We start from the raw sequence: 57,671 nt of genomic DNA on the forward strand, positions 1-57,671 counted from the left end.
CAGCCTGGTACTGATGGACGAGATCGGCCGCGGCACCAGCACCTTCGACGGGCTTTCGCTGGCCTGGGCCAGCGCCGAGCACCTGACCCGTACGCGTGCCTTTACCCTGTTCGCCACCCACTACTTCGAGATGACCGCCCTGGCCGACCAGGCCGAAGGGGTGGCCAACGTGCATCTCACTGCCGCTGAGCATCGCGACGGCATCGTCTTCATGCACCGGGTGGAAGAGGGCCCCGCCAATCAGAGCTACGGCCTGCAGGTGGCGCAGTTGGCCGGTGTGCCCCAGTCCGTCATTGCCCGGGCACGCGACAAGCTGGCCCAGCTCGAACAGCAGGAAGTCGACCAGACCAGCCGCTTTGAGGAAGGCCGGCAGGCCGACGCAGTGAGGCCGATGCAAAGCGACCTTTTTGCCAGCGCACCCCACCCGCTGATCGATGCCCTGGCCGGCCTGGACCCGGATACCCTTACGCCACGCCAGGCACTCGAATTGATCTACGCCTGGCGAGAGGCACTCTAGGTGTCGTGTCGCTTGCTCAGGCCAGGAGGCATGACTAGAATGAAGCGTCCAATATTTACAGGCTTATAAAAAGCCATTTTTTTATAACTTCCGGCTTTAAGGCTGACACCGATTATCACCAACCGGGAGCCGCAGACCCGGCTTCGAGGAGGGAGACAGGCATGACCTTTGTCGTCACTGAAAACTGCATCAGGTGCAAGTACACCGACTGTGTCGAGGTCTGCCCGGTGGACTGTTTCTATGAGGGGCCCAACTTTCTGGTCATTCACCCTGACGAGTGTATCGACTGCGCCCTGTGCGAACCGGAGTGTCCCGCAGAGGCGATCTTCTCGGAAGACGAGCTACCCGAGGGGCAGGAGGAGTTCATCGCCCTCAATGCGGAGCTTTCCGAAGTGTGGCCCAACATCGCCGAAAAGAAGGATCCGCCGGCCGACGCCGAAGAGTGGGATGGCAAGCCCGGCAAGCTGCAGCAGCTCGAGCGCTGAGCACCGCCTACACTCCCTGCCGCCACGCCGGAAGCCATTCGTGCCTCCGGCGTTGTTGTAGTGGGGCTGCCCTGAGCCACCTGACTAGCGCATGACGGCCAGACAGAAGAAGCCTGTTCGCTGAAGAAAAAAAAGGCGGCCCAAAGGCCGCCCGGCTCCCAGCATTTTCCTTGGGCGGCTCCTTCCGCCCTATCTCCAGTGGCCTCTTCCCTGCCCGGAGGCGACTTCCTGTCGCACCGGGCGTGCCACGAATCAAGCATCCCGTTGCGTCCTGCTGGAGAGCCTCCCGCTCTGCCTTGTCCCACTCGCATTTTGGCATTTCCCCTCATGGACGCAAGCAGCCCCCAGGCAACCAACTGCCCTGGCCAAGGTTTACCAGCAAACACAAGATCCCAGCAAAAACAGTAAGATAAAAAAAGGCCGACACGGGTAGTGTCGACCTTCTCAGGCAAAATAAGCTTAGATCGTCGCTTCTTTGTAGTCGATTTCCTACAACTTTGTCAGAAATATCGTCGGCCGGAAGCGATGGGCCACATGCCTCACTGCCCCTTGATCGCGGAAAGCCCCGGGTAGCCGACACGCTCACCGAGCTGCGCTTCGATCACCAGCAGACGGTTGTACTTGGCGACCCGGTCGGAGCGGCACAGCGAGCCAGTCTTGATCTGACCGGCGGAGGTCCCCACGGCCAGGTCGGCGATGGTGGTATCCTCGGTTTCGCCACTGCGGTGGGAGATTACCGCAGTGAAGCCGGCGTCCTGAGCCATCTTGATCGCATCTAGCGTCTCGGAGAGCGAGCCGATCTGATTGAACTTGATCAGGATGGAGTTACCGATCTTCTCGTCGATCCCGCGCTTGAGGATACGGGTATTGGTGACGAAGAGGTCATCACCGACCAGCTGCACCTTGTCACCCAGCTTGTCGGTCAACGCCTTCCAGCCGTCCCAATCGGACTCATCCAGGCCGTCCTCGATGGAGACGATGGGATACTGATCGCACAGCTCGGCCAGGTAGTCGACGAAACCTTGGGCATCGAAGGCCTTGCCCTCACCCGACAGGCTGTACTGACCGTCCCGGTAGAACTCGGAGGCGGCGCAATCCAGGGCCAGAGTCACGTCCTTGCCCAGCTGATAGCCGGCATCTTCCACCGCCTGCTTGATCACCGCCAGCGCTTCGGCGTTGGAGGAAAGGTTGGGCGCGAAGCCGCCTTCGTCGCCCACCGCGGTGGAGAGGCCCTTGGCGGAGAGTACCTTTTTCAGCGCATGGAAGATCTCGGCCCCGACGCGCAGCGCCTCGGTGAAGTTGGGTGCGCCCACCGGCTGGACCATGAACTCCTGGATGTCGACGTTGTTGTCGGCATGCTCGCCACCGTTGAGAATGTTCATCATCGGCACCGGCATGCTGTACTGGCCCGGCTGGCCGTAGAGTTCGGCAATATGGGAATACAGCGGCATGCCCTTGGCATTCGCCGCGGCCTTGGCTGCCGCCAGCGACACGGCGAGAATGGCGTTGGCGCCAAGCTTGGCCTTGTTCTCGGTGCCGTCGAGCTCGAGCATGGCGTTGTCGAGGCCGCGCTGATCGCGGGCATCCATGCCGACGAGCCGCTCGCGGATAGCGCCATTGACGGCCTCCACCGCCTTGAGCACGCCCTTGCCCAGATAACGCGACTTGTCGCCGTCGCGCAGCTCAAGAGCCTCGCGCGAGCCGGTAGATGCACCGCTCGGGGCGCAGGCCACACCGACGGCACCGCTTTCCAGGCGCACTTCGGCCTGCACGGTCGGGTTGCCGCGGGAGTCGAGCACCTCGAGGGCGTGGATATCGACAATCTTGGTCATCTCTATCGTCCTTTCATTCAGTCAGCGTTGATTGAGTCGTGGGAACCGCTTTTTCTCTCTCGGCGTTATTCGATGTTCAGCGCCGGGAAGCCCTTGACCAGATCGTCGAGCGCTTTTGCCTGGGTCAGGAAGGGTTCGAGCTGATCCAGCGGCAGCGCGCAGGGGCCGTCGCACAGGGCATTGTCGGGGTCCGGATGCGCTTCGAGGAAAAGCCCGGCCAGCCCCACGGCAATGCCGGCGCGTGCCAGCTCGGCCACCTGCTGACGACGCCCGCCGGCGCTGTCGGCGCGCCCGCCGGGGCGCTGCAGCGAATGCGTGACATCGAAAAACACGGGGTATCCCGTCTGCTTCATATCACCGAAACCGAGCATGTCGACGATCAGGTTATTGTATCCGAAGCTCGAGCCACGCTCGCAAAGCAGCAGGCGGTCGTTCCCCGCCTCTTCGCACTTGCGAATGATGTGGCGCATCTCATGGGGCGCCAGGAACTGCGGTTTCTTGATGTTGATCACCGCCCCGGTCCTGGCCATGGCCACCACCAGGTCGGTCTGTCGCGCCAAAAAGGCCGGCAGTTGAATGATGTCGGCCACCTCGGCCACCGGCTCTGCCTGCCACGGCTCGTGCACGTCGGTGATGATCGGCACGCCGAAGCGCTGCTTGATCTCGGCGAGTATCTCCAGCCCCTTTTTCAGGCCGGGGCCGCGGAAGGAGTGGATGGAGCTGCGATTGGCCTTGTCGAAGCTGGCCTTGAACACGTACGGCATGCCTAGCCTGGTGGTCACGTCGACATAGGTCTCGGCCACTTCGTGTGCCAGCTCGCGGGACTCCAGCACGTTCATGCCGCCGAGCAGCATGAGCGGCAAAGAATTGCCGGCCTCTAGGCCGGCAATGGAGATGTGGCGTTCATGCTGCTGGGATGCGGACGGAGTCATGATAGACACGGGCCTCATTCCTGATGCGAGGAGAGCGCGCGGGTGCGCGCTGCCTTGTGCTCCAGCGCCGCGTTGACGAAGCCGGTGAACAGCGGGTGGCCGTCACGCGGCGTGGAGGTGAACTCGGGATGGAATTGGCAGGCCACGAACCAGGGATGGTCGGGCAGCTCGACCATCTCCACCAGCGAGTTGTCGACGCTCTTGCCGGAGACCACCAGGCCGGCCTGCTCCAACTGCTCGACGAACTGGTTGTTGACCTCGAAGCGATGGCGATGGCGCTCGACGATCTCGTCGCTGCCGTAGGCCTCACGGGCCTTGCTGCCCGGTGTGAGACGGCAAACCTGGCCACCCAGGCGCATGGTGCCGCCCAGGTCCGAGGCCGCGTCGCGCAGCTCGATCTTGCCCTCGGCGTTGATCCACTCGGTGATCAGGCCCACCACCGGATGCTGAGTATCGTGAGTGAACTCGGTGGAGTTGGCGTCTTCCCAGCCGGCTACATGCCGGGCGAACTCGATCACCGCCACCTGCATGCCAAGGCAGATACCGAGGTAGGGAATACCGTTCTCACGGGCGTAGCGGGCAGTCTCGATCTTGCCCTCCACCCCGCGCTCGCCAAAGCCGCCGGGCACCAGGATGGCATCCTTGCCGGCCAGGCGCTCGGTGCCCTGACGCTCGATGAGTTCGGAGTCGATGTAGTCGACGTTGACCTTGACCCGGGTCTGGATGCCCGCATGGATCAGCGCCTCGTTGAGCGACTTGTAGGCGTCGAGCAGCTCCATGTACTTGCCGACCATGGCAATGTTGATCGATTTCAGCGGATTGAGCTTGGCGTCGAGCACGTGGACCCACTCGGTGAGGTCAGCCTCGCTTGCCTCGAGGCGCAGCTTGTCGCAGACGATCTCGTCGAGGCCGTGCTCGTGCAGCATCAGCGGGATGCGGTAGATGGTATCGGCATCCTGCAGCGGGATGACCGCGCGCTCCTCGACGTTGGTGAACAGGGCGATCTTGCGCCGCTCGCTCTCCTCGAGCTCCACCTCGCTGCGGCAGATCAGAATGTCGGGCTGGATACCGATGGAGCGAAGCTCCTTGACGCTGTGCTGGGTCGGCTTGGTCTTGGTCTCGCCAGCGGTCTTGATGTAGGGCACCAGCGTCAGGTGCATGAAGATCGCCCGGCTGGCGCCCAGCTCGCTTCTGATCTGGCGAATCGACTCGAGGAACGGCAGCGACTCGATGTCGCCCACGGTGCCGCCGATCTCCACCAGCGCCACGTCGAAGCCCTCGCCGCCGGCATACACCCGCCGCTTGATCTCGTCGGTGATGTGCGGGATCACCTGCACGGTGCCGCCCAGGTAGTCGCCGCGCCGCTCGCGACGCAATACGTGCTCGTAGACGCGGCCGGTGGTGAAGTTGTTGCCCTGGGTCATCTTGGTGCGGATGAAGCGCTCGTAGTGGCCCAGGTCGAGGTCGGTCTCGGCGCCATCTTCGGTGACGAACACCTCGCCGTGCTGGAAGGGGCTCATGGTGCCCGGATCCACGTTGATGTAGGGATCGAGCTTGAGCATGGTGACCTTGAGGCCGCGCGCCTCGAGAATCGCCGCCAGCGAGGCCGACGCAATGCCCTTGCCGAGAGAGGACACAACGCCGCCGGTCACGAAGATATATCGTGTCATGGAGAACCTGTCGAAACGTGATCATGAGGCACGACAGAAAGCCGCGCCAGGATGGGACGACAGCGTAGCAGATTACGACCAATGGCTCAATTTCGAGCCGCCCAACGCCGATTCACAGCCACCAGCACGCCGCCTTTCCGCCCAGTGGGTCCCGGGCCGGGTGCGAGACCTTGGCGATGCGCGCCACGGCCGCATCGTGCTCGGCAGGGTCGGCGGTGAGCAGGTCGAGCCGCGGCTGGTCCTCGGGGTAGGCGGCCAGCAGCAGGAAGTCCCGGCTGGCCTCCAGATGGCAGTGGCCGGTGCCCGCCGGCAGCACCAGGGCGTCACCGGTTCTCAGCTCGAGGTCATCGCCCTGCTCGCCGCCCAGGCGCAGCCTGCCCCAGCCGGAGAGCACGCCGAACGCCTCGTGGGCGGTGGAGTGGTAGTGATGATAGTCGAACACGCCTCCGCGCCAGCTCGGCTGCCAGTCATTGGCACTGAACAGCCGCTCGAAGCGCTCGGCGATGGCCTCGCGGTCGAGCACCGGGTTCACGCCCCGTGAACGAAAGACCAGCGTCGCCAGCCTGCTGTTGGGGATGCGGCCATCATCGGCAAACACCCTCCGTTCGGGCGCCACCGGCTCGCCTGCGGCATCGGCCAGCCCCAGGTCCATGCGCGTGTCGTCAACGCTTGCCTCGTCCATGAAAGCTCCTCGCTCTCTTGTGCCTGCCCCGAGTCTAGGCAAGGAAGCCGCATGACGAAAATGCCCCGGCACCAGGGCCGGGGCAGACGCTTGTCGATGACGGGGTCTTAGACGCCAAGGTAGTCGAGAATGCCCTCGGCGGCCTCACGCCCCTCGTAAACGGCGGTGACCACCAGATCGGAGCCGCGCACCATGTCGCCGCCGGCAAAGATCTTCTCGTTGCTGGTCTGGAAGGCGTAGGCGCCCTTCTCGGGTGCCACCACACGGTCACGTTCATCGAGCTCGATGCCGAACTGCGCGAACCAGGGCGCCGGGCTCGGCTGGAAGCCGAAGGCGATGACCACGGCGTCGGCCGGCAGGATCTCCTCGGAGCCCGGCACCACCTCGGGACGCTGGCGACCGTTTTCGTCAGGCTCGCCCAGGCGGGTACGCACCACCTTGACGCCTTCGACCTTGCCTTCGCCGACGACGGCTACGGGCTGGCGGTTGAACAGGAACTCGACGCCCTCCTCCCGGGCATTGGCCACCTCGCGCTTGGAACCGGGCATGTTATCCTCGTCGCGGCGATAGGCGCAGGTCACCGTGGCCGCCCCCTGGCGGATCGCCGTGCGGTTGCAGTCCATGGCGGTGTCACCGCCGCCCAGCACCACCACCTGCTTGCCCTCCAGTGAGACAAAGTCCGCCGGATCCTTCTCGAAGCCCAGGCAGTGGTTGACGTTGGCGATGAGGTAGTCGAGCGCCTTGTGCACGCCGGGCAGGTCCTCGCCGGGGAAGCCGCCGGTCATGTACTTGTAGGTACCCATGCCGAGGAAGACCGCGTCGTATTTCTCGAGCAGCTTGTCGAAGGGAATGTCCTTGCCCACCTCGACGCCCAAACGAAACTCGATCCCCATCTCCTCGAACACCGCCCGGCGGCGCTCCATCACCGTCTTGTCGAGCTTGAACTCGGGTATACCGAAGGTCAGCAGCCCGCCGATTTCGGGGTACTTGTCGTAGACCACCGGCTTGACGCCGTTGCGCACCAGGATGTCGGCGCAGCCCAGCCCCGCCGGGCCGGCGCCGATGATGGCGACCTTCTTGTCGGTCCAGGTGACCTGGGACATGTCAGGCCGCCAGCCCATGGCGAAGGCGGTGTCGGTGATGTACTTCTCCACCGAACCAATGGTCACTGCCCCGAAGCCGTCGTTGAGGGTACAGGCGCCTTCGCACAGGCGGTCCTGCGGGCACACCCGTCCGCACACCTCGGGCAGCGAGTTGGTCTTGTGGGAGAGCTCGGCGGCCTCGAGGATGTTGCCCTCGGCCACCAGCTGCAGCCAGTTGGGGATGTAGTTGTGCACCGGGCACTTCCACTCGCAGTACGGATTGCCGCAGTGCAGGCAGCGATGCGACTGGCTCGCCGCCTCCTGGGGCTTGTACGGCTCATAGATCTCGCCAAACTCACGCGAGCGGGTGCGGGCATCCTTCTTCTGCGGATCCTGACGACCCACGTCGATGAATTGGAAGTCGTTTCTGGTCAATCGATTGGCCATGGTCGTATCTCCTGGAAATCCGGCTTACTCGGGACGTCTGCGCGATTCGTCGAGCAGGCTGCCCAGGCTCGCCGCCTTGGGCTTGACCAGCCAGAAATGCCGCACGAATTCGCTGAAGTCGTCGAGAATCTCGCGCCCGCGGGCGGACCCGGTCTCGGTGACGAACTCCTCGATGATCTCCCGCAGATGACGCCGGTAGGCCTCCATGGCCTCGGTATTGACGCGGTGGATCTCCACCAGCTCATGGTTGTAGCGATCGACGAAGGAACGATCCTCGTCGAGCACGTAGGCAAAGCCGCCGGTCATGCCGGCACCGAAGTTGACGCCGGTTTCGCCAAGCACGCAGACCAGGCCGCCGGTCATGTACTCACAGCAGTGGTCGCCGGCCCCCTCGATCACCGCGTGGGCGCCGGAGTTGCGCACGGCGAAGCGCTCGCCGGCGGTGCCTGCGGCAAACAGCTTGCCGCCGGTGGCGCCGTACAGGCAGGTGTTGCCGATGATCGCCGTCTTGTGGCTCTCGAAGCGGCTGCCCTTGGGCGGCACCAGCACCACCCTGCCGCCGTTCATGCCCTTGCCGACATAGTCGTTGGCGTCGCCCTCCAGGTAGAGGTTGAGACCGCGGGCATTCCATACGCCGAAGCTCTGCCCGGCCACGCCGGTGAAGCGCAGCGTGATCGGCGCGTCCTCGAGGCCGGCCTCGCCGTAGTGCTTGGCCACCGCACCGGAGGAGAGCGCCGGCACCGAACGGTCGCAGTTGGTGATGGCAAAGTCGAACTCGCCGCCGCTCTTGTCGGCGATGGCCTGCTCGATGGCGGCCAGCACCTCCTGGTTCTTGGCACCCGGGTCGTGGGGCACGTTGCGGCTGACCTGGCAGAACTGCGGCGCATCGGCGGGCACGAAGTCGTTGGCCAGCAGCGGCGTCAGGTCGAGCTTGCGCTGGGAGGCGGTGTTGCCCTCCAGCACCTCGAGCAGATCGGTGCGGCCGATCAGGTCGGTCAGCTTGCGCACGCCCATCATCGCCATCAGCTCACGCACTTCCTCGGCGATGAAGCGGAAGTAGTTCTTGACCATGTCCACGGTACCGCGGAAGTGCTCGTCGCGCAGGTACTGATGCTGGGTGGCCACGCCGGTGGCGCAGTTGTTGAGGTGACAGATACGCAGGTACTTGCAGCCCAGCGCCACCATCGGCGCGGTGCCGAAGCCGAAGCTCTCGGCGCCGAGAATCGCCGCCTTGACCACGTCGAGGCCGGTCTTCAGACCGCCATCGGTCTGCAGCCGGATCTTGTCGCGCAGGCCGTTGATGCGCAGCGCCTGGTGCACCTCGGGCAGCCCCAGCTCCCACGGCGAGCCGGCGTGCTTGATCGAGGTCAGCGGGCTGGCTGCGGTGCCGCCGTCGTAGCCGGATACCGTGATCAGGTCGGCGTAGGCCTTGGCCACGCCGGTGGCGATGGTGCCGATGCCGGGCTCGGAGACCAGCTTCACCGACACCTGGGCCTCGGGATTGACCTGCTTGAGGTCGAAGATCAGCTGCGCCAGATCCTCGATGGAGTAGATGTCATGGTGCGGCGGCGGCGAGATCAGCGTCACGCCCGGCACCGAGTAGCGCAGCCGCGCAATCAGCGCGTTGACCTTGCCACCGGGCAGCTGGCCGCCCTCGCCTGGCTTGGCGCCCTGGGCCACCTTGATCTGCAGCACTTCGGCGTTGACCAGGTAGGCCGGGGTGACGCCGAAGCGGCCGGATGCGATCTGCTTGATCTTGGAGCTGCGAATGGTGCCGTAGCGCGCCGGATCCTCGCCGCCCTCGCCGGAGTTGGAGCGACCGCCGGCCTCGTTCATGGCCTGGGCCAGCGCCTCGTGGGCTTCGGGCGAGAGCGCGCCCAGCGACATACCGGCGCTGTCGAAGCGCGGCAGCATCTCCTCGACCGACTCCACTTCCTCGAGCGGCAGCGCCGTGTCGGCCGCCTTGAGCCTCAGCAGGTCGCGTATGGTGGCGACCGGGCGCTCGTTGACCAGCCGGGCGAATTTCTTCCACTTGGCGTAGTCGCCCTCCTGCACGGCCTCCTGCAGCGACTTGATCACGTCAGGGTTGTAGGCATGATATTCGTGGTCGTGCACGTACTTGAGCAGGCCGCCCTGGGTGATGCCCTTGCGCGGAATCCAGGCGTCGCGGGCCAGCAGCTCCTGCTGCAGCTGAAGCTCACTGAAGCCGGTACCTTCGATGCGCGAGGCCATGCCGGTGAAGCACAGCTCAACCACCTCGGATGAAAGGCCCACCGCCTCGAACAGCTGCGAGCCGCGGTAGGAGGCCAGCGTCGAGATGCCCATCTTGGAGAGGATCTTGTACAGCCCCTTCTGCATGCCCTTGCGGTAGTTCTCGCGGGCATCGGCCGGGTTGCCGGTGAGCTCACCCGTACGGTGCATGTCGGCCATGACCTGATAGGCCAGCCAGGGGAATACCGCGGTGGCACCGACGCCGAACAGCACTGCCATCTGATGGGCGTCACGGGCGTAGCCGGTCTCGACCACCAGGTTGGCACGCGGGCGCAGCGCCAGCTTGCCCAGATGGTGATGCACGGCACCCACCGCGAGGGCGGCATGAATCGGCAGCTGCCCCTTCTCGAGGTTGGCGTCAGACAGCACCAGGATCACCTTGCCCTCGCGCACCGCAGCCTCGGCCTGGCGGCACAGCTCGACAATGGCCGCCTTGAGGCCCATCTGTTCCGGGTCGTAGCCCAGGCCCAGGCGATGATGGCTGAAGGCCGGGTCGTCCTGTTCGAGCAGCGCGGTGAACTTGCGCGGCGACAGCACCGGCGTGGTCAGGATGATACGGTGCGCGTGCTCGGGGGTGGCCTTGAACACGTTGAGCTCGGCGCCGATACAGGTCTCCAGCGACATCACGATCGCTTCGCGCAGCGGGTCGATGGGCGGATTGGTGACCTGGGCGAACTTCTGGCGGAAGTAATCCGTCAGCAATCGACTACGACCGGACAGCACCGCCATGGGGGTGTCGTCACCCATGGAACCCACCGCCTCCTGCCCGCTCTCGGCCAAGGGCCGCAGCACCTGATCGCGCTCCTCGAAGCTGACCTGGAACATCTTCTGCCAGGTCTTGACCGCGTCGGTATCCATGTTCTGGAAGCTGGCAAGCTCCGTCAGTGCCGACTCGAGATAATGGGCCTCTTCCTTCAGCCAGCGCTTGTAGGGATAGGCCGATTTCAAGCGCTCGTCGATGTCCTCGGTGTGCAGCACCTCGCCGGTCTGGGTGTCGACAGCCAGTATCTGCCCCGGGCCGACGCGCCCCTTGGCCACCACGTCGTCGGGCTTGTAGTCGTAGGTGCCGATCTCCGAGGCCAGGGTGATGTAACCGTTCTTGGTGATCACCCAGCGCGCCGGACGCAGGCCGTTGCGGTCGAGCATGCAGAGCGCCTGGCGGCCATCGGTCATTACCACCCCGGCAGGGCCATCCCACGGCTCCATGTGCATGGAGTTGAACTCGTAGAAAGCACGCAGCTCACCGCCCATGGTTTCTACGTTCTGCCACGCAGGCGGCACCATCATGCGCACGGCGCGGTGCAGCTCCATCCCCCCCATCAGCAGCACTTCGAGCATGTTGTCCATGCTCGAGGAGTCGGAGCCCACGGTGTTGACGATCTCGTCGAGCTCGGCGATGTCGGGAAGCCGCTCGTTGACGAAGTTGGCCTTGCGTGAATTGGCCCAGCCGCGGTTGGCCTCGATGGTATTGATCTCGCCGTTGTGCGCCAGCAGGCGGAACGGCTGCGCCAGCGGCCAGCGCGGTGCGGTATTGGTGGAGAAGCGCTGGTGGAACACGCAGATCGCCGTCTCCAGGCGCTCGTCGCCCAGGTCGTGATAGAAGGCCGGCAGGTCGACCGGCATCACCAGGCCCTTGTAGGAGAGCACCTGGGAGGACAGCGAGCAGACGTAGAAGTCTTCCTCCTCGCGCAGCATCTGCTCGGCACGGCGACGGGCCATGAACAGGTCGACGTCGAAGCGCTCGGGCTCGCTGAGCTTGCCCGGCTCGACGAAAAGGTGGCGGATGCGGGGCAGGCAGGCCTGGGCGATGGGCCCGCAATAGGAGGGGTCCACCGGCACGTCGCGCCAACCGCGGATCACCAGGCCACAGGCGCGCAGCTCACCCTCCAGGATGCCGCGAGCGCGAGCTTCCTGCGCATCGTCATCGGGCAGGAACACCGCGCCCACGGCGAATTGCTCACCCAGCTCGACGCCCAGCGACTCGTAGGCCACCTCACGCATGAAGGCCTCGGGCAGCTTGAGCAGCAGGCCGCAGCCGTCACCGGTCTTGCCGTCGGCAGCGATGCCCCCACGATGGGTCATGCAGGTGAGGGATTCGATGGCGGTGCGCAGCAGGTCGTGGCTGGCCTGCCCCTCCATGTGGGCGATCAGGCCGAATCCACAGTTGTCACGGAACTCGCCTGGATGGTGTAGGCCTTGGTTCATGGGCGTGCCTCAAAGAAAGTCTATTGACCAAACGGCGTCGCTGAATTATTTTAGTCGGTTTTATTTTAATTATACCCACTTGCAGCGGTCAGCCAGCGTCGCGAGAAAAGGACGCCCAGCATAGACACTTACCCCCCCGACGCGCAATCTCCCACCCTCCACCTCACCCCGAAAACTCTCGCCAAATCCGCAACTTGCTGTGAGAGGCGAAGCAAAAAAAACCACCAGTTCAACGACTTGCGCAGCACATAAACGGATTTCAAACGCTTCCAACAAGACATTCGACTTTAGTCTAGGATCGACCATTTTTGCCATGCCGATGCGGCATGAGGCATGCGGATTTGATGCCTGAGGTGCAACACGGGTCGTCCTGAAACGCTCGAAACAGCGCCTGAGGAACAGCGAAGAAGGCCGCACGAATCGCTTCGCGCGGCCTTGTTGCACCCAAGAGGGGAAAAGCGTCGGAACGTCAGCTGCGGGGGAACGTGGCCAGCAACTCCTCAAGCAGCTCGCGAGGGGTCTGGTCGTGGATTACTGCCCGACCCAGCGTTTCGAGCAGGATCAGGCGCAGGCGCTCGTCGACGTTCTTCTTGTCCAGGCGCATGCGCGAGAGGAAATCCTCCACGCCCATGTCCATCGGTGCCTCGAGCGGCAGGCCGGCCGAAGCGATGATGGCTGCACTGCGCTCGACATCGTATTGCTCGAGCCAGCCAAGTCGGCGCGAAAGCTCAGCCGCCATCTGCATGCCGGCCCCTACCGCTTCTCCGTGCAGCCAGCTGCCATAGCCCTGATGCGCTTCGATGGCGTGACCGAAGGTGTGGCCAAGATTGAGCAGCGCCCGCACCCCTTGCTCGGTTTCGTCCTCGGCCACGATCTCGGCCTTGAGGGCGCAGCTGCGCTCGATGGCCCAGGCCAGCGCCTCGGGCTGCAAGGTCCGCAGCGCGGGCATTTCGGCCTCCAGCCAGGCGAGGAACTCGGCGTCACGAATCAGGCCATACTTGATCACTTCGGCCAGGCCCGCTGAAAGCTCCCTGGACGGCAAAGTGCGCAGGGTATCGATATCGATCAGCACCGCCCGGGGCTGCCAGAAGGCACCGATCATGTTCTTGCCCAGGGGGTGGTTGACCCCGGTCTTGCCCCCCACCGACGAATCCACCTGGGAGAGCAGCGTGGTGGGCACCTGAATGAAGGACACGCCTCGCTGGTAGCAGGCAGCGGCGAAGCCGACCATGTCACCGATCACTCCCCCCCCCAAGGCAACCAGCGTGCAGCGCCGATTGAAGCCGGCCGCCAGCAGGGCATCCCAGATGCGGCTGACGCTCTCCAGCGTCTTGGCTGCCTCGCCGTCGGGGAGGATCAGCTCCTGCACCTCGATGTCAGCGGGCATGCCACGCCGCACGGCGTCCAGGTAGAGCGGCGCCACGGTCTCGTTGGTCACGATCATGACCTGGCGTCCGGCCAGGTAGGGAGCCAGCACGGCAGGATCGCCGAGCAGGCCGGTGCCGATGTGAATGGGGTAGCTGCGCTCATCCAACGCCACCTGGAGAGTGCGCTGGACGGCAGTGGTTTCGCTCAGGGTCATGGGTCAGGCCTTGGCTTGAAGGGGGTCGATGAGCCGCTGCACGCGCCGCACGATCTCGTTGACCACCGCTCGCAGGCTGCGCCGGTCGGTGCGGACCACGACATCGGCCGTGGCACGATAGAGCGGATCACGCAGCTCGAACATTTCACGCAGTACCTGCTCACGATCGGGTCGCTGCAGCAGCGGGCGATTGCGATCCTTGGCCACGCGCTTGAGCTGCTGCTCGACCGTGGTGAAGAGATAGATCACGGTGCCTCGTTCGCGCAGCCGGCGACGGTTTTCCTCGCTCAGCACGGCCCCGCCACCGGTGGCCAGAACGATGCCCTCCTGCTCGGTCAGCTCCTGAATCATCTGCGCTTCGCGCTGACGGAAACCCGCCTCGCCCTCGACATCGAAGATCCAGGGAATATCCGCACCGCAGCGGGCCTGGATTTCGTGGTCGGAGTCGAAAAACTCACGCGAAAGTTCGGCCGCCAGAAGGCGGCCGATGGTACTCTTGCCGGCCCCCATGGGGCCGACCAGTATCAGATTGGGCAAATCCTGCATCAGCGAATCGCCATGCCGTCCTCGAGTATTCGTGGAGTGATGAAGACCAGCAGCTCCACTTTCTGATTGCTGCTTTCATTGTAACGGAAAAGCCTGCCCAGCACAGGCAGGTCCCCGAAGAACGGCGTCTTGGCCAGGCGGCTGAGCTGCTCGGTGGTGAGGATGCCGCCCAGCACCACGGTCTCGCCGTTGTCGACCAGCACCTGGGTCTCGATACGGTTGGTGTCGATCGGCGGCGCCTGCCCGGGAAGAGCCTCACGGAAGCTGTCGTTGGTAATCACCAGATCCATGATGATGCGATTATCCGGAGTGATCTGCGGCGTGACCTCCAGCGACAGCAGCGCCTCCTTGAAGTCGGTTTCGGTACCCTGATCGCTGACGGTCTGGAAGGCCCGCTCCTCACCCTGCTGGATCAGTGCCGTGCGCTGGTTGGCGGTGATCACCCGCGGCTGGGAGATGGTCTGACTCTTGTTCTCGCTCTCCAGCGCACGCAGCTCCAGGTCGAGCAGGATGTCGCCGGAAAGGTAGCCGAAGCCGAAGCTGGTCATCGGGTTGGCGCTACCCAGGTCCACTGCCAGGCCACCACGCTCGAAGCGGCTGCCCGACGGATCGTCGAATCCACCGGTGAACTGGCCCCGCGGGTCGCGTTGGCCGGTGAAACCTTCACCGGTCACGACCGTAGAGCTGCCGCTGGACGCTCCCTCCAGATTGAGCCGGCTGCTGCCGCGCGACGATGCGCCCCAGTTGACGCCGAGCTCCTGGGTCACCCCATCGCGGGCAATGACGATGCGCGCCTCGATCTGTACCTGGCGTACTGCCACGTCGAGTCGGTCAAGCGTGCGCATGATCTCCTGAATCTGGTCGGCGGTGTCCTGGATCAGCAGCGTGTTGGTACGCTGATCCACCGCCACCCGGCCGCGCTCGGTCAGCAGGCCAAAGCCGTCGCCACCGCGCAGCAACTGGGCAAGGTCCTCGGCGCGGGCATAGCGCACCTGGATGTACTCCGAAACCAGCGGCGCCAGCGTCTCGACCTGGGCGCGCGCCTCGATCTCCTGGCGTTCGATGTTGGCCAGCTCGCTGGCCGGCGCCACCATGATCACGTTGCCTTCCTGGCGGCTGGCCAGGCCATGGCTCTTGAGCACCAGGTCGAGCGCCTGGTCCCAGGGCACATCCTGCAGGTTGAGCGTCACCTGGCCGGTCACGCTGTCGCTGGCGACCAGGTTGAGACCGGTGAAGTCGGCGATGATCGCAAGTACCGAACGTACCTCGATGTCCTGGAAGTTGAGCGTGATGCGCTCCCCCGTGTAGGGAAACTGCTCGCGCACGCGCTGCTCGCGTTCCCGCTGGGTGACCGGCTGAGCCTCGATGGTGAGCTGGCGCCCGCTCTGGGTCGAGAGCATGGCAAACTCGCCGCTGCCCTCGATCTCGAAGGTGACGCCGTCGCGGCTGACGCGAGGCGTGATGCGCTGCAGCGGCGTACCGAAATCGCTGACATCGAGGACCTGGTTATGGGACTCCGGCAGGTCGACGTCACTCAGTTCGGCCACGATGCGGTTACGGCCCGCTTCGCGCACACGAGCATCGACCCCGGCCCGGTCGAAGGTCACGATCAGCCGGCCGGCGCCGCCCTCGCCGCGACGGAAATCGATGTCGGCGATCGCCGGCAGACCGGATGGCGCGGGGGATGCATGCTCCGGGGCTGCCGCAGCCGGCTCGGCGCGTGTCGCCGCAGGGGCAGAGACGCCACCTCCTATCGCCAGCCGCAGGCGATCGCCCTCCTGGGTCGTCTCATAGGGCAGCGGACCGTCCATGTTGAAGACCAGGCGCGTGCGGGAGCCAGCCTCCAGCGCGGTGACCTGCTCCACGCCGCCAACCCCCAGGTCGAGGCGACGACGATCCAGCCCGTTGGTGGTATCCACCAGATCGATGGTCAAGCGCGGCGGCTCGTCGAGTCGATAGCCACGCACCTCGGGCACGCCACCTGAGAACTCGAGGTCGACCAGCAGCTCGCCGCGCTCGCCCTGGCGAAAGTTCAGGTCGGTCAACGTCGATGCCGCCAGGGCAGGCAACGCCACCATCGCCAGGCATACCGCCGCCAGCCTGCCAATCAAATGTTTCATCGTTCCCCTACCCCCTGCCTGTTTCCCCATTCCCCTGCGTCGGGCTAGTGCAATTCCTCAGCGACTGATCTACTCCAGCGCCATTCGTGTCGTTCGTTCCGTCCAGTTACCCCCACCGGTAGGCACCAGCTCGACCAGTTGTACCGTCGAATCGGTAACACTGACGATGCGACCGTGGTTCCTGCCCAGGTAGTTGCCGGCACGCAACTGGTGCACCTCGCCACCCGGGGCCCGCACCAGGGCATGGGTACGACTCCCCATGGTCAGGATACCCACCAGCCTCAGCGCCTCCAGGTCGTACTCCTCCAGCGGCTCCATGGTTCGACCGGGATCGGGAGCCAAGCCAGTGTCGCCTGCCGGGGCATCCTCCACCTCGGGCAACTGGGGCCTGAAGGGGCTGCGGCGATCGCTCTCCCGATAGGGAACCGGCTCGAAGCCCGGCACCTCTGGCATTTCCAACGCTGGCGGCGTGCCCGGGTCGTTGCGTATGTCGGTCAGCCGTCGCTCCAGCTCACCCAGCTGCGGGTCGGCACAGCCTGCCAGCAGCAGGCCGAGCGGAACCCAGAACCAGCGCCCCTTCATTGCCCCTCCTCCCCGCCCTGGGGACGATAGCTATAGGTGCGGGCCAGCATCGACAGCCGCAGGCGATCGCTGTCCTCCACGGGTGCCAGGACGAAGTCGTGCAGCGTAACGATGCGCGGCAGCGCCGCCACGCTGGCGAGGAAGCCGGCAATATGGTGGTATTCGCCCTCGACCTGCAGATCGAAGGGACGCTCGATATAGAAGTCGCTCTCTATGGCGCTGCGCAGGCGGATAAAGTCGATCGTGAGGTGATGATCGAGAGCGCTCTCGCTGATGCTGTCGATCAGTGAGGGGATCTCGGCACCGGAGGGCAGCATCGCCATGAGTTCGTCCATGCGTGACTCGAGCATGGCCATCTGCTCGAGCATGTCCGGCAGGCGTGCCGCCTGGGCCGCGCGATTGCGATAGTCGACCAACAGCCGGCTCTCCTCGGCCTCGGCGCGCTGCAGCTCATCGGCCCTGGGGCCTGCCAGGTACCAGTAGGTGCCGGCCAGGGTAAGGATCAGAACCAGCAGGCAGCATATCCACTGCAGCAGCAGCGGCCAGCTACCCGACTCCTTGAGCTCCAGCTCGCGCCAGTCAAGCTCCCGAAGGCGCCGAATCTCGGCCTGCATGTTCATGGCTCTCCCCCCGACTCGCCTTCCCGCCCCTCTTCGGCGGCCCCATCGATGAGCTGCGTCATTCCCAGGCTGAAGCGGCGTCGCAGGCCGCCATCCGACTCGACTTCCGACAGCACCGGCTCGGAGAAGGCAGGCGCCTGGGCAAGCGAGCGCATCTGCTCGGAAACCTGGCGGTTATTCTCGGCACGCCCCGCCAGACGCAGCTGGTCGCCCTGGCGGCTCAACTGGGTATAGTGCACGCCTTCCACCAGGCTGAGGGTCAGGTCGCGAAACACCCTGACGGTCTGGGAGCGCCCCTGCTGCAGATCATTGAAGACCTCGACCTGGCCGAGCATGCGCTCGCGTATCGCCTCATGCTCGCCGATCGAACGAATATCGCCTTCGAGCTGAGCCATGCGGTCACGAATATGCGCGTTGCGCTGCTGCTGCGACTCCATGGCCGTGTCGTAGTAGTGCATCATTCCCAGCCCACCCGACACGCCCAGCAGCACCATGACGACCAGCGCCAGATAGAAACGCCGGCTGCGCCGCCCACGCTGCCGCTCTCGCCACGGCAGGAGATTGATCTCGATACTCATGTCGGCGACCTCATGGCCAGGCCGCAGGCGGTCACCATGGCCGGCGCGTCGCTGGCCAGGGTCTGGACATCAATGCGGGAATTGATGCGCATGCGCAGGAAGGGGTTGGCGATGACTACCTGCATCGCGGTTTCCTGGGCCAGCCGTTCAGCCAGGCCCGGGATCACGCTCGAGCCGCCGGCAAGCACCATGCGCTTGACCTCATGCTTGCGCCCAGCGGTGTAGTAAAGCTGCAGCGAGCGCCCGATCTGCTGCACCAGGGTGTCGATGAACGGTGCCAGGACGCTGGTCTGGTAATCTTCGGGCAGGCCGCCGCGCTTCTTGGCCAGGCCGGCCTCCTCCAGGGTCAGCCCGTAGCGCACGCGAATCTCCTCGGTGAGCTGACGGCCGCCGAACACGGTGTCACGGCTGTAGACTATACGGCCGCCCCGCAGCACGTGGAAGGCGTTCATGGTGGCACCGACATCGACCAGCGCCACGCAGTCGTCGTCTCCTGCGGCGGGCGGCAGCTGCTGGCGCAGCTCGCCGAAGGCGCGCTCCATGGCGAAGGCCTCGACGTCAACCGCCGCCGGCGTGAGGCCCGCCTGGTTCAGCGCGTCGGTGAGCTGATTGACGTCCTGCTGGCGACAGGCCACGAGAAGCACATCCTGCTGGTCACCGTAGCGGGCATTGAGCCCCAGGCGCTGGAAGTCAAAGGCAACCTCGCTGAACGGAAACGGAATATGCTTGTCTGACTCGAGTTGAATGCGCGCTTCGATCTCGTCATCGTTGAGCGAAGCAGGGAGCGTCAGGGTCTTGGTGATGGCGGCGCTGGCCGGCACGGCCGGCACGGCAAGCCGCGAGGCGGGGCGGGCACTTTCCACGGCACGCCTCAGCACATCGGCGACTTCACGCATGTCGCGGATTCGCCGCTCCACCACGGCACCCTCGCGCAAGGGCCTGACGGCATAGCTTTCTATCTGGTAGTGGGATCCCACCCGCCTGAGTTCGATCAGCTTGACCGTGGCCGAGGTAATGTCGACGCCGATCAACCCTTTACCTGAGGCCCTGAATCGCATCAAGTATTGCCCTTGCGTATTCGCTGCGTTGAGTTCTTATTTACCACCTTCTTGCGCCCTAGGAATTTGCATCACCGAGGCTGACAAAGATCATACCTGCTCTCCACGACCGAGGTTACATGATATTTTGTCAGCCCACACAAAGTTGCACGGTTCGCCTTATCAACGCTGTTGGCGGGCCGCGTGGATTCCTTATAATGGGTAGGCCAGTGAAGGCTACCTTTCATCGCCACGTTCTTCACGCTCTCACCACGGACAACGCCTTTTCATGAAGTGGATCAAGACTCTGGTTTTCTCGGCCTTCTGGCTGTTGGTATCGCTGTTCACCGCTGCCCTGCTCAGCGTGGCCGGCGCGGCGCTCTACTTTACGCCGGGCCTGCCGGACGTGCGCCAGCTGCAGGATTTCGAGCTGCATACCCCACTACGCATTTTCACCCGTGACGGCAAGCTGATTGGCGAGTACGGTGACGAGCGCCGCATGGCGGTCTCCTTCGACGAGATTCCCGATGATTTCATCCAGGCACTGCTGGCCGCCGAGGACGCCAACTTCTTCGAGCACCGGGGGGTCGACCCCCGCGGCCTGGCCCGAGCCGGCCTCGAGCTGGCGGCCAGCGGCGGCGACATCCAATCCGGCGGCTCCACCGTTACCATGCAGGTAGCGCGCAACTACCTGCTGACCCTCGACCGCACCTTTACCCGCAAGATTCGCGAGATTCTCCTGGCCCTGCAGATGGAGCGCATCCTGACCAAGGAGGAGATCCTCGAGCTCTACGTCAACAAGATCTTCCTTGGCCATCGCGCCTACGGCATCGCCGCCGCCGCGGAGATCTACTACAACAAGCCGCTGGATGAGCTCACCCTGGCGCAGAAGGCAATGATCGCCGGCCTGCCCAAGGCGCCGTCGCTGTTCAACCCGCTGGCCAACCCTGAGCGCTCGTTGATTCGCCGCAACTGGATCCTCTACCGCATGCGCCAGTTGGGCAACATCGACCAGGCGACCTACGAGGCGGCGGTGCAGGAGCCGATCACGGCCCGGCGCCACGTGGCCCAGATCGAAGTCGATGCCGCCTACGTCTCGGAGATGGCACGCCAGTACGCCATCGAGCGCTTCGGCGAGGAAGCCTACACCGGTGGCTATCGTATCCACACCACGCTGGATAGCGAGCTTCAGCCTTACGCCCGCGAGGCCCTGGCCCGCGGCCTGATCGACTACGATACCCGCCATGGCTGGCGCGGACCGGAGGAGCGCGACATCCCTTCGAGCATTGCCGAGGCCCAGGAGCGCACCGAAAGGCGTGGTCTGGAAGAGGAGCTCGACGAATCCCCCGAGATCATGCAGACGGCCCGCCAGGCCGCTGAGCGAAGTCAGACCCGGGTCGAAGGTATCGAAGGCGACGTCAGCAACTGGGTACGGGTGCTCGAGCGCACCCCGGGCTTCGGACCGCTGCGGCCAGCCATCGTGGTGGCAAGCGAAGGACGTGAAATGCAGGTGCTGGCACGCGACGGCGAGCTTATCAGTCTGGACTGGGATGGCCTCTCCTGGGCGCGCGAGTACCGCAACCCCCGCTCGCGTGGACCGGAGCCGAGCTCCGCCGAGCAGATCGCCACCCGCGGCGATCTGGTGCGCATCCTGGAGCGCGACGACGGCAGCTGGCGGCTCTCCCAGCGCCCCGATGCCGAGGGCTCGATCGTGGTGATGGACCCCGACACCGGCGCCATCCTTGCCTTGCAGGGGGGCTTCAGCTTCAATGCCAGCAGCTTCAATCGCGCCGTGCAGGCCCAGCGCCAGTCGGGCTCCATCTTCAAGCCCTTCGTCTTCCTCGCCGCGCTCGACACCGGCCTGATGACCGCTTCCAGCGTGGTCAACGATGCACCGGTGGTCATGCACGACGGCAGCAGCCTGTGGCGGCCGGTCAACGCCAGCGGTGACTTCCTCGGCCCGACCCGCCTGCGCGTGGCGCTGGCCAGGTCGCGCAACCTGGTCACCATCCGCATCCTGCAGACTCTGGGCCTCGACAGTACCATCGAGTATCTGGAAGGCTTTGGCTTCAGCCCCAGCCGCCTGCCTCGAGGCCTCTCCCTGGCGCTGGGCAGTGCCGACCTGACCCCGCTGGAGATGACCAATGCCTATGCCGTACTGGCCAATGGCGGATACCGCGTCTCGCCCTGGTTCATCGAGCGGGTCGCCCGCGGCAGCGACGAGAACGTCCTCGACGAGGCCCGCCCGGCCATCGCCTGTCGCAGCTGCGACGACGGCCAGACGGAGGTCGTGATCGACGGCAGGACCTATGATGTCGCCCCACGGGTGGCCGACCCCACCGCCGTCTATATCCTGCGCGACATGCTGCGAGATGTGATCGAGAGCGGCACCGGGCGTGCCGCACTGTCCCTCAATCGCAGTGACGTGGTAGGCAAGACCGGCACCACCAACAATCAGCGCGACGGCTGGTTCGCCGGCTACAACGACGATCTGGTGGCTTCCGTGTGGATCGGCAAGGACAACAACGAAACCATCGCAGAGTATGGCGGCAACGCCGCCCTGCCGATCTGGATCGACTTCATGGGCAATGCGCTCAACGGTCGCCCGGAAGCCAAGCCCGAGCCTCCTGCCGGCCTTGTCACCGCTCGCGTCGACGCCCAGACCGGGCGCCGCCTGACCGATGGCCAGTCCGGCGGCATCACGGAGATCTTCCACCCCGACTTCTTGCCGGACATGGAGCCGCGCCGCGTCGAGCAGGATATTGAGCAGCGCAGCGGCTCACAGGGCACCGGAAGCTACGAGGCGATCTTCTAGGCATTCGACCACCAACGGGCGGCAAGGATGCCGCCCTCCGTCTTGCAACCGCCGTACTGTCGCCTCTCGGGGCGACCCGAAACCGGGACAACAGGACAGATCCGTTGCTATGTCACGATTCAGGTCATGGAGCCTAATAGGGCTTGCCCTTCTGCCGGGCTCCACCCTCGCCGCCAGCGTCTTCTATGCCCCTCCGCCACCCGAAGAAGACGCTCCCACTTTCAGCGGCGAAGCCGAGCTTGGCTATACCCATCTCGCCGGCAACACCGACAGCCAGACCCTGATCGGCAAGAGCCGATTGACCTGGCTGACCGGCCGCCTGACCCACACGCTGCGCGGTGAAGTCCGTAACGTGACCCGCGACGGCACCACCAGCGCCGAGCAATACCTGCTCTCCCTGCGCGAGCGCTACGACTTTCACGGCCCCCACTACTTGTTTGGCTTCGGCCGCTGGGAGAGGGACCGCTTCAGCGGTTATGACCACCAGCTCACCGGGATTGGCGGTTACGGCCGGGACGTCATCGATGGCGAGCGGCATCGCCTTTCGCTGGAAGCAGGGCCCGGCTATCGACATGACCGCATCAGGGACGAGGAGAATGACAACCTGGGCCTGGCCTACGCCGCGCTCGACTACCAGTGGACGCTATCGCCTCACTCCTACGTACGCCAGGAGGTGTCGGTGGAAGCCGCCAGCGAGAACACCACGTCACGCTCGATCTCCTCGCTCACCGCCAGGCTCAACTCGCGCCTGTCGATGCGCCTCTCCTACGAGGCGAGGCACAACTCGGACCCACCGGAAACGGCCGATGCCCGCACCGACCACACCACCAGCGTGACGCTGCTCTACACCTGGTAAGCGAGCACACCGGCGTAACGCACTGCGCCGGCCCGGGGCCGGCGCAGTCAATGCGGGCGAAGCGGACGCTCAACTGCCGTAGACGTCGTCGATCGAACTCAGCGGATAGTGTGCCGGGTAGGGGCGGCGCGCCACACCGGAGTCCACCGCAGCCTGAGCCACCGCCGCAGGGATGCGCTCCAGCAGGCGGATATCGACAGGCGTGGGAATGATATATTCCGGGCCGAACGCCATGTGGTCACGCTCGTAGGCATCGAGCACCTCCTGAGGCACCGGCTCGCGAGCCAGATCCTTGAGCGCATGAACCGCAGCCACCTTCATCGCCTCGTTGATTCGCGTGGCACGAACGTCCAGCGCACCGCGGAAGATGAAGGGGAACCCCAGCACGTTATTGACCTGATTGGGGTAGTCGGAGCGGCCAGTGGCCATGATCACATCGGGCCGGGCCTCGCGGGCCACGTCGGGATGGATCTCCGGGTCGGGGTTGGTGCAGGCGAAGACGATGGGGTTCGGCGCCATCTTGCGCATGTGCTCGGCGGTAACCAGATTGGGCCCGGAAAGGCCGATGAAGACGTCGGCACCGTCGATGGCATCATCCAGCGTGCGCTTGTCGGTGTCCACCGCGAACATGGCCTTGTAGGGGTTGAGGCCTTCGCGACCGGCATGGATCACGCCGCGCCGGTCGAGCATGATCAGGTTCTCGGCACGCGCACCGCAGGAGAGCAGCAGCTTCATGCAGGCAATGGCCGCAGCACCGGCGCCCAGGCAGACGATCCTGGCGTCCTCCAGACGCTTGCCGGCGATCTCCAGCGCATTGAGCATGCCTGCCGCGGTGACAATGGCAGTGCCATGCTGATCGTCATGAAATACCGGGATACTGCACTGCTCGATGAGCGCCTGCTCGATCTCGAAGCACTCCGGCGCCTTGATGTCTTCGAGATTGATGCCGCCCCAGGAATCGGCGATCCGCGCTACCGTATCGATAAAGGCCTGCGGGCTCTCGGCGTTGACCTCGACGTCCACCGAATTGATCCCGGCAAAACACTTGAACAGCACCCCCTTGCCTTCCATCACCGGCTTGCTGGCCAGCGGCCCGAGGTTGCCCAGGCCGAGAATAGCGCTGCCGTCGGAGATCACTGCCACCAGGTTGCCCTTGCCGGTGTAGCGATAGGCATTCTCTGGGTCGCGGGCGATCTCACGAACGGGCTCGGCGACACCAGGACTATAGGCAAGGGAGAGATCACGAGCGGTAGCAGTGGGCTTGGTCAGCTCCACGGATAGTTTTCCGGGAATCGGCTTGGCGTGATAGTCCAGCGCTGCCTGCTTCTTGGCGTCTGTCATGCTTGGGTCCGGTATCCATCATTGGGAAAGGACAAATACCATATAGAAAAACCTTCCACACCTCAATAAAACGGGCGTTCAAGGATTTTGCCCATCCTTTCGCGAAACTTAGCAGCCATTTGCTGCAACTTATGCTAACCCTGGCAGGCATAAGCCATTGCTTATCGCTAACCGCCCTCACCCAGGCGCTGCAAAAAGAAAACCCGCCGTGAAGGCGGGTTTTCCGAGATGGCGCTGCGTCGCTGCCTAGAGTCAGCCCCGCTTGATGGCGGCCCCGAAACGCTTGTTGAAACGCTCGACGCGACCACCGGTGGTCGCCTGCTTCTGCTTGCCGGTGTAGAAGGGATGGCACTGCGAGCAGACGTCGAGTGACAGGTCATGGCCGGCAGTGGAACCGACCTCGAAGGTCGCGCCGCAGGAGCAGGTCGCGGTGACCATCTTGTAATCCGGGTGAATACCTTGTTTCATCTTGAGCCTCATGAGCGGTATGCCGCCACCTGATCCAATGCCAGGCACCGCATACGGGTTGTCTTTCGTCGCTACTCGTTCAACGTTAAGTCGTTCAAACCAACCGGTAGCCGCAGGCCCAGGCCCTAAACAGAGCCTGGTGCCACGACGGCCGGACATTCTAGCAGAGCCGACGCCGGAGGCCAATTGCCCAACCCGAACTCCTCGCCCCCACCTCGCGTGCTGAGGGTGGCGGTTCCCACCCCCCTGCGACGCCTGTTCGATTACCGCCCTGGCCGCGATACACCGCCATGCGGCTGGCAGCCAGGTATTCGCGTGCACATACCGTTCGGCCGCAGGCAGGTCGTCGGGGTCGTTGTGGCATGTGCCGATCGAAGCGAATTGCCGCTTGAGCAGCTCAAGCCTGTGACACGCTGCCTCGACAGTGAGCCGCTGCCCGAGGACTGGCTGTGGCTCTGCAGCTTCACGGCACGCTACTACCAGCATTCGCTGGGCGACACCCTGCATCAGGCGCTTCCCGTGCTGCTGCGCCAGGGTCGCCCGCTGGCCGGGCGCGTGCGCGAGCGCTGGCAGGCCTTGGCGAAGCCCGATGAAGATGACCCTCGCCTCAAGCGGGCCCCGCGCCAGGCCGAACTGCTGGCCATGCTTCGCCAGCACCCGCACGGCCTGCCTACCCAGGCGGTACTGGCCCAGGGCTATTCCCGCGAACAGCTGCTCGCCCTGGTGGAAAAGCGGCTGGTCGAGCGAAGCGAGACTCCCCTGGCGGCAGCCGAGCCTGCCGCGGAAAAACTGCTGGCCGAACCGGCTCTGCCGCTCAACCGCGAACAGGCCGAGGCGCTGGGGGTGTTGCACGAGCGTCTGGACGCCTTCCACCCCTGTTTGCTTCACGGTGTCACCGGCAGCGGCAAGACCGAGGTCTACCTGCAACTGATCGAGGCAGTGGTTGCCAAAGGGCGCCAGGCGCTGCTGCTGGTCCCGGAAATCGGCCTGACGCCACAGACGCTGGCGCGCTTCCGCAGCCGCTTCCGGGTCCCGGTAGTGGCACTGCACTCGGGGCTGACCGACAACGAGCGCCTGGACGCCTGGGAAGCCGTGGCCAGCGGTCGCGCACCTATCGTCATCGGCACACGCTCGGCGATCTTCACGCCGCTGGCCCGCCCCGGCGCGATCATCGTCGACGAAGAGCATGACGGTTCGTTCAAGCAGCACGAAGGCCTGCGTTACCATGCACGCGACCTGGCCGTAGTCCGCGCCCAGCATCACGGCATCCCACTGCTGCTGGGCAGCGCCACGCCTTCTCTGGAAAGCCTCTACCACGCCGGACGCGGCAACTATCGCCACCTGCGCCTGACGCGCCGTGCCAGCCGCCATGCCCCCGCCAGACTGGAGCTGCTCGACCTGCGTGGCCGCCCACGCCAGGGCGGGCTCATCCCCCCCGCCATCGAGGCGATTCGCGAGACCCTGGAAGCCGGCCACCAGGTCCTGGTATTCATCAACCGGCGCGGTTTCGCACCGACGCTGGCCTGCCACGCCTGCGGCTGGCTGGCCGACTGCGACTCCTGCGATGCACGCATGACCCTGCATCGCCAGCCGCCGATGCTGGCCTGCCACCACTGCGACAAGCGTCGCCCGGTGCCGGATGCCTGCCCCAGCTGCGGCAGCGCCGACCTGCGACCGCTGGGCAGCGGTACCGAGCGCACCGAGGAAACCCTCGGCGCCCTATTTCCCAAGGTGGCGGTGCACCGTATCGACCGCGACAGTACGCGGCGCAAGGACGCCCTCGAGCAGACCCTCGCCCAGGTGAGGCGCGGCGAGCCCTGCCTGCTGGTGGGTACCCAGATGCTGGCCAAGGGCCACCACCTGCCGCATGTCACTCTTGTGGTGGTGGTCAATGCCGACGCCGGGCTCTATGCCAGCGACTTTCGCGCCCTCGAACACAGCGCCCAGCTGCTGGTGCAGGTGGCAGGCCGGGCCGGTCGGGCCGCGCATCCGGGACGTGTGCTGGTCCAGACCCTGCATACCGACGATCCGCACCTGCGACTGCTCGCCGAGCACGGCTACGATGCCCTGGCCGAACAGCTGCTCGCGGAACGGCGTGCCGCCGCCCTGCCGCCCTATCGTTTTTTCGCCCTGCTGCGCCTGGAAAGCCCGCGAGAGGAGACGGCGAGCGCCCTTGGCCGCGAGGCAGCCACCATGCTGCGGGGCTGGATGCACGAACATGCCCCCGACGTGAACTGCCTGGGACCGGTCCCCGCCCCCATGGAGCGGCGCCAGAATCGCTACCATGTTCAGCTGTTGCTGAGCGGGAGTCGACGCAGCCAGTTACACGCCGCCTGCGCCCGACTCACCGCCTGGCTCGAGCGCTCACCGGAGGCGCGCCGGGTGCGCTGGTCGCTCGACGTCGACCCCCAGGCATTGGGCTGAGCCTGCGGCCTTTAAAGCCGCGGCACAATTGCCGATAATGGTCGATCAGCCCATTCTTCGTGGCCGCGCCATTCGCAAGTGCCGTCTGTCATCGACATCACCTCGTGCGCCCGTCGCTACAGGACATAGCCGCTTCATGAAAGAGACGATCATTTCCCTGCTCGAGAACGCCATTGCTACGCTCAAGCAGCAGGGCACGCTGCCCGCAGACACCTCGCCGACCATCAAGGTCGACCCCACCCGGGACAAGGCCCACGGCGACTACGCCACCAACCTGGCGCTGATGCTGGCCAAGCCCGCCGGCAAGAAGCCCCGCGAGCTGGCCAAGGCGCTGATCGCCGCGCTGCCGCACAGCGACGCCGTGGAGAAGGTGGAAATCGCCGGCCCCGGCTTCGTCAATTTCTTCGCCGCCACCGACGCCGCCGCCCAGGTCGTACGCGAGGTGCTCGATTCCGGGGACACCTTCGGACGCAGCCTGGTGGGCCGCGGCCAGAAGGTGCAGGTAGAGTTCGTTTCCGCCAATCCCACCGGCCCCTTGCACGTGGGACACGGCCGTGGCGCCGCCATCGGCGACTGTATCTGCCGTCTGCTCGAAGCCACCGGCCATGACGTCACCCGCGAGTTCTATTACAACGACGCCGGTGCCCAGATCGCCAACCTCGCGCTGTCGGTCCAGGCCCGCGCCAAGGGCCTGACCCCGGATGACGCCAGCTGGCCCGAGGATGGCTACCGCGGCGACTACATCACCGAGGTGGCCAACGACTACCTGGCCGGCGAGACGGTACATGCCGACGACCGCCACGTCGCCGCCAAGGCCGATCCCGAGGATCTCGATGCCATCCGCGACTTCGCCGTGGCCTGGCTGCGCCGCGAGCAGGATCTCGACCTCAAGGCCTTCGGCGTCTCCTTCGATGTCTACTTCCTCGAATCCTCGCTGTACCGCGAAGGCAAGGTGGAGGAGGCCGTCGAGCGGCTGGTCGCAAATGGCCACACCTACGAACGTGAAGGCGCCCTGTGGCTGCGCACCACCCGCTTCGGCGATGACAAGGACCGGGTCATGCGCAAGTCGGACGGCAGCTACACCTACTTCCTGCCCGACGTCGCATATCATCTGAACAAGTGGCAGCGCGGCTATACGACCGTGATCAATGAGCAGGGCGCCGACCACCACTCCACGGTGACCCGGGTGCGCGCCGGCCTGCAGGCCCTGGAAGCGGGCATTCCCCAGGGCTGGCCGGACTACGTGCTGCACCAGATGGTGATGGTGACCCGTTCCGGCGTGGAGGTGAAGCTCTCCAAGCGTGCCGGCAGCTATGTCACCGTGCGCGACCTGATCGACGAGGTAGGACGCGACGCCACCCGCTTCTTCCTCGCCGCGCGCAGGGCCGACTCCCAGCTCACCTTCGACATCGACCTGGCTCGCTCGCAGTCCAACGACAACCCGGTCTACTACGTGCAGTATGCTCATGCCAGGGTATGCAGCATGCTGCGCAAGGCCGAGGCCCAGGAGCTGGGCTTCGACCACGATCTGGCCATGGTCAGTCTGGGACGGCTCGAGGAAGACCAGGAGAAGGCGGTAATGAACCGGCTGGCCCGCTACCCCGAGGTGGTCGATCATGCCGCCGCCTGCCGCGAGCCGCAGCAGGTGGCCCAGTACCTGCTCGACCTGTCGGCGGAGTTCCACTCCTGCTATAACGCGGTGAAGGTCATGGTCGAAGATGACGAACTGCGCAACGCGCGACTGGCGCTGGGCCTGGCCACGCGTCAGGTACTGCGCAACGGCCTTGACCTGCTGGGTGTCAGCGCTCCGGAGGAGATGTAAGCCATGGCCGCCCGTCGCACGCCGAAGAAACGCGGCGCCACCACCAGTCGCAAGCGCGCTCCCGCACGGCGCCAGGGTTTTCGCCTGCCCGGCTGGCTATGGGGCATCGGCGGCGTCATCGCGGGCTTCCTGCTGGCGCAGCATCAGCACGGCACCGCGCCCTGGCAGGAAGGCAGCGACTCGCCGCTGGCCAACCTGATCCCGCGCACGCCCACCGAGGTGGCCGACCCCACGCCGACCGTCGAGCCACGCGAGCCGCGCATGCCGACCTTCGAGTTCTATACCCTGCTGCCCGAAGAGGTCGTGGCCCCGCGCGAAGTCGCCTCCACCGCCTCACCGCCGGAGCCCACCGTCGATGTGCCGCCTCCCGTCGAGCCGCAGGCCGCCTCCGAGCCCGCCCCTGCCGAGGACCCCATCGCCCAGGTGATCTCCGCCAACCTCCGCGATGAGGTCAGCGCAACGCCGGCCAACGAAACGGACTCACCGGCAGGCACCCGCTACATGCTGCAGGCGGCATCGTTCCGCCAGCCCGAGGATGCCGAGCAGCTGCAGCAGCGCTTGCGCAACTTGAGCCTGGTGGCCCAGGTCAGCCAGGTGCAGTCCGCCGACGGCCAGACATGGCACCGGGTCATGGTGGGCCCCTACGAGGACACCCGGGAGCTCAACCGAGCCGAGGACTTGATGACCACCCAGGGAATCACCCCCCTGCGCCATCGGGCCACCAACTGAAAATGGACGCATGAACGAGCCGCCACCATGCGCAAGCGCCAGCCGGCAGCGCTTGAATTCGCCGACTGGCGCCCGCACTTACCTTGAACGCTCATTCACGGCCCCCCGGGCAGCCCCGGGGGCCGAAAGTCACCGGGAGCCAAGGCTCCCCGTTACGGAGTTATCTCCATGACCACGATCGTTTCCGTGCGCCGCGGTGACCAGGTAGCCCTGGCCGGCGACGGCCAGGTATCGCTGGGCAACACCGTGATGAAGGGCAACGCCAGCAAGGTACGCCGGCTCTATCGCGGCGAGGTACTGGCCGGCTTCGCTGGCGGCACCGCCGATGCCTTCACGCTGTTCGAGCGCTTCGAAGCGCAGCTGGAGAAGTACCAGGGCAACCTGGTCAAGGCCGCCGTGGAGCTGGCCAAGGACTGGCGCACCGACCGCGCCCTGCGCCGCCTCGAGGCCCTGCTGGCCGTGGCAAACAAGGACGCCTCGCTGATCATCACCGGCAACGGCGACGTGGTGGAGCCGGAGCGCGGCATCATCGCCATCGGCTCGGGCGGCAACTATGCGCTGGCCGCTGCCCGCGCACTGCTGGAGAACACCGACCTCTCGGCCAAGGAGATCACCGAGAAGTCGCTGGAAATCGCCGGCGACATCTGCGTGTTCACCAACCATCACGTCACCCTCGAAACGCTCTGAAGGCCGCCCCCATGTCCCAGATGACACCCCGCGAGATCGTCCACGCCCTGGATCAGTACATCGTCGGCCAGCAGGATGCCAAGCGCGCCGTGGCCATCGCCCTGCGCAACCGTTGGCGGCGCATGCAGCTCGACGACGACCTGCGCCCCGAGGTCACGCCCAAGAACATTCTGATGATCGGCCCCACCGGGGTAGGCAAGACCGAGATCGCCCGCCGCCTGGCCAAGCTCGCCCGTGCCCCGTTCATCAAGGTCGAGGCAACCAAGTTCACCGAGGTGGGCTACGTCGGCCGCGACGTGGAGTCGATCGTTCGCGACCTTACCGAAGCCGCCATCAAGCTGGTGCGCGAGCAGGCCAAGGGTGAAGTACGCCACCGCGCCGAGGACGCCGCCGAAGATCGCATCCTCGACGCCCTGCTGCCGCCGCCCCGCGGCCAGGAAGACAACGCCCGCAGCGACAGCTCCACCCGCCAGATCTTTCGCAAGAAGCTGCGCGAGGGCGATCTCGACGACAAGGAGATCGATATCGAGATCACTCCGCAGGGGCCGGGTATCGATATCATGACCCCGCCGGGCATGGAGGAGATGACCAGCCAGCTGCAGAGCCTGTTCTCCAACATGGGCCGCCACAAGACCGAGAGCCGCCGGGTCAAGGTCAAGGATGCCTTCGCCCTGCTGCGCGACGAGGAAGCCGCCAAGCTGGTCAACGAAGAGGAGATCAAGCACCGCGCCATCGACGCCGTGGAGCAGAACGGCATCGTCTTTCTCGACGAGATTGACAAGGTGGCCAAGGGCAGCGGCCAGTCCAGCGGCGGCGAGGTCTCCCGCGAGGGCGTGCAGCGCGACCTGCTGCCGCTGATCGAGGGTTCCACCGTCTCGACCAAGTACGGCATGGTCAAGACCGATCACATTCTGTTCATCGCCTCCGGCGCCTTCCACCTGTCGCGCCCCTCCGACCTGATCCCCGAGCTGCAGGGCCGCCTGCCGATCCGGGTCGAGCTCGAGGCGCTCACCCCGGAAGACTTCAAGCGCATCCTCACCGAGCCTTCCGCCGCCCTGACCAAGCAGTACAAGGCACTGCTGGCCACCGAAGGGCTCGACATCGACTTCACCGAGGACGGCATCGAGCGCATCGCCGAAATCGCCTGGAAGGTCAACGAGGGTACCGAGAACATCGGTGCACGGCGCCTGCACACGGTGATGGAGCGCCTGCTCGAGGAGGCCTCGTTCAAGGGTGCCGACCTCGGCAGCCCGCTGTCGATCGATGCCGCCTACGTCGACTCCCAGCTCGGCGAGCTGGCCATGGACGAGGATCTGTCGCGGTATATCCTGTAGGTGTGAGACGCGCCGCTGTGAGCGGCACAGGGCGAGCGATCAAGCGACCTTGGCAAGCGCGCTGGCCCAACGCAGCAGCGAGGCCTACATGAGCGTAGCGACGGGGACAGATCGTAGCAGAGGTCATTCGCCAGGGATGGTGAATGTAGCGCCCAGGGATGGGTTCACAGCGCCTCCGCGAAGTGCCTGTCGCCGGACAGCTGCGCTTCACCAATGCAAGCGGAGTCCTGCATGACAGTCCCCATCCCCAGCAAGATTCACTACCACAAGAAGGCCCGCGAGCTGGAGCTCAGCTACGCCGACGGCGAGAGCCATCGACTGCCGGTGGAGTATCTGCGGGTCTACTCCCCCTCCGCCGAGGTCCGCGGCCACCACCCCAGCCAGGCCGTGCTGCAGGTCGGCAAGAAGGACGTCGGCCTCAAGAACATCGAGCCGGTGGGCCGCTATGCCGTCAAGCTCGTCTTCGACGACGGCCACGACAGCGGCATCTTCAGCTGGGAGTACCTGTTCGAGCTGATCGAGCACCGCGAAGCCTACTGGGCCGATTATCTCCAACGCCTGGAAAAGGCCGGGGCCAGCCGCGAACCGCTGGGCATCGAGATCAAGCAGCTCTAAGCCCTGGCGCCATCGCCAAGCATATGCATGACGATGGCACTCGCCTCGCTTACTCCCGACTCAGGGGGGAAGAGAGGAGCAGGGTGTCGGGCGAAACCTCGCTCACCTGGAAATGGCCGATGAGCGCCTCCATGGCAGCAGCCCGCTCGTCAAGCGAGCGACTCGCACTGGCCGCCTCCTGCACGAGCCTCGCATTCTGGTGAGTCACCTGATCAAGCTGGGAGATGGCCTGATTGATCTGCTCGATGCCTGCCGACTGCTCCTCGGTAGCATGAGCAATCTCTCCCACGTGATGTGTCACACTCGAAAGACTGTCGACAATGCTCTTGAGATGGTCGCTCGTCGCCGCTACCAGCTCTGCCCCCTCTTCCACTCGACGAACGCTCTCGCCGACCAGCTGACGGATCTGCTCCGCTTCCTCGGCGCTACGCCCGGCCAGCTTGCGAACCTCGGCCGCTACCACGGCAAAGCCGCGGCCCTGCTCACCGGCACGTGCCGCCTCCACCGAAGCGTTGAGCGCCAACAGGCTGGTCTGGAAGGCCAGGTCGTCAATGGCAGTAATGATCGAAGTGATCCGCTCACTCGACTGCCGTATGCCCACCATGGCCGCATCGGTACGGGCCGCGACATCACCGGCCTGGTTCGCCCTGCGGCTGACATCGCCGCTGGCGTCCCTGGCCCGATGGGCGTAATCGGCCGTCTGGCGCACGGTTGCAGTGATCTGCTCGAGACTCGAGGCGGTCTCAGCCAGCGAAGCCGACTGCTCTTCGGTGCGCTGAGACAGGTCTTCATTGCCGGAGGCAATCTGCCGGCTGCTTACGGCAACCTCACTGGCGCTGCGACGAACGCTGGCGACGATGCCTTCAAAGGTTGTCATCATCTGATTGAATGCTTGTGCCGTCCGTCCAATTTCATCGCCACGGGTCACATCGAGCCGCTTGGCCAAATCGGCACTCGTCCCCGCTGCACCGCCGATACTCTCCATCTGCTGGCGCATCTGACCCAACGGTCCCAGCACCCTGATCATGGTCCGCCAACCGAACACGACCATGACCAGGATCACGACCAGCATCACGGCGAGCTGCAGGAGCTGCCCGGCGCTTGCCAGCTCTTCGGCACGACCGGCCGCCTCGTCCGCCTGAGCCACACTGAATGCCTCGACCTCGGAGAGGACTCCCCGCATTGCCGACATAGCTTCGCTGACAGCATCGAGCGCCCGCTGCTGCTGGGTTTCGAGCTCCAACTGCTGCAGGCGCAAGTCGTAGACCGCATCCTCACGCCCCACGAGCATGGCTTCCAGCTCGTCGACGATGTCACGCAGTGCGACAGCCAATGCCTCTTGCTCGCTGTCGGCCTGGGTGGACCCCGCGATACTGGCGAGCAACTGCCGGGCCAGCGTGATCTGCTGATTGATCTGGTTATAGCGCAAGTCGGTGAGGGTATCAGGAGTATCCGCCTGGGTGAGCTGACGGCCCATATCGGCAAGCAAGGCGACCGCCATGCGCACCTCTCCGCTGAGCTGAGCGATATTGGTTCTCTCTCCGACAGACTGCACCAGCAAGGCGGTCGGCAAGGTCGTCATGCCTTCTTCCTGCCAGGCTTCGATTTGTTCACGCAGCGTGATCTGCTCTCGAACGCCACGCAGCATGGCCCGCCCGGCCATATTTTCAGCGCTCTGCATGACCTCTCCGATCCGAGCCTGCATCTCACGGATTCGCTCGCTCATACTGGCTCCGAGCACGATACCGTCGTGACGCACTCGCTCCAGCGAGGCGTCTGCCTCGAGAAGTTCACGATAGCTCCTGTCCAACTGGGCCAGACGGGCTGCCAACTCGGCATCACTTTCAGTCTGTAATGAACTGCGCGAACGCTGGAATCGTGCAGCCAGATCTTCCTGAGACAGAGCCGCCTGCAAATCAGCTTCAGTTCGGGCCACCAGCAGCTCGGCATGACGCTGGCCGAAGAAGCCCATGCTTTCTACCATGCCGCGGCTGGCAGCCTGTAGGGGTAGCACCTCCTTCAATATGAAGTGCTGCGAGCCGACCAGGCGCTGGCTGGATAAGAGGCCGGTCGTGGCCAGCACGACCGACCCGAGAACGGCTGCCAGAAACAGGCCAACCAGCATGGCTCTTATACTGAGAACTCTTTTCATATCGGTACCTTCGGGTTGCGCTTGATTGCAAGTACGCCTTCCGCTGGCCCCTTGTCTCAGATAAGGATGGGATTCATGGCAGCAGGCCGGACGACCAGTCCAGCAGCTCGAAATGTCCGTGTCGGATACGCGTAGGCCAGACGGCATCGCTCGCCTGGTGATCCCCGATGCCGAGCGAGACCGGGTCGCCCAAGCCAAGGTCTACCTCTCCCAGACCCAGAAGCGCATCCACCAACTTCTCGCGGTCGGGGTTCTCACCTGCAGCCTCGAGCCCCTTTATGAAGAGTGATGCGGCAAGGTAGCCTTCGAGAGAAATGAAGCCGGGCTCGGCACTCTGGTCATGTCGCGCAAGGGCATCGCGGTAGGCATGCACCGCTGGAAGATCGGCATCCAGGGGCGGCACCACCTGTGTCACGATCACCCCCTCGGCCATTTCTCCCAGCTCATCCGCCAAGGCCTGGCTTCCGACGAAGGAAACGTTGAGGAAGAGTGCTTCCGGAAGGTCTGTTCTAGCTTCCCTGATGAAGTCCGCCGCAGGTCCATAGGTTCCAACGATGATGATGGCTCGGGGCGTGACAGGAGCCTGAAGGATGGTAGCCAGCCCCTGGTGGATGTTGCGCGTGTTGCGCGTATAGCGCCCATGGGCAAGATCCTGCGCATCGTCGAATCCATGGGCCTCCAGTGCCCGGATGCCACCGATGTAGCCAGCATCACCGTAGCCATCGTTCTGGGTGAAGAATGCGATCTCTTGCGGCGCTATCCCCGCCTGGAGCAGGCCTTCAATCATGGCGGCCGTTTCCTGGACGTAGCTAGCCCGGTAGTTGATGACATAACGATCGGGCGGCTCCAGGCGCAGCCCCCCGGCGCCTGTAAATGCCCCATAGAGCAGAGTCTGGTGCTGCTGATGCAGCGGTATGGTCACGATCGCCGTAGGGGTGCCCACATTGCCGATCGAGGCCAGGATCTCTTCCTCTTCGATCAGTTGCCGTGTCTCGGGCGCTGCTCGCAGAGGCTCGTAGTGGTCATCCCTGCTGAGCAGCACGAGTCGCTTCCCATGTACCCCGCCAGCGGCATTCACTTCGGCGAAGCGAGCCTCGATTCCCTCGCGCATTCCTGTTCCCAGCGAAGCAGAAGCGCCACTGAGAGGAGCCACCAAGCCCATCTTTAATTCGCCCGCTGAAGCAAACGGGAGCCACAGCAGCCCGAGAACCCCCACGAGCTGCCAGCACAAGAGCCTTCCGCCTAGACGACATTTCTTCATTTCCCTCACCTCCCGATATTGGCTACTACCTATGACAATATCGGAATGGCCAAAGGATTCTTTATTAGTGGAAAGGCCTCTGAGGCGTTATGTCGCAGCCTGGCCACTGTCTATGCCTCCCAAGACAAGGACGCTGAGGGAAGGCTACAATGTGGCCCAACATGAGGCCCGGCCTCACCTTTCGCAGCGATTCGGGAGCCTTTCACGCATGAGCCCTCACTCCACTCCGGGAGACCAGCGCACGACTCACTTCGGCTATCAGGAAGTGCCGATCGAGGAGAAGGCCTCGCGCGTGGCCGACGTCTTCCACTCCGTGGCGGCGCGCTACGATGTCATGAACGACCTGATGTCGTTCGGCGTGCACCGGCTGTGGAAGCGGCTCACCATCGAGCGCTCGGGCGTCAGGCCCGGTCACAGCGTGCTCGATATTGCCGGCGGCACCGGCGACCTGACGCTGAAGTTCTCGCGCATGGTCGGCCCCCGCGGCCGCGTGGTGCTGGCCGACATCAACGAATCGATGCTGCGGGTCGGCCGCGACAAGCTGCTCGACAACGGCGTCGGCGGCAACGTCGAGTACGTGCAGGCCAACGCCGAATGCCTGCCCTTCCCCGACAACAGCTTCGACTGCATCACCATTGCCTTTGGCCTGCGCAACGTCACCGACAAGGATGCCGCGCTGCGTTCCATGGCTCGCGTGCTCAAGCCTGGCGGCAGGCTGCTGGTGCTCGAGTTCTCCAAGCCGACCAACCCCCTGCTCACCCGGGCCTATGACGAGTACTCCTTCCGCCTGCTGCCCCTGATGGGCCAGATGGTGGCCAACGACCCCGACAGCTATCGCTACCTGGCCGAGTCGATTCGCATGCATCCGGACCAGGAGACGCTCAAGGCGATGATGGAAGGGGCGGGACTGGAGCGGGTCGAGTACACCAATCTCACCGGTGGTATCGTCGCACTACATCGCGGCATCAAGCTTTGAGGTCGCAATGACGTTGACTCCGTCCCTGCTGCTGGCCGGCATCGAGCGCTCCCTCAATGCCCTGCTCGCCCGCGACCTTGCCGCGCCAGCTCGTCTTTCGCGCCTGGCCGGCAGCCGGCTGTTGCTGCGCCTGGAGCATCCCGCCCTGACGGTGCTACTGAGCTTCCACCATCACGGCGTCGATCTGATGCGCCAGGAAGAGCCCGACGAGGGCATGGCCGACACCGTGGTCGAGCTCGATTGCGAAACCCTGGGAGAACTGCTCGGCGGTGAAAGCATGGAGCGACTCATGTTCCACGGCAAGCTGGCGGTTCGTGGACGCGTGCACCTGCTCGAGGAGGTACGCGACCTGTTCTTCGATCTCGACATCGACTGGGAAGGCGAGCTGGCCCGCTGGCTTGGCGATGTGCCCGCCCACAGTCTCGCCGAAGGGTTGAGGCGTATGGCCCGCTGGGGGTTACGCGCGCAGCAGGAGATGCGTGCCGACATTGCGGAATACGTGTTCGAGGAGGCCCGCCTCTTGCCCGGGCGCCAGCAGATCGAGACCCTGCGCGATCATCTCACCGAACTCGAGGTCGCCGCCGACAGGCTCGAAGCCCGCCTTGCCCGGCTGCGCCGGCGGCTGGAGAGCGAGGCAGAATCATGATGGGGTTTCGCCTGCTGCGCATCCTCTGGGTGATCACACGCTACCGCCTGGATACCCTGCTGCCGTTGCAACGCCTTCCCTGGTGGCTGAGGCTTGCCTTTCTCTTTTCACCACTGAGGCTGGTACCGGTGGGCCGCTGCAGCGGCGGTGAGCGCCTGCGCCTGGCGCTGGAATCGCTTGGCCCGGTGTTCGTCAAATTCGGTCAGTTGCTCTCCACCCGCCGCGACCTGTTGCCGGAGGAGATCGCCGACGAGCTCAGGCGCCTGCAGGACCAGGTGCCCCCCTTCCCCGGCGACGAGGCGCGTGCGCTGGTAGAGTCCGAGCTGCGCATGTCGGTCGAGGTCGCCTTTGCCCACTTCGAGCCCGAGCCACTGGCCTCGGCCTCCATTGCCCAGGTCCATGCTGCCCGCCTACACACCGGCGAGGACGTGGTGGTCAAGATCATACGCCCCGCCATCGACAACATCATGCGCCAGGACATGGCCCTGATGTACCGCGTGGCCGGCGTGCTGACGCTGATCCCCGAAGCGCGGCGCTTGCGCCCGGTGGAAGTCGTTCGCGACTACGAATCGACCCTGTTCGACGAGCTCGACCTGCGCAAGGAAGCCGCCAACACCTCGCAGCTCAAGCGCAACTTCCTCGATTCCCCGCTGCTTTACGTGCCGAGCATCCATTGGTCGCTGACTCGCAAGCGAGTCATGGTGCAGGAGCGTATTCACGGCATCCCGGTGGCCGACATCGCCGCGCTCAAGGCCCAGGGCACCGATCTCAAGCGCCTCGCCGAGCGCGGCGTGGAGATCTTCTTCACCCAGGTCTTTCGCGACAACTTCTTCCATGCCGACATGCACCCGGGCAATATCTTCGTCGCCCGCGAGCGCCCGCAGGATCCGCAGTACATCGCCATCGACTGCGGCATCGTCGGCAGCCTGACCCGCGAGGACCAGGACTACCTGGCGCGCAACCTGCTGGCCTTCTTCCATCAGGACTACTATCAGGTGGCCGCGCTGCACATCGAGTCGGGCTGGGTCGGCGAGGAGACCCGCGCCAACGAGTTTGCCGCCGCCATTCGCACGGTGTGCGAGCCGATCCTGGAGAAGCCACTCAAGGACATCTCCTTCGGGCAAGTGCTGCTGGGGCTGTTCCAGACCGCACGACGCTTCAACATGGAGGTCCAGCCACAGCTGGTGCTGTTGCAGAAGACCCTGCTCAACATCGAGGGCCTGGGCCGCCAGCTCTACCCCGATCTCGACCTGTGGAGCACCGCCAAGCCCTATCTGGAGCGCTGGATGGAGGAGCGTGCCGGTGCGGTAGGCCTGTGGGAATCGCTCAAGCGGCAGGCACCGGAGCTGTCGCGCCAGCTGCCAGAGCTGCCCTCGGTGGCCCATCAGGCACTGTCTCGCATCGAACACGAGCATCGCCAGCGCCGCCGCCAGGCGCTGGCACTGGGTGGGATCCAGCGCCAGCTGCGCGAAGGTCGACGCGGCGGGCGCCGGCTGCGCCTGGGCGTGCTGCTGGCCGGCCTGGCCCTGGCCTGGCAACCCTTGACCGAGTGGGCCGCAAACCAGCCCTGGCCGGTGCTGATCGCCGCCTTCATCGGCCTCCTGCTGCTGGCCTGGCAATGAACTTGATCCATCGCAATCGGAGTCGCCCGCATGCGTGATATTCTCGATGAACTCTTCGACGTCCTGCACCAACGCCGCAGCGCCGACCCCGCCGATTCCTACGTCGCCGCCTTGCATGACAAGGGGCTGAACAAGATACTCGAAAAGGTCGGAGAGGAAGCCACGGAAGCCCTGCTGGCAGCCAAGGACGCCGAGCACGGAGGTGAAGCCGAACGCCAAGCGCTGGTCGCCGAAACCGCCGACCTGTGGTTTCATAGCCTGGTGATGCTTTCGCATCTCGGACTCGACCACCGGGACGTGCTCGACGAACTGGCCCGGCGCTTCGGAATCTCAGGGCACGAAGAGAAGGCCGCAAGGTCAAAGTGAACATGACTTCCGGATCCGCCGGAAACACGACTCAGAGGTAACCTTCATGTTAGGTGGCATCAGTATCTGGCAACTGCTGATCGTACTCGGCATCATCATTCTGATCTTCGGCACCAAGAAGCTGCGTAACGTCGGCTCCGACCTGGGAGGTGCGGTCAAGGGCTTCAAACAGGCCGTCAATGAGGAAGAGAAGGACGACAAGCCTCAGGCCAAGGTGACCCACGAAGAGCAGCCCAACACCTATGACGTTCGCGCCGAGGAGAAGAAGGCAGCGGACAGCGTCGAGGAACGGGAAGAGCGCAAGTAATCCCTCATGTTTGATATCGGCTTCCTGGAACTCCTGATTCTTGGGGTTGTCGCGCTGCTGGTGCTCGGCCCCGAGCGCTTGCCCAAGGCTGCACGTACGGCAGGGCTGTGGATCGGCAAGATCAAGCGCACCGTATCGGGCATGCAGCGCGAGATAAACTCGCAGCTCGAGGCAGAGGAACTGCGCCAGAAGCTCAAGGAGCAGCAGTCCAAGCTCGACGAGAGCCTCAACAAGGCCAAGCGCGACGTGGAGAGCATTGCCCAGCCCTACACGTCGTCGACGCCGCGCAAGGGCGATGGTGAACGCAGCGACACCTCCCGGCAGAAGCCGGACGACGAGCCGACACCCGCGCCGGCATCGGCGCGCCTCGACGATGCCCTGAACAACGCCAGGGCTGCCGGCGACGACGCCTCCCCCTCTGATAATGACAAGGATGCCGCTTCACGATGAGCGACTCCGATGACAAGCAGGAACTTGGCCAGGCTCCCCTGATCGAGCACCTGATCGAGCTGCGTTCGCGTCTGCTGCGCTCGATAGTAGCGATCTTCGTGATCTTTTTGGGGCTCTACCCGTTCGCCAACGAGATCTATACCTTCGTGGCCCAGCCATTGATGGCCCTGCTGCCGGAAGGCTCGCAGATGATCGCCACCGAGGTGGCCTCACCGTTCCTGGCCCCGTTCAAGCTGACCCTGGTGGTGGCGGTGTTCGTGGCCATTCCCTATGTGCTGCATCAGGCCTGGTCTTTCGTCGCCCCGGGACTCTACGATAACGAGAAGGCGCTGGCCCTGCCGCTGCTGGCCTCGAGCGTAGGGCTGTTCTATGCTGGCGCGGCCTTCGCCTACTATGCGGTCTTCCCGCTGCTGTTCCAGTTCTTCACCCAGACCGGGCCGGAGAACGTGGCGGTGATGACCGATATCAACCAGTACCTGAACTTCGTCCTGAAACTCTTCTTCGCCTTCGGCGTGGCCTTCGAGATACCCATCGCCACCTTCCTGCTGGTGACCACGGGAGCCACCACGGTGGAGAGCCTGTCAAGAAAGCGTCCCTATGTCATCCTGGGCTGCTTCGTGGTGGGCATGCTGCTCACCCCGCCTGACGTGATCTCCCAGAGCCTGCTCGCCGTGCCCATGTACCTGCTCTACGAAGTGGGTATCCTGTTCGGGCGCCTGGTTCGTCGACGTCGCAGCAAGGCAGCCCAGGCGGAAGCCGACGAGAAGCAGGAGGAGAGCTGAGCAGGCCACCCGCTCGACCTTGCAACGCAAGCGCCCCCGCTTCGCAGGAAGCGGGGGCGCTTTTCGTTACCGCACTGGATCAGAGGTCCATCAGCTCGTCGATACGCTCCACCAGCTTGAATATCCCAGTGGCTGCCTCGCCGATTCGCGTGGCAAGCATGTAGGCCGGCGTGGTCACCACGCGGTTCTCGAAATCCACCACGATGTCCTCGACGCCACAGCTGCGATGCAGGCCACCCATGGAGCTGATGGCGCCGGAGACGCCGGGGTCGTGGCCGACGGTCACGGCGATGCCCGGCCCCAGCAGCTTGGGCACCAGCGCCGGCGCGATGCACATCAGGCCGATGGGCTTGCGCGCCTCATGGAAGGGCGCCAGCGCCTCGACCAGTTCGGGCAGCGGCTCCATGTCGCTGCCTGCCTCGGCAAAATTTGACAGGTTCTTGGCCGCCCCGAAGCCCCCAGGCAGGATGACGGCGTCGAATTCATCGGCCTCGAGCTCGTCCAGCGGAGCGATGTCGCCCCGTGCCAGCCGCGCCGACTCCACCAGCACGTTGCGCGCTTCCCCTTCGAGTACGTCCCCGCTGCGATGGTCTATCACATGATGCTGCATGATGTCCGGTGCGAAGCAGCGATGACCGATACCCAACTGATCCAGCCGGAGCAGGGTCAGAGTGGTTTCGTAGATCTCGGAACCATCCTGCACGCCGCAGCCCGACAGGATGACCGCCACTTGTTTGCTCATGCGTTTCTCCTTGTTGTGCACGCGCCTCAGGCGCAAGGCACTGCCTATAATCCGAAGCCAACACTGTAGTGAGTCGCGGCGGGTGCGACAAGGCGCGACTTCCCGCAAGAGGCGTCACTGATATACTCCGTGCATACCGCTTTCGCTTTCATTGAACTGTCACTCTTCCCGGGCACACTGGCGCCAGCTGACCCATGGCGACCGTGGCCCCCAGCCGGAGTAACCATCTTGAGTTTCATGACCACGCGCCAATTCCCCGCCACCCGCATGCGCCGCATGCGCCGTGACGACTTTTCGCGCCGCCTGATGCGGGAATCGACCCTCACCGCTGCCGACCTGATCTGGCCGGTGTTCGTCCTCGACGGCGAGAAGCGCCGCGAAGCCGTGCCCTCGATGCCCGGCGTCGAGCGCCTGTCGCTGGATCTGCTGATCGAGGAGGCTCGCGAGGCACGCGATCTCGGCATCCCTGCCCTGGCGCTGTTTCCGGTGGTGGAGCAGGCGCTGAAGAGCGAATACGCCGAGGAGTCCTACAGCGCCAACGGGCTTGTCCAGCGCAGCGTGAGGGCGCTCAAGGACGCCGTGCCGGAGCTGGGCATCATGACCGACGTGGCCCTGGACCCGTACACCATCCACGGCCAGGACGGCATCATCGACGACAGCGGCTACGTACTCAACGACCGCACCGTGGAGACACTGCTCAAGCAGGCCCTGTCCCACGCCGAGGCTGGCGCCGATGTCGTCGCGCCATCGGACATGATGGACGGGCGCATCGGCGAGATTCGCCAGGTACTCGAACAGGAGCACCTGCCCAACGTGCGCATCATGGCCTACAGCGCCAAGTATGCCTCGCGCTACTACGGCCCCTTCCGCGACGCGGTGGGCTCCGCGGCCAACCTGGGCAAGGCGGACAAGCGCACCTACCAGATGGACCCGGCCAACAGCGACGAGGCGCTGCACGAGGTAGCCCTGGACCTGGCCGAGGGCGCCGATATGGTGATGGTCAAGCCCGGCATGCCCTACCTCGACGTGGTACGTCGCATCAAGGATGAGCTCAAGGTGCCCACCTACGCCTATCAGGTGAGCGGTGAATACGCCATGCACATGGCCGCCTTCGACAACGGCTGGCTCGACCCCGACGAGGTGATACTGGAGTCGCTGATGTGCTTCAAGCGCGCCGGCGCCGACGGTATCCTGACCTATTTTGCCAAGCGGGCGGCAACACTGCTCGCTTCCTGAGCGCAACACCGGTCGGCACGGACGTCCTGCCGGGTTCGCACGCTAGGAGCCGGGGTAGCCCCGGCTCCGTTCAGCTCTTGCGGAAAGCCGACAGGTCATTGGGGTCGAAGCCCTCGACCCGCTCGGGCAGTCCGCGCTCTTCGCGCAGTCGGCCGATCCTGGCACGCTCGCCCAGCAGCTCGGCATCATCGTCCAGGGTGCGCCCGTTGAGTTCGGCCAGCTGCGCCATGCCCTGGTGATAGGCAGTCAGCAAGTGCAGGGCGACGTGGTTACCCTGCTCCGTTTCCCGGCGCAGGGTGGAAAGGTAGCCGCTCAGCCGGGAGAGATGATGCTTGAGCTGCCAGACATATCGCATCTCCGTCATCCAGGGGCGCTCGCGCAGCACGGCAAAGGTCAGGCTGGTGACCAGCAGCCCGAGGAACACGCCAAGGGCGTTGAGCCACAGGCTCGAGCCGAAAGCCGCCACCAGCAGTTGGGAAAAAATCAGGCCGAAGACGATCAGCTGGCCGGCCATGGCCAGGCTGATTATCCTCGCCTTGCGGCGATAGGTTTCCGGATCGTGGTGCTCGAAGGTAAAGGACATGCGGGCTTCCTGTTGCAGCGAGATGCCGGGATTATCCCGGCATCGGCCGCCAAGGTACAGCCACACCGGCCAGGCTCAGCGCAACCGCCCGGCCGCCTCGAGCAGCAGGGCTTCGGTGGCCTGCCAGCCCAGGCACGGATCGGTCACCGAAACGCCATGGCGCAGCGCACCTGGCGCAAGGTCCTGGCGCCCCTCTTCCAGGTGGCTCTCGAGCATCAGCCCCATGAGGGCCGTCTCGCCCGCCTCCCGCTGGGCCACCACATCGCGCAGCACCTCGGCCTGGCGGCGGTGATCCTTGCGTGCGTTGGCGTGGCTGCAATCCACCATCAGACGCGCAGGCAGCCCGGCCGCTTCCAGACCCCTGCGGGTCTCCGCCACCGAACGACTATCATGGTTGGGCCCAGGACGACCGCCCCGCAATACCACATGGGTGTGGGCATTGCCGCTGGTCTCGCGCAGCGCTGGCCGGCCCTGCTCGTCAAGCCCGAAGTGCTGGTGAGGGTATGCCGCGGCACGAATGGCATCCACGGCGACGCCCACATCGCCGCTGGTGGCATTCTTGAAGCCGACGGCCGCCTCGAGGCCGCTGGCAAGCTCGCGATGCAGCTGCGATTCGGTGGTCCGGGCGCCGATCGCGACCCAGGAGAGCAGGTCGTCGAGGTAGGCGGCAAGCATCGGCTGCAGTACTTCGGTGGCCACCGGCAGGCCCAGTGCGGCGACCTCATGCATCAAATGGCGTGAAAGGTGCAGACCTCTGGCCATGTCGCCGCTGCCGTCCAGATCGGGGTCGTAGGCGAGCCCCTTCCAGCCCACCGTGGTACGCGGCTTCTCCACGTAGACCCGCATGACCGGAAGCAGGCGGTCACTTATCCTGGGCGCCAGCTCGGCCAGGCGATGGGCATACTCCAGAGCAGCCAAGGGGTCATGGATCGAACAGGGTCCAACCACCACCAGCATGCGGTCATCGTGACCGCTGACGACAGCGCGGATGGCGCGTCGCTGGGCTGCGAGGCGCTCACTCACGTCGGCAGCCACGGGCAGTCGACGGCGCAGCTCTGCAGGTGTCGGCAAGGGCATCTCGACCCGGCTGGGGCGTGCGGCAAGCGCTTCGATGCGACTATCGGCAAGGCGTTCGGCGAGGGTAGCAGGGGCATTCATGTGAGTCATCTCCGTGAGCGTGGCAAGCATCGTGTCGTCGTGCCACCGGTCATCTCACGGTCGGAGGTGGCGCACTGAACCGACCGCGCAACGCTAAATCGCCAACCATAGCCCCAGCCATAATAGTCGTGGCGAGCGTGGTTGGCGAAAGTGGCGTTACGTGCGTTCATGATGCGTCTCCTCGGGTTGTATCCTTTTGGGGCCACTCAACGTGAAACCCCCGGTCGGGGTTGCCGACCGGGGGTTTCAGGGGAAGGCAACCCGCTTGGGGTGTGCCTTGACGACTGTCCTGCTTCAGCAGCCAGCCGCCAGCACACCGGCGCTAAACCAGTACCAATACTGACCGTCGAAACCGACGCCGCGCACAGGCGCCGCGCAAAGGGCGCGGTCACTGGCTATGGCAATCGAGGGTCGCTTCGAGGTCATGGTCGTCTCCTGATGATCTTTCTTCATCCTGCCGCATCGCGGCAAGCTTGGCAAGCCCGGCGTCAGGCCGCCACGGCACGGGTCACACCAATGATCAGCGGCAGCAGGTTGAGCGCCAGTATGGCCAGCAGGGGCAGCAGCCACAGCAGCCCGGTATCGTCGTGATAGTCCTTGAGGGGAGCCATATGAGCCTCCTTTTCCAGCAACTTTCCGTTGGCTTGCTCGTCATGTCGTGCTGTTGCCTGCGCTCCGGCAGGCAGCGTTGCTGATAGACAGTCTAGCGAAGATGGCAGCCGCCATCGACCGGCAGGGTGATACCGGTGACATAGCGGTTGTCGAGCAGGTAGCGCAGGCTCTGGTAGATCACCCCCGGCCCCGGCACCATCTCCATCGCCGACTTGGCCCTGGCCTTGTCGGCAGCGTTCTCATCGTCGCCTTCATCGAGCATGATCAGCGCCGGTGCGATGGCGTTGACCTGGATCTCGGGGGCGTACATGGCGGCGAAAGAGAGCGTCAGGTTTTCCAGTCCCGCCTTGGTGGCAGCGTAGCCGGCGTGTTTCCTGGAGCCCTTCTGCACCACGTAGTCGGTCATGTGAACGATATCCCGCTGGGGCTCGCCGCAGGCCTCGAGCAGCACGCGGCAGTGCAGGTTGATCAGGTAGGGCGCGAGCATGTGCACGCGAAACAGCCGCTCGAAAGTGGCGCCAGCCTGCTCATCCATTCTGTCCGCGGCACAATCGCTGGCGTTATGTACGATCGCTCGCAGCGATGCCGTTTGGCCCTTCAGTCGGGCGATGAAATCGAGAATGCCCGCCTCGGTGGCGAAGTCCGCCGCCAGGGTGACGATACCGCGGCTACGCAATGCCTCGAGTTCCGGCCGCTCGCGGCGATAGCTGACGATCACCGGGTGACCGTCCTCGACCAGGCGCTCGGCACAGTGGCGACCCAGGCGCTGAGCGCCACCGGTAATCAGGATCGGCGAAGCGCTCACCGCTCGCCACCCCGGCGAAGCACACCCGCGGTAGGCACCAATGGCTGGCGCGGCGCATAGGCAAAGACGTCGGAGAACACCCGCGACGGCTCCAGTCCCAGCGAGGCCAGCACGTCGACGCAGGCGTAGACCATGCCGGGCGACCCGGAAAGATAGACATCACTGGCACTGACATCCTCGAGGCTCTCCGCCAGGGCCTGGTCGATGCGGCCTCGGTGAGACTCGATGCGCTCTCCGCTTACAGGTGGCTCCGGCGCCACCTCGGTGACGAGATGGAAGCGCATGTTCTCGTGGCTCTCGGCCCACTGTCGCGCCAGGCTCTCGAGGTACAGGTCGCGCCGTTCGCGTGCCGCCCACCAAAGGTCGATGGGGCGCTCGGGGGCCAGGTGCAACGAGGCCTCGACGATCGCCTTGATCTGAGCGAAGCCGGTTCCGGCTGCCACCAACAGCAGGGGTCGCTCACTGGTGGTGTCCAGTACGCAATCCCCGCCCGGCAGGCGCAGCGTGAGATGGTGGGCAACCACGACCTGTTCACGCAACCGGGCTGAATTCTCGCGCTCCGGCCAGTGCTGGATATGCAGTTCCAGGGTACCGTCGCCAGTGTGGGCACTGGCAATGGAGAACGGCACCCAGGTCTCGTCGTCCAGCTTGAGTTCGAGATACTGACCCGGCTCGTGGGCCATGGCCTCGGCGCGCCCTTCCAGGCGCACACGGAACACGTCGGGGGTCAGGTCCTCCACTGCCGTCACCAGGCAGCTCAGGGTCCTCGGGGTCATGCAGGCCTCTTGTCGTCAGGGTGTGGGGGCAGCTCGATGCCCAGCTCGTTCCAGCGCTCGCTGACGCGGGCCTTGACGGCCTCGTCCATGACGATGGGCGTGCCCCATTCTCGATCGGTCTCGCCGGGCCACTTGCTGGTGGCGTCGAGCCCCATCTTCGAGCCCAGCCCCGCCACCGGCGAAGCGAAGTCAAGGTAATCGATGGGGGTGTTTTCGACCATCACGGTGTCCCGGGCGGGGTCCATGCGGGTGGTGATGGCCCAGATCACGTCTTTCCAGTCGCGGGCATCGACGTCATCGTCGAGCACCACCACGAACTTGGTGTACATGAACTGGCGCAGGAAGCTCCAGACCCCCATCATCACGCGCTTGGCGTGGCCCGGGTACTGCTTCTTCATGGTCACCACCGCCATGCGGTAGGAGCAGCCTTCCGGGGGCAAGTAGAAGTCGACGATCTCCGGGAACTGCTTGCGCAGGATCGGCACGAACACTTCGTTGAGTGCGACGCCGAGAATCGCCGGCTCGTCGGGCGGTCGCCCGGTGTAGGTCGAGTGGTAGATGGCATCGCGGCGCAGGGTCATGCGCGTCACCGTGAACACCGGGAACTCGTCGACTTCATTGTAGTAGCCGGTATGGTCGCCGTAGGGGCCTTCCGGTGCCGTGTCGTCGGGGTAGATGAAGCCTTCCAGAATGATTTCTGCCGACGCAGGCACTTCCAGATCGGCGTGGCCGCACTTGACCAGCTCGGTGCGCGAGCCTCTTAACAGCCCGGCGAAGGCGTACTCGGAGAGCGAGTCCGGTACCGGGGTCACCGCGCCGAGAATCGTCGCCGGGTCGGCGCCCAGCGCCACCGCCACCGGGAAGGGTTCGCCGGGATTGGTCTGCTGGAACTCCAGGAAATCGAGCGCGCCGCCGCGGTGCGACAGCCAGCGCATGATCAGGCGGTTCTTCGACAGCTTCTGCTGGCGATAGATACCCAGGTTCTGGCGCTTCTTGTGTGGCCCGCGGGTGACCACCAGCGGCCAGGTGACCAGCGGCGCGGCGTCGCCCGGCCAGCAGTGCTGGATCGGCAGGCGGTCGAGGTTGACGTCGTCGCCTTCGAGTATTACCTGCTGCACCGGGGCACTGCGCACCGTCTTCGGGCCCATGCTCATCACTTGCTTGAAGATCGGCAGCTTGTCCCAGGCGTCGCGAAAGCCCTTGGGCGGGTCGGGCTCCTTGAGGAAGGCGAGCAGCTTGCCCACCTCGCGCAGCGCCTCGACGCTGTCCTGACCCATGCCCAGGGCGACCCGCTTCGGCGTACCGAACAGGTTGCCCAGCAACGGCATGTCATGGCCCTTGACGTTCTCGAACAGCAGCGCCGGGCCGCCGGCACGCAGGGTGCGGTCGCAGATTTCGGTAATCTCGAGGTAGGGGTCCACCTCGGCTGAAACTCGTATCAGCTCGCCCTGGGCCTCCAGGGCGGCGATGAAATCGCGCAGGTCCTTGTACTTCATTGCAATTCCCGTTTCCGGAACGACGAAAGGGGCAGCTTAGCATGCCGCCCCTTTCTGCACCGCCGATCCCGCTTAGCGGCGCTTCATGGCTTCGAAGAACTCGAGATTGGTCTTGGTATCTTTCAGGCGGTCGATGAGGAACTCGGTGGCCGCGGTGTCTTCCATCGGGTTGAGCAGCTTGCGCAGGATCCACATGCGCTGCATCTCGTCCTCGGAGGCGATCAGGTCCTCACGACGAGTGCCGGAGCGGCGGATATTGATCGCTGGGTAGACACGGCGCTCGGCGAGCTTGCGGTCCAGGTGGGCTTCCATGTTGCCGGTGCCCTTGAACTCTTCGAAGATCACCTCGTCCATCTTCGAGCCGGTATCGACCAGCGCGGTGGCGATGATCGTCAGGCTGCCGCCCTCTTCGATGTTGCGCGCTGCACCGAAGAAGCGCTTGGGCTTCTCCAGGGCGTGGGCGTCGACACCGCCGGTGAGCACCTTGCCGGAACTCGGCACCACGGTGTTGTAGGCACGCGCCAGACGGGTGATGGAGTCGAGCAGGATCACCACGTCCTTCTTGTGCTCGACCAGACGCTTGGCCTTCTCGATCACCATCTCAGCAACCTGCACGTGGCGCGCCGGCGGCTCGTCGAAGGTGGAGGCAACCACTTCACCGCGCACGGTACGCGACATCTCGGTCACTTCTTCCGGACGCTCGTCGATCAGCAGCACGATCAGGTGACACTCGGGGTTGTTGCGCGTGATCGAAGTGGCGATGTTCTGCAGCATCAGCGTCTTGCCCGCCTTGGGCGGCGAGACGATCAGGCCGCGCTGGCCCTTGCCGATCGGGGCAGTGAGGTCGATGATGCGAGCCGTGAGATCCTCGGTGGAGCCGTTGCCGATCTCCATGCGCAGCCGCTCCTGGGGAAACAGCGGCGTGAGGTTCTCGAACAGGATCTTGTGCTTGGCGTTTTCCGGCTTGTCGAAGTTGATCTGGCTGACCTTGAGCAGCGCGAAATAGCGCTCCCCTTCCTTCGGCGGACGAATCTTGCCGGAAATGGAATCGCCCTTGCGCAGGTTGAAGCGACGAATCTGCGACGGCGAGACGTAGATGTCGTCCGGGCCGGCCAGGTAGGAGCTGTCGGCGCTGCGCAGGAAGCCGAAGCCGTCCTGCAGGATTTCCAGAACACCGTCGCCGTAGATGTCCTCGCCGCTCTTGGCGTGCTTCTTGAGGATGGCGAAGATGATGTCCTGCTTGCGTGAGCGGGCGAGGTTGTCGATGCCCATCTCGCGGGCAATCTCCAACAGCTCTGGCACGGGTTTTTGCTTGAGTTCGGTAAGATTCATCGGTGTGTTCGGAAGTGGCTCATGTCAGCGTGGCGGCACGGCGGCCGTGGGAAACGGTACGGAAAGAACGGTACGCCGCTTGGGTGCGTTCAGGGCCCGGGAAAGCTGCCGCTCATGCGCGATGTTCATTGCGGTACGACCACTGTGCGCAAGGGTCGCCGCATGGAATCGTGTTCGAGGGAGCAGCGCTTCTTGTCGCCTGGACTCATCGCCTGGTGCGTTTCAAGTGCCACTATGATTTCAGACACATGACAACGAGCGACAAAAAGGGGCTGACTGACGACTTGATGTTGACCGCGACGCGGTCGGAAAGCATTCGGAACAGGCGAACGCCTCGATGTTAGACAAGCCAGGCGTCGAACGCAAGTCCATGAATCAAGCCTGCACGATTGACACGCTACGGCCGGCGCCGCAACCTTTAGTCAATCGCCATCAGGATGCCTCGATGAACTCACCCATGGACCGGCCCCAACCTAGCTGTGATGAACCTGAGGAGCTACAGGCTTCGGGTATGCAACGCCTGGCGGCGATCGATCTCGGCTCCAACAGCTTTCACCTTCTTGTTGCCCATTACCAGGACAATCGCTTGCAAGTGGTGGCACGCTGCGGTGAGAAGGTCCAGCTCGCCGCGGGACTCGACGCCGAGGGGCGGCTCGATGAGGCCGCCATGCAGCGGGCACTGGACTGCCTGGCCCGGTTCGCTCCTCTGCTGGAGGGCGTCCCTGGAGACAGCTTGCGCGTGTTGGGCACCAGTGCACTGCGCACGGCACGCAACCGGCAGGCGTTCCTTTCCCGGGCTGAAGCGCTGCTGGGCTGTCCCATCGAGGTCATCGCGGGACAGGAGGAGGCCCGGCTGATCTATCTGGGTGCAGCTCACACCCTGGCCGAAAGCGGTCGCCGCCTGGTCGTTGATATCGGCGGCGGCTCCACCGAGTTCATCATCGGCGAGCGGATGCAAGCACTCAAGCTCGAGAGCCTGGACATCGGCTGCGTCACCCATACCCGCCGACACTTCGGCAACGGCGTGCTTAGCGAGGCCCGCATGCGCCGCGCCGAAGCGGACGTACTGGCCCAGCTCGAGTGCATCCAGCCCGCCTACCTCGAGCTGGGCTGGGACGAGGTCCTGGGCTCCAGCGGGACCATCAAGGCCGCCGCCTCGGTACTCGCAGCCAGCGGCGGCACGCCGGACGAAATCAGCAGAAGCGGCCTTGAGGCGTTGCGCCAGCGCCTGATCGACTGCGGCCATCTCGACCACGTCGCCCTGGAGGGGCTCAAGCCCGATCGCGCACGAATCTTTCCCGCCGGGATCGCCATCCTCGGCGCCATCTTCGAGGCATTCGGCCTAACCCGCATGCGCTATGCCGATGGGGCACTGCGTGAAGGAGTGCTGCATGACATGCTGGGGCGCCGAGCGGGGCGCCGCTAGACAGCGTCACCGGGGGAGGCGCGCCACCCCTCAGCCACCACCAGCCAGGCGAGTCGATCGAGCCGAAGTGCCGCTACCGGCTCTTCCCCGCTCCAGGCCACCAGCACCCGCTCCCGCTCCCAGGGCGGCATCCCTGCCTCCTGCAGCAAGCGCTTGAGATCACGGCTGCCGCGACCGGGCAGGCGCAGCCGCTCACCGCCCCGGCGAGGCATCAGGGTCAACCTGACCGGGGAGGATTCGGCAGGCGACAGCGAGACCTTCACCCGTCCCCATGGAGTCGCGAGCGGCTCCACACCGCTCCAGTCGACGCGCCAGTCGGCAGGCAGCGGGGCAAGGTGAGGCCGTAGGTAGAGATGGTCACGCCAGATCCGCGCCTCGACTTCTGCCCAATTCACCCGCACCTGGGCGTCATTCCGCGCCCCTAGCTGGGTGAGCAGGCTGTCGAGGCGTGCGAGCGGTGGCAACGACAGACCCAGCCGCTCACAGCAGTGGCGCAACAACAGGCGCTGGCGAGGTAGCGAGAGGAGGCTCAGTGGCGCCACCGGCAGGCGACCAGGTTCACCGCCGAGACCGGCCAGGTCCTGTGTTGCCAGCTCGCCGAGCAGCGCCTCGCCCTCACCGGCATGGACCGCACTGCTCGCCAGTGCCTGCGCGGCATGGGGCCAGCGCGACTGCAGCGCCGGCAGCACGCGATGACGCAGAAAATTACGATCAAGTGCTTCGCTGTCATTGGAAGGGTCGTCGATCCAGCGCAGCCCGAGCCGCTCGCCCTCGGCTTCGAGCTCGGCTCGGGAGCGAGCGAGCAGCGGGCGCTCGAGGCGCCTGCCCTGCCACTCACGGCTCCGGGGCATGCCAGCCAGCCCCCGCATGCCGCTGCCGCGCAGGGCGGCAAGCAGGAAGGTTTCGGCCTGGTCGTCCTGGTGCTGAGCCAGCCACAGCGTTTCTCCCTGCGACACGCGACGGGCAAAGGCTGCATAGCGTGCCTCCCGCGCTGCCCCCTCGAGGCCCTTTCCGGCGCCGAGATCGACCTTCACCCGTTCGACATGGAGCGGCACGCCGAGGCGTGAGGCAAGCCAATGGCAGTGCTGCGCGAAATCGTCGGCGGCATCCTGCAGGCCATGATGCACGTGAAGGGCATGCAGCGGGCGGGGATAGCGGCGGCAGGCCTGGGCCGCCAGGGTCAGCAGCAGGCTCGAATCCAGCCCGCCGGAGAGTGCGACCCAGACGACACGCCCCGGCGGGGTCTCCGCCAGGGCGTCGTCTATCAGGGCTTGCAGCGATTCTCTCTTAGGCTGGAGCGCCATAGCTCATCAAGCGCTCATACCGGCGCTCCAGCAGGGCGTCGGTCTCCATCGCCTCGAGTCGATCCAGGCTCGCCAGCAGCGACTCCTTGACTCGCTCGGCGGTGGTCAGCGGCTGGCGGTGCGCGCCGCCCAGCGGCTCCTCGATCAGGGTGTCGACGAAGCCCAGCTCCTTGAGCCGCTCAGCGGTAATCCCCATGGCCTGGGCGGCATCGGCGGCCTTCTCGGCGCTCTTCCACAAGATCGAGGCGCAGCCCTCGGGCGAGATGACCGAATAGGTTGAGTACTGCAGCATGGCCAGCTCGTCGCATACGCCGATGGCCAGTGCGCCGCCGGAACCGCCCTCGCCCACCACGGTGGAGAGGATCGGGGTCTTGAGCCGCGACATCACCGCCAGGTTATAGGCGATGGCCTCGCTCTGGCCGCGCTCCTCGGCGTCGATGCCGGGGTAGGCGCCGGGGGTGTCGATAAAGGTGAGCACCGGCATCTTGAAGCGCTCGGCCATCTCCATCAGGCGGCACGCCTTGCGGTAGCCTTCGGGGCGTGGCATGCCGAAGTTACGCCGTACCTTCTCCTTTACCTCACGCCCCTTCTGGTGGCCGATCACCATCACCGGACGGCCGTCGAGGCGAGCGATGCCGCCGACGATAGCCGGGTCATCGGCGAAGCGGCGGTCGCCGTGCAGTTCGTCGAAGTCGGTGAAAATATGCTCGAGGTAGTCCAGCGTATAGGGCCGCTGGGGGTGACGCGAAAGCTGCGACACCTGCCAGGGGGTGAGGTCCTTGAAGATCGACTCGGTAAGCTTGCGGCTCTTTTCCTCCAGGCGACTGATCTCGTCGCTGAGGTTGACCTGGCTGTCGTTGCCGACCAGGCGCAGCTCTTCGATCTTGGCCTGGAGTTCGGCGATGGGCTGTTCGAAATCGAGATAGTTGGGATTCATATTGGCTGGGCCGCCTTGTCATTGCTGTCGCCGGGGCATGATGAACGCTGTTCGTCCCGGAAGCCATAAAATCGAGTGTCGGGCATTATCGCACCCTCAACGCGCTGCGCAAGGCGCGGAACAGCGGCTTTTCCGGCGACAGGTCGCTGCGGAGGCGCTGTAAACCCATCCCTGGGCGCTATTTTTGCCCTGCTTCGCTCTCGCATCCTGCTCCGCTTGCAGGACCGGGGCTGGCCATCCATGGCCAGCCCGTTCGGAGCAGAGCTCCTCACCCATGGCAAAAGACCTCCGCTGCGACCTGTCCCCGGCGCCGCTCGCAGCCAAGGTGGTGAGTCCAGGTCCTGTCGAAAAGTCGGCGAGCGATGGTCAGACAAGGCAAAAAACGGCGCAAAAGCGGAGTTTACTTTAGTAAATGAGCATTTTAAGCCGTTTTTTAACGCCGTATGACCGAGCGCAGGCACTTTTCTTAGGCCTAGCGGTATTTGAGGCGCACGCCATCTTGCCCCTCTACCTCGCGCAGCGCGATCAGCAGCTCGTCGCTGGGGGCCACGCGCCACTGCGCGTCCAGCTCCAGCCAGCCGGCGGCGGCCTCGTTGCGGTAGCGCAGGCGCACCGGCAGGCCGCCGTCGTCGCGGTGCGGCACAAGGCTATCCCTCAAGCTCTCCACCAGGCGGCCGTTGACCCGGGTGCCATCCAGCGACAGCTCCACCGCCTCGCCGTAGCGGGCACGGGCGGCCACCATCGGCGTGACCTCCTTGCCGCGCAGGCGCAGGCCGCCGGAGAAGTCGTCGCTGGAAACCTCGCCCTCGACGATCATCACCTGATCCGCCTCGATCTGGCCGCGCAGCTGATCGTAGAGCTCGCCGAACAGCGACGCCTCGATGCGCCCGGTACGGTCGTCCAGGGTGATGAAGGCCATGGTGTCGCCGCGCTTGGACTTCATGGTGCGCACCGCCACTACCAGCCCCGCCACTCGCTGCGGCTCCCGCGACGGCTTGAGATCGACGATACGGGTGGAGACGAAGCGGGCGAGCTCCTTCTCGTACTCGTCGATGGGGTGACCGGTGAGATAAAGGCCGAGGGTCTCCTTCTCGCCGGCCAGGCGCTCCTTGTCGGTCCACTCGCGGGCGCGGCGGTAGGCCTCGTAGGGATCGCTCTCGGCCTCGTCGTCGGCGAAGGCTTCGCCGAACATGTCGATCATGCCCAGGCTCTGGTTGCTCTGGGTCTGCGCCGCGGCCTTGAGGGCATCCTCGAGGGCGGCGGTGAGCACCGCTCGATTCGGCCCCAGGTTGTCCAGCGCGCCGGAGCGGATCAATGCCTCCAGGGTGCGCTTGTTCATGCGCTTGGGGTCAACCCGACGGCAGAAGTCGAACAGGTCGCTGAACGGGCCGTCGGCCTCACGGGCCTCGACGATGGCGCCGATGGGACCCTCGCCCACCCCGCGAATCGCGCCCAGGCCGTAGACCACTCGCCCCTCGGGATCGACGGTGAACTTGTAGGCGCCAACGTTGACGTCCGGCGGCGTCACGGTGAGGCCAATGCGCCGCGACTCCTCGATCAGCGGCACCACCTTGTCCAGGTTGTCCATCTCGGTGGACATCACCGCCGCCATGAACGGGCCGGGGTAGTGGGTCTTGAGCCAGGCGGTCTGGTAGGAAACCAGGCCGTAGGCCGCCGAGTGCGACTTGTTGAAGCCGTAGCCGGCAAATTTTTCCACCAGGTCGAAGATGTTGCCGGCCAGCTCCTTGTCGATGCCGTTGGCCGCACAGCCTTCCATGAAGCCGGCGCGCTGCTTGGCCATCTCCTCGGGCTTCTTCTTGCCCATGGCGCGGCGCAGCATGTCGGCCTGCCCCAGGCTGTAGCCAGCCAGCACCTGGGCAATCTGCATCACCTGCTCCTGATAGAGGATGATGCCGTAGGTGGGCTCGAGCACCGGCTTGAGCCATTCGTGCTGGTAGTCCGGGTGAGGGTAGGAGATCTCGGCGCGGCCGTGCTTGCGGTTGATGAAATCATCGACCATGCCCGACTGCAGCGGGCCCGGACGGAACAGGGCGACGAGGGCGATCATGTCCTCAAGCGAGTCGGGCAGCAGGCGCTTGATCAGCTCCTTCATGCCCCGCGACTCGAGCTGGAACACTGCCGTGGTCTCGGCACGCTTGAGCATCTCGAAGGTGGGGCTATCGTCGAGCGGGATGCTCTCGATGTTGAGCGGACCCTCGCCCTTGACCGCACGCACCTTGTCGACCATCTCCAGCGCCCAGTCGATGATGGTCAGGGTACGCAGCCCGAGGAAGTCGAACTTGACCAGCCCGGCTTCCTCGATGTCGTTCTTGTCGAACTGCACGACCAGGCCGTTACCCTCCTCGTCGCACAGCAGCGGCGAGAAGTCGGTGAGCTTGGTCGGTGCGATCACCACGCCCCCGGCGTGCTTGCCGGTGCCGCGGGTTATGCCCTCGAGCTTGACCGCCATCTCCCAGATCTCGGCGGCCTCCTCGTCGTTCTCGATGAATTCCTTGAGCGCCGGCTCCGCCTCGATGGCCTTGGCCAAAGTCATGCCGACCTCGAAGGGGATCAGCTTGGAGAGCTTGTCGCCCAGCGAATAAGGTTTGCCCTGGGCACGGGCCACGTCGCGCACCACCGCCTTGGCCGCCATGGTGCCGAAAGTGACGATCTGCGACACCGCGTCGCGCCCGTAGCGGTCGGCCACGTACTCGATCACCCGGTCGCGCTTCTCCATGCAGAAGTCGACGTCGAAGTCGGGCATCGAGACCCGCTCGGGGTTGAGAAAGCGCTCGAAGAGCAGGTCGTACTCCAGCGGATCGAGATCGGTGATCTTCTGTGCGTAGGCCACCAGCGAGCCGGCACCGGAACCACGCCCCGGCCCTACCGGAACATCGTTGTCCTTGGCCCACTGGATGAAGTCCATCACGATCAGGAAGTAGCCGGGAAAGCCCATCTTGATGATGATGTCGAGCTCGAAGTCGAGGCGCTCGCGATAGCGCTTGTCGATCTCGGCATACGCTTCGCCGTCACGCGGGTACTGCTCCGCCGGATAGAGAAAGTCGAGCCGCTCGGTGAGGCCGTCGTGGGAGACCTTGCGGAAGAACTCGTCCTGGGTCATGCCCTCGGGAATTTCGAACTCCGGCAGGAAGATCTCGCCCAGACGCACGTCGACGTTGCAGCGCGCGGCAATCATCACGCTGTTTTCCAGCGCCTCGGGAATATCGGCAAACAGCTCGGCCATTTCGGCCGGGCTCTTGAGGTACTGCTCCTCGGTATATTTTCGCTCGCGCCGCGGGTCGTCCAGCGCCTTGCCCTCGCCGATCGAGACCCGGGTCTCGTGGGCCCAGTAGTCGTCACGCTCGAGGAAACGCACGTCGTTGGTCGCCACCACCGGGGTGTCGCTGGCCACGGCCAGCTCTACCGAGAGGTGCACGCACTCCTCTTCCAGCGGTCGCCCGGTGCGGGTCACCTCGAGGTAGAAACGCTCGGGAAAGGCCGCTTTCCACTCCTCGAGCAGCGTGCGCGCCTCAGCGCGATGATCGGAGAGCAGATGGCGACCGATCTCCCCCTCACGGCCGCCGGAAAGCGCGATCAGCCCCTCGCTCTGGGCCAGCACCCAGGCTTTCTCCAGCACCGCCCTGCCCTGACGCTGCCCCTCCATCCAGCCCCGCGAGATCAGCTCCGTGAGGTTGCGGTAGCCCGTCTCGTCCATCGCCAGCAGCGTCACGCGGTAGGGGTGGCTGTCGTCATATGGGTTCGCAAGCCAGAGGTCGGCGCCTATCACCGGCTTGAGCCCGGCCCCCTGGGCGCCGCGGTAGAACTTCACCAGGGAGAACAGGTTGGCTTCGTCGGTCACGGCCAGCGCCGGCATGCCCTGCTCGGCGGTGGCTTTGAGCAACGGCTTGAGTCGCACCAGCCCGTCGACCAGGGAGTACTCGGTGTGGACGCGAAGGTGTACGAAAGGCGTGGTCATAAGAGGCTCGGGGCTTTGCGGTAAGTGGGCTAGAGCAGCTCGAGCTGTCCCTTGAGCGGGGCGAAGGAGCGACGATGCTCGGGCAGCGGACCGAGGCGCTCCAGCGCGTCCAGGTGCTCGGGGGTGGCATAACCCTTGTGGCGGGCGAAGCCGTACTCGGGAAACAGCCCGTCGAGCGCGACCATCTGGGCGTCACGAGCCACCTTGGCGAGTATCGAAGCCGCAGCGATGGCTGGATGGCGAGCATCGCCCTTGACGACGGCCTGGCCGGGAACATGATGCCCGGGCAGCCGATTGCCGTCCACCAGCAGGTACTCAGGCGTCAGCCCCAGGCCGTCGATCGCCCGCCGCATGGCCAGGTGCGTGGCGTGATAGATATTGAGCTCATCCACCTCGGCATGGGTGGCTTCCGCTACGGCGAAGGCCAGCGCCTTGGCGCGAATCTCT

The 57,671-nt window shown here is 64.9% G+C and carries 48 protein-coding genes and 1 pseudogene (2 of these 49 cut by a window edge); 19 read left to right on the forward strand and 30 right to left on the reverse strand.

All coding sequences use genetic code 11. From position 1 onward, the window contains the following. Both mutS and fdxA read left to right on the forward strand, forming a co-directional pair. Window positions 1-517, forward strand: partial view of a DNA mismatch repair protein MutS gene (mutS, locus tag H1D44_RS04120; protein ID WP_181513589.1) — the final stretch only. It extends 2,075 nt beyond the left edge of the window; the window shows 517 of its 2,592 coding nt (coding positions 2,076-2,592); its start codon lies off the left edge, out of view; it ends in the stop codon at window positions 515-517. 161 nt (window positions 518-678) lie between these two features. Then, complete coding sequence (gene fdxA, locus H1D44_RS04125; RefSeq protein ID WP_181513590.1) at window positions 679-1,002, forward strand: ferredoxin FdxA; 324 nt, start codon at window positions 679-681, stop codon at window positions 1,000-1,002. 539 nt (window positions 1,003-1,541) lie between these two features. Here fdxA and eno read toward each other — a convergent pair. The 13 genes from eno to pilM all read right to left on the reverse strand — a co-directional run bounded on the left by eno (window position 1,542) and on the right by pilM (window position 19,209). Beyond that, on the reverse strand, window positions 1,542-2,834 hold the full coding sequence (eno, locus tag H1D44_RS04130) for a phosphopyruvate hydratase (protein WP_181513591.1): 1,293 nt from the start codon (window positions 2,832-2,834) through the stop codon (window positions 1,542-1,544). Window positions 2,835-2,899: 65 nt separating this feature from the next. Next, window positions 2,900-3,766, reverse strand: a complete 867-nt coding sequence (gene kdsA / locus H1D44_RS04135; RefSeq protein WP_181513592.1) for a 3-deoxy-8-phosphooctulonate synthase — start codon at window positions 3,764-3,766, stop codon at window positions 2,900-2,902. Window positions 3,767-3,780: 14 nt separating this feature from the next. Then, window positions 3,781-5,436, reverse strand: coding sequence for a CTP synthase (locus H1D44_RS04140; RefSeq protein ID WP_181513593.1), 1,656 nt, complete (start codon window positions 5,434-5,436; stop codon window positions 3,781-3,783). A gap of 112 nt (window positions 5,437-5,548) precedes the next feature. Next, a complete protein-coding gene (locus H1D44_RS04145; protein ID WP_238984386.1) occupies window positions 5,549-6,118 on the reverse strand; it encodes a cupin domain-containing protein in 570 nt (189 codons plus the stop codon). 107 nt (window positions 6,119-6,225) lie between these two features. Continuing rightward, a complete protein-coding gene (locus H1D44_RS04150) occupies window positions 6,226-7,647 on the reverse strand; it encodes an FAD-dependent oxidoreductase (protein ID WP_238984385.1) in 1,422 nt (473 codons plus the stop codon). A 24-nt stretch (window positions 7,648-7,671) separates the two neighbouring features. Then, window positions 7,672-12,123 carry a glutamate synthase large subunit gene (gene gltB, locus H1D44_RS04155; RefSeq protein ID WP_181513594.1) on the reverse strand — a complete coding sequence of 1,484 codons (4,452 nt, stop codon included), beginning with the start codon at window positions 12,121-12,123 and terminating at the stop codon, window positions 7,672-7,674. Window positions 12,124-12,592: 469 nt separating this feature from the next. After that, window positions 12,593-13,705, reverse strand: a complete 1,113-nt coding sequence (aroB, locus tag H1D44_RS04160) for a 3-dehydroquinate synthase (RefSeq protein WP_181513595.1) — start codon at window positions 13,703-13,705, stop codon at window positions 12,593-12,595. Between the two features lie 3 nt (window positions 13,706-13,708). Next, window positions 13,709-14,251 (reverse strand): shikimate kinase AroK, encoded by a 543-nt coding sequence (gene aroK, locus H1D44_RS20945; protein ID WP_181513596.1) that lies wholly within the window; start codon window positions 14,249-14,251, stop codon window positions 13,709-13,711. Continuing rightward, window positions 14,251-16,371: a type IV pilus secretin PilQ gene (locus H1D44_RS04170; protein ID WP_181513597.1), complete on the reverse strand. Its 2,121-nt coding sequence runs from the start codon at window positions 16,369-16,371 to the stop codon at window positions 14,251-14,253. Before H1D44_RS04170 ends, aroK begins: the two co-directional genes overlap by 1 nt. 69 nt (window positions 16,372-16,440) lie before the next feature. Beyond that, window positions 16,441-16,953: a pilus assembly protein PilP gene (locus H1D44_RS04175; protein ID WP_181513598.1), complete on the reverse strand. Its 513-nt coding sequence runs from the start codon at window positions 16,951-16,953 to the stop codon at window positions 16,441-16,443. After that, a complete protein-coding gene (locus H1D44_RS04180) occupies window positions 16,950-17,573 on the reverse strand; it encodes a type IV pilus inner membrane component PilO (protein WP_181513599.1) in 624 nt (207 codons plus the stop codon). Before H1D44_RS04180 ends, H1D44_RS04175 begins: the two co-directional genes overlap by 4 nt. Then, a complete protein-coding gene (locus H1D44_RS04185) occupies window positions 17,570-18,151 on the reverse strand; it encodes a PilN domain-containing protein (RefSeq protein WP_181513600.1) in 582 nt (193 codons plus the stop codon). Before H1D44_RS04185 ends, H1D44_RS04180 begins: the two co-directional genes overlap by 4 nt. Further along, window positions 18,148-19,209 (reverse strand): type IV pilus assembly protein PilM, encoded by a 1,062-nt coding sequence (gene pilM, locus H1D44_RS04190; RefSeq protein WP_181513601.1) that lies wholly within the window; start codon window positions 19,207-19,209, stop codon window positions 18,148-18,150. Before pilM ends, H1D44_RS04185 begins: the two co-directional genes overlap by 4 nt. Window positions 19,210-19,477: 268 nt before the next feature. Between pilM and H1D44_RS04195 the strand changes: the two genes are divergently transcribed. Together H1D44_RS04195 and H1D44_RS04200 are read left to right on the forward strand one after the other, a co-directional pair. Next, window positions 19,478-22,003, forward strand: a complete 2,526-nt coding sequence (locus tag H1D44_RS04195) for a penicillin-binding protein 1A (RefSeq protein ID WP_181513602.1) — start codon at window positions 19,478-19,480, stop codon at window positions 22,001-22,003. Between the two features lie 109 nt (window positions 22,004-22,112). After that, on the forward strand, window positions 22,113-22,859 hold the full coding sequence (locus H1D44_RS04200; RefSeq protein ID WP_181513603.1) for a DUF481 domain-containing protein: 747 nt from the start codon (window positions 22,113-22,115) through the stop codon (window positions 22,857-22,859). Window positions 22,860-22,928: 69 nt separating this feature from the next. Here H1D44_RS04200 and H1D44_RS04205 read toward each other — a convergent pair whose 3' ends face one another. Then, complete coding sequence (locus H1D44_RS04205) at window positions 22,929-24,200, reverse strand: malic enzyme-like NAD(P)-binding protein (RefSeq protein ID WP_181513604.1); 1,272 nt, start codon at window positions 24,198-24,200, stop codon at window positions 22,929-22,931. A 252-nt stretch (window positions 24,201-24,452) separates the two neighbouring features. Beyond that, window positions 24,453-24,668 carry a 50S ribosomal protein L31 gene (gene rpmE, locus H1D44_RS04210; RefSeq protein WP_181513605.1) on the reverse strand — a complete coding sequence of 72 codons (216 nt, stop codon included), beginning with the start codon at window positions 24,666-24,668 and terminating at the stop codon, window positions 24,453-24,455. Between the two features lie 186 nt (window positions 24,669-24,854). Here rpmE and H1D44_RS04215 point away from each other — a divergent pair, with 186 nt between their 5' ends. From H1D44_RS04215 to H1D44_RS04240, 6 genes are all read left to right on the forward strand, one after another. After that, window positions 24,855-27,092, forward strand: a complete 2,238-nt coding sequence (locus H1D44_RS04215; RefSeq protein ID WP_181513606.1) for a primosomal protein N' — start codon at window positions 24,855-24,857, stop codon at window positions 27,090-27,092. Between the two features lie 136 nt (window positions 27,093-27,228). Next, window positions 27,229-28,914, forward strand: a complete 1,686-nt coding sequence (argS, locus tag H1D44_RS04220; protein WP_181513607.1) for an arginine--tRNA ligase — start codon at window positions 27,229-27,231, stop codon at window positions 28,912-28,914. Window positions 28,915-28,917: 3 nt separating this feature from the next. Then, window positions 28,918-29,643, forward strand: a complete 726-nt coding sequence (locus H1D44_RS04225) for an SPOR domain-containing protein (protein ID WP_181513608.1) — start codon at window positions 28,918-28,920, stop codon at window positions 29,641-29,643. Window positions 29,644-29,811: 168 nt separating this feature from the next. Further along, on the forward strand, window positions 29,812-30,330 hold the full coding sequence (gene hslV / locus H1D44_RS04230; RefSeq protein WP_181513609.1) for an ATP-dependent protease subunit HslV: 519 nt from the start codon (window positions 29,812-29,814) through the stop codon (window positions 30,328-30,330). Window positions 30,331-30,341: 11 nt separating this feature from the next. After that, window positions 30,342-31,664 (forward strand): ATP-dependent protease ATPase subunit HslU, encoded by a 1,323-nt coding sequence (gene hslU, locus H1D44_RS04235; protein ID WP_181513610.1) that lies wholly within the window; start codon window positions 30,342-30,344, stop codon window positions 31,662-31,664. A gap of 231 nt (window positions 31,665-31,895) precedes the next feature. After that, the gene (locus H1D44_RS04240; protein WP_181513611.1) at window positions 31,896-32,279 is read left to right on the forward strand and encodes a gamma-butyrobetaine hydroxylase family protein; all 384 of its coding nucleotides are present in this window, start codon (window positions 31,896-31,898) and stop codon (window positions 32,277-32,279) included. 49 nt (window positions 32,280-32,328) lie between these two features. On the opposite strand, the gene H1D44_RS04245 is transcribed toward H1D44_RS04240, so the two are convergent. Together H1D44_RS04245 and H1D44_RS04250 are read right to left on the reverse strand one after the other, a co-directional pair. After that, window positions 32,329-34,431 (reverse strand): methyl-accepting chemotaxis protein, encoded by a 2,103-nt coding sequence (locus H1D44_RS04245; protein ID WP_181513612.1) that lies wholly within the window; start codon window positions 34,429-34,431, stop codon window positions 32,329-32,331. A 73-nt stretch (window positions 34,432-34,504) separates the two neighbouring features. Continuing rightward, a complete protein-coding gene (locus tag H1D44_RS04250; RefSeq protein ID WP_181513613.1) occupies window positions 34,505-35,692 on the reverse strand; it encodes an ABC transporter substrate-binding protein in 1,188 nt (395 codons plus the stop codon). Between the two features lie 208 nt (window positions 35,693-35,900). On the opposite strand from H1D44_RS04250, the gene ubiE reads away from it, so the two are divergent. The 7 genes from ubiE to tatC are packed head-to-tail and all read left to right on the forward strand — an operon-like array spanning window position 35,901 to window position 40,841. Then, window positions 35,901-36,668: a bifunctional demethylmenaquinone methyltransferase/2-methoxy-6-polyprenyl-1,4-benzoquinol methylase UbiE gene (gene ubiE / locus H1D44_RS04255; protein ID WP_181513614.1), complete on the forward strand. Its 768-nt coding sequence runs from the start codon at window positions 35,901-35,903 to the stop codon at window positions 36,666-36,668. Window positions 36,669-36,675: 7 nt separating this feature from the next. Continuing rightward, on the forward strand, window positions 36,676-37,314 hold the full coding sequence (locus H1D44_RS04260) for a ubiquinone biosynthesis accessory factor UbiJ (protein WP_181513615.1): 639 nt from the start codon (window positions 36,676-36,678) through the stop codon (window positions 37,312-37,314). Next, a complete protein-coding gene (ubiB, locus tag H1D44_RS04265; protein ID WP_181513760.1) occupies window positions 37,314-38,936 on the forward strand; it encodes a ubiquinone biosynthesis regulatory protein kinase UbiB in 1,623 nt (540 codons plus the stop codon). The genes H1D44_RS04260 and ubiB overlap by 1 nt, the downstream gene beginning before the upstream one ends. A 30-nt stretch (window positions 38,937-38,966) precedes the next feature. Next, a complete protein-coding gene (locus H1D44_RS04270; RefSeq protein WP_181513616.1) occupies window positions 38,967-39,302 on the forward strand; it encodes a phosphoribosyl-ATP diphosphatase in 336 nt (111 codons plus the stop codon). Window positions 39,303-39,348: 46 nt separating this feature from the next. Continuing rightward, on the forward strand, window positions 39,349-39,609 hold the full coding sequence (gene tatA / locus H1D44_RS04275) for a Sec-independent protein translocase subunit TatA (protein WP_181513617.1): 261 nt from the start codon (window positions 39,349-39,351) through the stop codon (window positions 39,607-39,609). Between the two features lie 6 nt (window positions 39,610-39,615). Further along, entirely contained in the window at window positions 39,616-40,059 is a 444-nt protein-coding gene (gene tatB / locus H1D44_RS04280) for a Sec-independent protein translocase protein TatB (protein WP_181513618.1), read from the forward strand. Then, window positions 40,056-40,841 (forward strand): twin-arginine translocase subunit TatC, encoded by a 786-nt coding sequence (gene tatC, locus H1D44_RS04285; RefSeq protein WP_181513619.1) that lies wholly within the window; start codon window positions 40,056-40,058, stop codon window positions 40,839-40,841. Before tatB ends, tatC begins: the two co-directional genes overlap by 4 nt. A gap of 79 nt (window positions 40,842-40,920) precedes the next feature. Here tatC and elbB read toward each other — a convergent pair whose 3' ends face one another. Next, a complete protein-coding gene (elbB, locus tag H1D44_RS04290) occupies window positions 40,921-41,583 on the reverse strand; it encodes an isoprenoid biosynthesis glyoxalase ElbB (RefSeq protein ID WP_181513620.1) in 663 nt (220 codons plus the stop codon). A 237-nt stretch (window positions 41,584-41,820) separates the two neighbouring features. Here elbB and hemB point away from each other — a divergent pair, with 237 nt between their 5' ends. Then, entirely contained in the window at window positions 41,821-42,819 is a 999-nt protein-coding gene (gene hemB / locus H1D44_RS04295) for a porphobilinogen synthase (protein ID WP_422671650.1), read from the forward strand. 70 nt (window positions 42,820-42,889) lie between these two features. Here the strand turns inward: hemB and H1D44_RS04300 are convergent, their stop codons facing one another. From H1D44_RS04300 to rho, 8 genes are all read right to left on the reverse strand, one after another. Beyond that, window positions 42,890-43,402 (reverse strand): DUF3087 family protein, encoded by a 513-nt coding sequence (locus tag H1D44_RS04300; protein ID WP_181513622.1) that lies wholly within the window; start codon window positions 43,400-43,402, stop codon window positions 42,890-42,892. A 75-nt stretch (window positions 43,403-43,477) separates the two neighbouring features. Continuing rightward, window positions 43,478-44,560, reverse strand: a complete 1,083-nt coding sequence (locus H1D44_RS04305; RefSeq protein WP_181513623.1) for a 3-deoxy-7-phosphoheptulonate synthase — start codon at window positions 44,558-44,560, stop codon at window positions 43,478-43,480. Window positions 44,561-44,854: 294 nt separating this feature from the next. Next, a complete protein-coding gene (locus H1D44_RS21145) occupies window positions 44,855-44,986 on the reverse strand; it encodes a hypothetical protein (protein ID WP_275299069.1) in 132 nt (43 codons plus the stop codon). A gap of 62 nt (window positions 44,987-45,048) precedes the next feature. After that, complete coding sequence (locus H1D44_RS21150; RefSeq protein WP_275299068.1) at window positions 45,049-45,171, reverse strand: hypothetical protein; 123 nt, start codon at window positions 45,169-45,171, stop codon at window positions 45,049-45,051. A gap of 92 nt (window positions 45,172-45,263) precedes the next feature. Beyond that, window positions 45,264-45,977: a dihydromonapterin reductase gene (gene folM / locus H1D44_RS04310; protein ID WP_181513624.1), complete on the reverse strand. Its 714-nt coding sequence runs from the start codon at window positions 45,975-45,977 to the stop codon at window positions 45,264-45,266. Continuing rightward, window positions 45,974-46,753 (reverse strand): NAD(P)H-flavin reductase, encoded by a 780-nt coding sequence (locus H1D44_RS04315; protein WP_181513625.1) that lies wholly within the window; start codon window positions 46,751-46,753, stop codon window positions 45,974-45,976. The genes folM and H1D44_RS04315 overlap by 4 nt, the downstream gene beginning before the upstream one ends. Beyond that, on the reverse strand, window positions 46,750-48,249 hold the full coding sequence (gene ubiD / locus H1D44_RS04320; RefSeq protein WP_181513626.1) for a 4-hydroxy-3-polyprenylbenzoate decarboxylase: 1,500 nt from the start codon (window positions 48,247-48,249) through the stop codon (window positions 46,750-46,752). Before ubiD ends, H1D44_RS04315 begins: the two co-directional genes overlap by 4 nt. A 72-nt stretch (window positions 48,250-48,321) precedes the next feature. Next, window positions 48,322-49,581, reverse strand: a complete 1,260-nt coding sequence (gene rho / locus H1D44_RS04325; protein WP_181513627.1) for a transcription termination factor Rho — start codon at window positions 49,579-49,581, stop codon at window positions 48,322-48,324. Between the two features lie 457 nt (window positions 49,582-50,038). On the opposite strand from rho, the pseudogene H1D44_RS04330 reads away from it, so the two are divergent. Further along, window positions 50,039-50,995: pseudogene (locus tag H1D44_RS04330) on the forward strand (Ppx/GppA phosphatase family protein); the annotation flags it as partial. Between the two features lie 8 nt (window positions 50,996-51,003). Here H1D44_RS04330 and tilS read toward each other — a convergent pair. The 4 genes from tilS to rnhB all read right to left on the reverse strand — a co-directional run. Beyond that, window positions 51,004-52,311 carry a tRNA lysidine(34) synthetase TilS gene (tilS, locus tag H1D44_RS04335; RefSeq protein ID WP_181513629.1) on the reverse strand — a complete coding sequence of 436 codons (1,308 nt, stop codon included), beginning with the start codon at window positions 52,309-52,311 and terminating at the stop codon, window positions 51,004-51,006. Continuing rightward, on the reverse strand, window positions 52,295-53,248 hold the full coding sequence (gene accA, locus H1D44_RS04340; RefSeq protein WP_181513630.1) for an acetyl-CoA carboxylase carboxyl transferase subunit alpha: 954 nt from the start codon (window positions 53,246-53,248) through the stop codon (window positions 52,295-52,297). The genes tilS and accA overlap by 17 nt, the downstream gene beginning before the upstream one ends. A gap of 472 nt (window positions 53,249-53,720) precedes the next feature. Next, window positions 53,721-57,224: a DNA polymerase III subunit alpha gene (gene dnaE / locus H1D44_RS04345; RefSeq protein WP_181513631.1), complete on the reverse strand. Its 3,504-nt coding sequence runs from the start codon at window positions 57,222-57,224 to the stop codon at window positions 53,721-53,723. Window positions 57,225-57,253: 29 nt separating this feature from the next. After that, window positions 57,254-57,671, reverse strand: partial view of a ribonuclease HII gene (gene rnhB / locus H1D44_RS04350; RefSeq protein ID WP_181513632.1) — the 3' portion only. Its footprint extends 194 nt past the window's final position; 418 of the gene's 612 nt are visible here — the last part of the coding sequence; its start codon lies beyond the right edge, outside the window; it ends in the stop codon at window positions 57,254-57,256.

The sequence above is a fragment of the Billgrantia kenyensis genome (genome assembly GCF_013697085.1).
Classification (GTDB): domain Bacteria; phylum Pseudomonadota; class Gammaproteobacteria; order Pseudomonadales; family Halomonadaceae; genus Halomonas; species Halomonas kenyensis.

Bases quoted from the DNA above. Each gene is read 5' to 3' on its own strand.
- hemB (WP_422671650.1), top strand. From the start codon at position 41,821: ATGACCACGCGCCAATTCCCCGCCACCCGCATGCGCCGCATGCGCCGT.
- tilS (WP_181513629.1), bottom strand. From the start codon at position 52,311: ATGGCGCTCCAGCCTAAGAGAGAATCGCTGCAAGCCCTGATAGACGAC.
- H1D44_RS04305 (WP_181513623.1), bottom strand. From the start codon at position 44,560: ATGAATGCCCCTGCTACCCTCGCCGAACGCCTTGCCGATAGTCGCATC.
- H1D44_RS21150 (WP_275299068.1), bottom strand. From the start codon at position 45,171: ATGGCTCCCCTCAAGGACTATCACGACGATACCGGGCTGCTGTGGCTG.
- H1D44_RS04175 (WP_181513598.1), bottom strand. From the start codon at position 16,953: ATGAAGGGGCGCTGGTTCTGGGTTCCGCTCGGCCTGCTGCTGGCAGGC.
- H1D44_RS04270 (WP_181513616.1), top strand. From the start codon at position 38,967: ATGCGTGATATTCTCGATGAACTCTTCGACGTCCTGCACCAACGCCGC.
- H1D44_RS04170 (WP_181513597.1), bottom strand. From the start codon at position 16,371: ATGAAACATTTGATTGGCAGGCTGGCGGCGGTATGCCTGGCGATGGTG.
- H1D44_RS04245 (WP_181513612.1), bottom strand. From the start codon at position 34,431: ATGAAAAGAGTTCTCAGTATAAGAGCCATGCTGGTTGGCCTGTTTCTG.
- accA (WP_181513630.1), bottom strand. From the start codon at position 53,248: ATGAATCCCAACTATCTCGATTTCGAACAGCCCATCGCCGAACTCCAG.
- H1D44_RS21145 (WP_275299069.1), bottom strand. From the start codon at position 44,986: ATGACCTCGAAGCGACCCTCGATTGCCATAGCCAGTGACCGCGCCCTT.
- eno (WP_181513591.1), bottom strand. From the start codon at position 2,834: ATGACCAAGATTGTCGATATCCACGCCCTCGAGGTGCTCGACTCCCGC.
- H1D44_RS04315 (WP_181513625.1), bottom strand. From the start codon at position 46,753: ATGACCCCGAGGACCCTGAGCTGCCTGGTGACGGCAGTGGAGGACCTG.
- hslU (WP_181513610.1), top strand. From the start codon at position 30,342: ATGTCCCAGATGACACCCCGCGAGATCGTCCACGCCCTGGATCAGTAC.
- ubiD (WP_181513626.1), bottom strand. From the start codon at position 48,249: ATGAAGTACAAGGACCTGCGCGATTTCATCGCCGCCCTGGAGGCCCAG.
- argS (WP_181513607.1), top strand. From the start codon at position 27,229: ATGAAAGAGACGATCATTTCCCTGCTCGAGAACGCCATTGCTACGCTC.
- H1D44_RS04150 (WP_238984385.1), bottom strand. From the start codon at position 7,647: ATGGCCAATCGATTGACCAGAAACGACTTCCAATTCATCGACGTGGGT.
- H1D44_RS04180 (WP_181513599.1), bottom strand. From the start codon at position 17,573: ATGAACATGCAGGCCGAGATTCGGCGCCTTCGGGAGCTTGACTGGCGC.
- H1D44_RS04185 (WP_181513600.1), bottom strand. From the start codon at position 18,151: ATGAGTATCGAGATCAATCTCCTGCCGTGGCGAGAGCGGCAGCGTGGG.
- ubiB (WP_181513760.1), top strand. From the start codon at position 37,314: ATGGGGTTTCGCCTGCTGCGCATCCTCTGGGTGATCACACGCTACCGC.
- H1D44_RS04200 (WP_181513603.1), top strand. From the start codon at position 22,113: ATGTCACGATTCAGGTCATGGAGCCTAATAGGGCTTGCCCTTCTGCCG.
- dnaE (WP_181513631.1), bottom strand. From the start codon at position 57,224: ATGACCACGCCTTTCGTACACCTTCGCGTCCACACCGAGTACTCCCTG.
- gltB (WP_181513594.1), bottom strand. From the start codon at position 12,123: ATGAACCAAGGCCTACACCATCCAGGCGAGTTCCGTGACAACTGTGGA.
- H1D44_RS04260 (WP_181513615.1), top strand. From the start codon at position 36,676: ATGACGTTGACTCCGTCCCTGCTGCTGGCCGGCATCGAGCGCTCCCTC.
- H1D44_RS04145 (WP_238984386.1), bottom strand. From the start codon at position 6,118: ATGGACGAGGCAAGCGTTGACGACACGCGCATGGACCTGGGGCTGGCC.
- tatA (WP_181513617.1), top strand. From the start codon at position 39,349: ATGTTAGGTGGCATCAGTATCTGGCAACTGCTGATCGTACTCGGCATC.
- H1D44_RS04195 (WP_181513602.1), top strand. From the start codon at position 19,478: ATGAAGTGGATCAAGACTCTGGTTTTCTCGGCCTTCTGGCTGTTGGTA.
- H1D44_RS04205 (WP_181513604.1), bottom strand. From the start codon at position 24,200: ATGACAGACGCCAAGAAGCAGGCAGCGCTGGACTATCACGCCAAGCCG.
- pilM (WP_181513601.1), bottom strand. From the start codon at position 19,209: ATGCGATTCAGGGCCTCAGGTAAAGGGTTGATCGGCGTCGACATTACC.
- elbB (WP_181513620.1), bottom strand. From the start codon at position 41,583: ATGAGCAAACAAGTGGCGGTCATCCTGTCGGGCTGCGGCGTGCAGGAT.
- hslV (WP_181513609.1), top strand. From the start codon at position 29,812: ATGACCACGATCGTTTCCGTGCGCCGCGGTGACCAGGTAGCCCTGGCC.
- tatC (WP_181513619.1), top strand. From the start codon at position 40,056: ATGAGCGACTCCGATGACAAGCAGGAACTTGGCCAGGCTCCCCTGATC.
- H1D44_RS04140 (WP_181513593.1), bottom strand. From the start codon at position 5,436: ATGACACGATATATCTTCGTGACCGGCGGCGTTGTGTCCTCTCTCGGC.
- aroK (WP_181513596.1), bottom strand. From the start codon at position 14,251: ATGCAGGATTTGCCCAATCTGATACTGGTCGGCCCCATGGGGGCCGGC.
- rpmE (WP_181513605.1), bottom strand. From the start codon at position 24,668: ATGAAACAAGGTATTCACCCGGATTACAAGATGGTCACCGCGACCTGC.
- aroB (WP_181513595.1), bottom strand. From the start codon at position 13,705: ATGACCCTGAGCGAAACCACTGCCGTCCAGCGCACTCTCCAGGTGGCG.
- ubiE (WP_181513614.1), top strand. From the start codon at position 35,901: ATGAGCCCTCACTCCACTCCGGGAGACCAGCGCACGACTCACTTCGGC.
- fdxA (WP_181513590.1), top strand. From the start codon at position 679: ATGACCTTTGTCGTCACTGAAAACTGCATCAGGTGCAAGTACACCGAC.
- H1D44_RS04300 (WP_181513622.1), bottom strand. From the start codon at position 43,402: ATGTCCTTTACCTTCGAGCACCACGATCCGGAAACCTATCGCCGCAAG.
- H1D44_RS04240 (WP_181513611.1), top strand. From the start codon at position 31,896: ATGACAGTCCCCATCCCCAGCAAGATTCACTACCACAAGAAGGCCCGC.
- H1D44_RS04250 (WP_181513613.1), bottom strand. From the start codon at position 35,692: ATGAAGAAATGTCGTCTAGGCGGAAGGCTCTTGTGCTGGCAGCTCGTG.
- tatB (WP_181513618.1), top strand. From the start codon at position 39,616: ATGTTTGATATCGGCTTCCTGGAACTCCTGATTCTTGGGGTTGTCGCG.
- kdsA (WP_181513592.1), bottom strand. From the start codon at position 3,766: ATGACTCCGTCCGCATCCCAGCAGCATGAACGCCACATCTCCATTGCC.
- H1D44_RS04225 (WP_181513608.1), top strand. From the start codon at position 28,918: ATGGCCGCCCGTCGCACGCCGAAGAAACGCGGCGCCACCACCAGTCGC.
- rho (WP_181513627.1), bottom strand. From the start codon at position 49,581: ATGAATCTTACCGAACTCAAGCAAAAACCCGTGCCAGAGCTGTTGGAG.